Source organism: Ruminococcus sp. RTP21198st1_G1_RTP21198_201120 (genome assembly GCF_040924265.1).
Taxonomy (GTDB): domain Bacteria; phylum Bacillota; class Clostridia; order Oscillospirales; family Ruminococcaceae; genus Hominimerdicola; species Hominimerdicola aceti.
In genome coordinates, this window is the sequence record NZ_JBCOMH010000004.1 from 115,343 (window position 1) to 162,307 (window position 46,965).

45 protein-coding genes, 1 pseudogene and 1 riboswitch (1 of these 47 running past the window's edge) are annotated in these 46,965 nt (G+C 42.0%); of the genes and pseudogenes, 17 read left to right on the top strand and 29 right to left on the bottom strand.

Annotated features, from left to right (window positions below):
• The 11 genes from AB5627_RS03955 to AB5627_RS04005 form a co-directional block, all read left to right on the top strand.
• Window positions 1-1,778 carry the 3' portion of an ABC transporter permease gene (locus tag AB5627_RS03955; protein ID WP_265290381.1) on the top strand. It extends 733 nt beyond the left edge of the window, so only the last 1,778 of its 2,511 coding nucleotides appear in the window; the start codon falls outside the window, past its left edge; its stop codon occupies window positions 1,776-1,778.
• 692 nt (window positions 1,779-2,470) lie between these two features.
• Complete coding sequence (locus AB5627_RS03960; protein ID WP_022287788.1) at window positions 2,471-2,893, top strand: sigma-70 family RNA polymerase sigma factor; 423 nt, start codon at window positions 2,471-2,473, stop codon at window positions 2,891-2,893.
• A complete protein-coding gene (locus tag AB5627_RS03965) occupies window positions 2,890-3,129 on the top strand; it encodes a helix-turn-helix domain-containing protein (RefSeq protein ID WP_022287787.1) in 240 nt (79 codons plus the stop codon). Before AB5627_RS03960 ends, AB5627_RS03965 begins: the two co-directional genes overlap by 4 nt.
• 410 nt (window positions 3,130-3,539) lie before the next feature.
• A complete protein-coding gene (locus AB5627_RS03970; RefSeq protein ID WP_022287786.1) occupies window positions 3,540-3,725 on the top strand; it encodes a transposon-encoded TnpW family protein in 186 nt (61 codons plus the stop codon).
• Window positions 3,726-3,794: 69 nt separating this feature from the next.
• Window positions 3,795-4,211 (top strand): recombinase family protein, encoded by a 417-nt coding sequence (locus AB5627_RS03975; protein ID WP_022287785.1) that lies wholly within the window; start codon window positions 3,795-3,797, stop codon window positions 4,209-4,211.
• Window positions 4,208-5,968 carry a recombinase family protein gene (locus AB5627_RS03980; RefSeq protein WP_022287784.1) on the top strand — a complete coding sequence of 587 codons (1,761 nt, stop codon included), beginning with the start codon at window positions 4,208-4,210 and terminating at the stop codon, window positions 5,966-5,968. The genes AB5627_RS03975 and AB5627_RS03980 overlap by 4 nt, the downstream gene beginning before the upstream one ends.
• A 263-nt stretch (window positions 5,969-6,231) precedes the next feature.
• Entirely contained in the window at window positions 6,232-7,728 is a 1,497-nt protein-coding gene (locus tag AB5627_RS03985; protein WP_022287783.1) for a sodium-dependent transporter, read from the top strand.
• Between the two features lie 375 nt (window positions 7,729-8,103).
• Window positions 8,104-10,374: an ABC transporter ATP-binding protein gene (locus AB5627_RS03990; RefSeq protein WP_022287781.1), complete on the top strand. Its 2,271-nt coding sequence runs from the start codon at window positions 8,104-8,106 to the stop codon at window positions 10,372-10,374.
• A 16-nt stretch (window positions 10,375-10,390) separates the two neighbouring features.
• Window positions 10,391-10,933, top strand: coding sequence for a DUF1854 domain-containing protein (locus tag AB5627_RS03995; protein ID WP_022287780.1), 543 nt, complete (start codon window positions 10,391-10,393; stop codon window positions 10,931-10,933).
• A gap of 34 nt (window positions 10,934-10,967) precedes the next feature.
• Complete coding sequence (locus AB5627_RS04000) at window positions 10,968-13,148, top strand: ABC transporter ATP-binding protein (RefSeq protein WP_022287779.1); 2,181 nt, start codon at window positions 10,968-10,970, stop codon at window positions 13,146-13,148.
• Window positions 13,149-13,194: 46 nt separating this feature from the next.
• Window positions 13,195-13,266, top strand: a riboswitch (Fluoride riboswitch).
• A gap of 42 nt (window positions 13,267-13,308) precedes the next feature.
• Entirely contained in the window at window positions 13,309-14,508 is a 1,200-nt protein-coding gene (locus AB5627_RS04005; RefSeq protein WP_022287778.1) for a sodium:proton antiporter, read from the top strand.
• A 396-nt stretch (window positions 14,509-14,904) separates the two neighbouring features.
• Here the strand turns inward: AB5627_RS04005 and AB5627_RS04010 are convergent, their stop codons facing one another.
• Together AB5627_RS04010 and AB5627_RS04015 are read right to left on the bottom strand one after the other, a co-directional pair.
• Entirely contained in the window at window positions 14,905-15,357 is a 453-nt protein-coding gene (locus tag AB5627_RS04010; RefSeq protein ID WP_022287777.1) for a DIP1984 family protein, read from the bottom strand.
• A 12-nt stretch (window positions 15,358-15,369) separates the two neighbouring features.
• Window positions 15,370-16,605 (bottom strand): RtcB family protein, encoded by a 1,236-nt coding sequence (locus AB5627_RS04015; protein WP_022287776.1) that lies wholly within the window; start codon window positions 16,603-16,605, stop codon window positions 15,370-15,372.
• A gap of 142 nt (window positions 16,606-16,747) precedes the next feature.
• On the opposite strand from AB5627_RS04015, the gene AB5627_RS04020 reads away from it, so the two are divergent.
• The 3 genes from AB5627_RS04020 (at window position 16,748) to AB5627_RS04030 (ending at window position 20,302) form a co-directional block, all read left to right on the top strand.
• Window positions 16,748-17,992: a WYL domain-containing protein gene (locus AB5627_RS04020; protein ID WP_368369680.1), complete on the top strand. Its 1,245-nt coding sequence runs from the start codon at window positions 16,748-16,750 to the stop codon at window positions 17,990-17,992.
• Window positions 17,989-18,948 (top strand): WYL domain-containing protein, encoded by a 960-nt coding sequence (locus AB5627_RS04025; protein WP_368369681.1) that lies wholly within the window; start codon window positions 17,989-17,991, stop codon window positions 18,946-18,948. The genes AB5627_RS04020 and AB5627_RS04025 overlap by 4 nt, the downstream gene beginning before the upstream one ends.
• Before the next feature lie 100 nt (window positions 18,949-19,048).
• Entirely contained in the window at window positions 19,049-20,302 is a 1,254-nt protein-coding gene (locus tag AB5627_RS04030; RefSeq protein ID WP_368369682.1) for a deoxyguanosinetriphosphate triphosphohydrolase family protein, read from the top strand.
• 74 nt (window positions 20,303-20,376) lie between these two features.
• On the opposite strand, the pseudogene AB5627_RS04035 reads toward AB5627_RS04030, so the two are convergent.
• The 19 genes and pseudogenes from AB5627_RS04035 to AB5627_RS04125 form a co-directional block, all read right to left on the bottom strand.
• Window positions 20,377-21,497 (bottom strand): annotated as a pseudogene (locus AB5627_RS04035) (iron-containing alcohol dehydrogenase family protein).
• A gap of 196 nt (window positions 21,498-21,693) precedes the next feature.
• A complete protein-coding gene (locus tag AB5627_RS04040) occupies window positions 21,694-22,098 on the bottom strand; it encodes a hypothetical protein (protein ID WP_325213448.1) in 405 nt (134 codons plus the stop codon).
• Window positions 22,099-22,267: 169 nt separating this feature from the next.
• Window positions 22,268-22,504, bottom strand: coding sequence for a hypothetical protein (locus AB5627_RS04045; RefSeq protein ID WP_333635181.1), 237 nt, complete (start codon window positions 22,502-22,504; stop codon window positions 22,268-22,270).
• Window positions 22,398-22,856: a cytidylate kinase family protein gene (locus AB5627_RS04050; RefSeq protein ID WP_117859444.1), complete on the bottom strand. Its 459-nt coding sequence runs from the start codon at window positions 22,854-22,856 to the stop codon at window positions 22,398-22,400. The genes AB5627_RS04045 and AB5627_RS04050 overlap by 107 nt, the downstream gene beginning before the upstream one ends.
• Window positions 22,798-23,016 (bottom strand): cytidylate kinase family protein, encoded by a 219-nt coding sequence (locus AB5627_RS04055; protein WP_022287768.1) that lies wholly within the window; start codon window positions 23,014-23,016, stop codon window positions 22,798-22,800. The genes AB5627_RS04050 and AB5627_RS04055 overlap by 59 nt, the downstream gene beginning before the upstream one ends.
• 90 nt (window positions 23,017-23,106) lie before the next feature.
• Window positions 23,107-23,322, bottom strand: a complete 216-nt coding sequence (locus AB5627_RS04060; protein ID WP_265290380.1) for an AraC family transcriptional regulator — start codon at window positions 23,320-23,322, stop codon at window positions 23,107-23,109.
• Window positions 23,288-23,842 (bottom strand): hypothetical protein, encoded by a 555-nt coding sequence (locus AB5627_RS04065; protein WP_022287767.1) that lies wholly within the window; start codon window positions 23,840-23,842, stop codon window positions 23,288-23,290. Before AB5627_RS04065 ends, AB5627_RS04060 begins: the two co-directional genes overlap by 35 nt.
• Window positions 23,843-23,980: 138 nt before the next feature.
• Window positions 23,981-24,250 (bottom strand): hypothetical protein, encoded by a 270-nt coding sequence (locus tag AB5627_RS04070; protein ID WP_022287766.1) that lies wholly within the window; start codon window positions 24,248-24,250, stop codon window positions 23,981-23,983.
• Between the two features lie 387 nt (window positions 24,251-24,637).
• The gene (locus tag AB5627_RS04075; RefSeq protein WP_022287765.1) at window positions 24,638-25,822 is read right to left on the bottom strand and encodes an ATP/GTP-binding protein; all 1,185 of its coding nucleotides are present in this window, start codon (window positions 25,820-25,822) and stop codon (window positions 24,638-24,640) included.
• Between the two features lie 481 nt (window positions 25,823-26,303).
• Window positions 26,304-26,801, bottom strand: coding sequence for a hypothetical protein (locus tag AB5627_RS04080; RefSeq protein WP_022287763.1), 498 nt, complete (start codon window positions 26,799-26,801; stop codon window positions 26,304-26,306).
• Between the two features lie 43 nt (window positions 26,802-26,844).
• Complete coding sequence (locus AB5627_RS04085; RefSeq protein WP_265290379.1) at window positions 26,845-27,303, bottom strand: DUF6557 family protein; 459 nt, start codon at window positions 27,301-27,303, stop codon at window positions 26,845-26,847.
• 10 nt (window positions 27,304-27,313) lie between these two features.
• On the bottom strand, window positions 27,314-27,571 hold the full coding sequence (locus tag AB5627_RS04090) for a hypothetical protein (RefSeq protein WP_022287761.1): 258 nt from the start codon (window positions 27,569-27,571) through the stop codon (window positions 27,314-27,316).
• A gap of 32 nt (window positions 27,572-27,603) precedes the next feature.
• Window positions 27,604-27,957 carry a hypothetical protein gene (locus tag AB5627_RS04095; protein WP_022287760.1) on the bottom strand — a complete coding sequence of 118 codons (354 nt, stop codon included), beginning with the start codon at window positions 27,955-27,957 and terminating at the stop codon, window positions 27,604-27,606.
• 181 nt (window positions 27,958-28,138) lie between these two features.
• Entirely contained in the window at window positions 28,139-28,381 is a 243-nt protein-coding gene (locus AB5627_RS04100) for a hypothetical protein (RefSeq protein ID WP_265290377.1), read from the bottom strand.
• Window positions 28,347-28,571, bottom strand: a complete 225-nt coding sequence (locus AB5627_RS04105) for a hypothetical protein (protein ID WP_022287758.1) — start codon at window positions 28,569-28,571, stop codon at window positions 28,347-28,349. Before AB5627_RS04105 ends, AB5627_RS04100 begins: the two co-directional genes overlap by 35 nt.
• 57 nt (window positions 28,572-28,628) lie before the next feature.
• On the bottom strand, window positions 28,629-29,735 hold the full coding sequence (locus AB5627_RS04110) for a hypothetical protein (RefSeq protein ID WP_022287757.1): 1,107 nt from the start codon (window positions 29,733-29,735) through the stop codon (window positions 28,629-28,631).
• 36 nt (window positions 29,736-29,771) lie between these two features.
• Window positions 29,772-30,944 carry an N-acetylmuramoyl-L-alanine amidase family protein gene (locus AB5627_RS04115; RefSeq protein ID WP_022287756.1) on the bottom strand — a complete coding sequence of 391 codons (1,173 nt, stop codon included), beginning with the start codon at window positions 30,942-30,944 and terminating at the stop codon, window positions 29,772-29,774.
• A 348-nt stretch (window positions 30,945-31,292) separates the two neighbouring features.
• Window positions 31,293-32,636: a hypothetical protein gene (locus tag AB5627_RS04120; RefSeq protein WP_022287755.1), complete on the bottom strand. Its 1,344-nt coding sequence runs from the start codon at window positions 32,634-32,636 to the stop codon at window positions 31,293-31,295.
• Between the two features lie 439 nt (window positions 32,637-33,075).
• On the bottom strand, window positions 33,076-35,253 hold the full coding sequence (locus AB5627_RS04125; RefSeq protein WP_022287754.1) for a transglutaminase domain-containing protein: 2,178 nt from the start codon (window positions 35,251-35,253) through the stop codon (window positions 33,076-33,078).
• A 589-nt stretch (window positions 35,254-35,842) separates the two neighbouring features.
• Here AB5627_RS04125 and AB5627_RS04130 point away from each other — a divergent pair.
• Window positions 35,843-37,762, top strand: coding sequence for a cellulase family glycosylhydrolase (locus tag AB5627_RS04130; protein ID WP_333635184.1), 1,920 nt, complete (start codon window positions 35,843-35,845; stop codon window positions 37,760-37,762).
• A 321-nt stretch (window positions 37,763-38,083) separates the two neighbouring features.
• Here the strand turns inward: AB5627_RS04130 and AB5627_RS04135 are convergent, their stop codons facing one another.
• On the bottom strand, window positions 38,084-39,412 hold the full coding sequence (locus tag AB5627_RS04135) for an NYN domain-containing protein (protein WP_117923221.1): 1,329 nt from the start codon (window positions 39,410-39,412) through the stop codon (window positions 38,084-38,086).
• 31 nt (window positions 39,413-39,443) lie between these two features.
• Window positions 39,444-39,572 (bottom strand): hypothetical protein, encoded by a 129-nt coding sequence (locus AB5627_RS04140; protein WP_022287748.1) that lies wholly within the window; start codon window positions 39,570-39,572, stop codon window positions 39,444-39,446.
• A gap of 168 nt (window positions 39,573-39,740) precedes the next feature.
• Here AB5627_RS04140 and AB5627_RS04145 point away from each other — a divergent pair, with 168 nt between their 5' ends.
• On the top strand, window positions 39,741-40,175 hold the full coding sequence (locus tag AB5627_RS04145) for a hypothetical protein (protein ID WP_117923222.1): 435 nt from the start codon (window positions 39,741-39,743) through the stop codon (window positions 40,173-40,175).
• 155 nt (window positions 40,176-40,330) lie between these two features.
• On the opposite strand, the gene AB5627_RS04150 is transcribed toward AB5627_RS04145, so the two are convergent.
• From AB5627_RS04150 to AB5627_RS04165, 4 genes are all read right to left on the bottom strand, one after another.
• Window positions 40,331-40,756 carry a hypothetical protein gene (locus AB5627_RS04150; protein ID WP_022286814.1) on the bottom strand — a complete coding sequence of 142 codons (426 nt, stop codon included), beginning with the start codon at window positions 40,754-40,756 and terminating at the stop codon, window positions 40,331-40,333.
• A 15-nt stretch (window positions 40,757-40,771) separates the two neighbouring features.
• A complete protein-coding gene (locus AB5627_RS04155; RefSeq protein ID WP_022286815.1) occupies window positions 40,772-42,253 on the bottom strand; it encodes an impB/MucB/SamB family protein in 1,482 nt (493 codons plus the stop codon).
• Window positions 42,254-42,444: 191 nt separating this feature from the next.
• Window positions 42,445-43,131: a metallophosphoesterase gene (locus tag AB5627_RS04160; RefSeq protein WP_022286816.1), complete on the bottom strand. Its 687-nt coding sequence runs from the start codon at window positions 43,129-43,131 to the stop codon at window positions 42,445-42,447.
• Window positions 43,132-43,348: 217 nt separating this feature from the next.
• Complete coding sequence (locus tag AB5627_RS04165) at window positions 43,349-43,765, bottom strand: hypothetical protein (RefSeq protein ID WP_022286817.1); 417 nt, start codon at window positions 43,763-43,765, stop codon at window positions 43,349-43,351.
• Window positions 43,766-44,271: 506 nt separating this feature from the next.
• Between AB5627_RS04165 and AB5627_RS04170 the strand changes: the two genes are divergently transcribed.
• Window positions 44,272-44,481, top strand: coding sequence for a hypothetical protein (locus tag AB5627_RS04170; protein ID WP_022286818.1), 210 nt, complete (start codon window positions 44,272-44,274; stop codon window positions 44,479-44,481).
• Between the two features lie 109 nt (window positions 44,482-44,590).
• Here AB5627_RS04170 and AB5627_RS04175 read toward each other — a convergent pair whose 3' ends face one another.
• Window positions 44,591-45,424 (bottom strand): hypothetical protein, encoded by an 834-nt coding sequence (locus AB5627_RS04175; protein ID WP_022286819.1) that lies wholly within the window; start codon window positions 45,422-45,424, stop codon window positions 44,591-44,593.
• A gap of 381 nt (window positions 45,425-45,805) precedes the next feature.
• Window positions 45,806-46,039 carry a hypothetical protein gene (locus tag AB5627_RS04180; RefSeq protein ID WP_117865378.1) on the bottom strand — a complete coding sequence of 78 codons (234 nt, stop codon included), beginning with the start codon at window positions 46,037-46,039 and terminating at the stop codon, window positions 45,806-45,808.
• Between the last annotated feature and the right edge of the window lie 926 nt (window positions 46,040-46,965).

The window sequence follows — 46,965 nt, forward strand, 5'->3', positions numbered from 1 at the left end:
TTACAGAAAGTCAGTCCTTTGAAATTGTACCTATTGCTCAGAGCAATTCCACCACCATTGTTCTTCCACTGGCTGCTATTATCGTCTTTATCATTATCAGCGGCTATTTGCTGATTTATAACATTCTGTATATCTCAATTTCAAGAGATACACAATTCTATGGACAGCTTAAAACGATAGGCACGACAAAAAGACAAATCAAGCGGATCGTGCGTTCTCAAATATTCAGAACGGCGGTGATCGGTATTCCCAGCGGCCTGATTGTTGGTGGTATTGTTTCGCTTGGATTTGTTCCGTTTGCCATGAATATGATGTACTCAGGCGATACAGACCTTGGGGAGATAGTGTCCTTTTCCCCCATTATTTTTGCGGGTGCCGCAATCTTCACATTTTTTACTGCAATCATCGGCAGCATGAAACCAGCGAAAATAGCTGCAAGTATTTCTCCTGTTGCGGCTTCACGCTATACAGAGGCAAATACAAGGAGTTACCGAGATCATAAGAGCCATAGAACAAAATTATCCCGGATGGCACGAGATAATATTTTTAGAAACCCTAAAAGCGCTTTCCTTACTTTTGCGTCCTTATTTTTAGGCTTAATATTGTTTTTGGTTTCTGCTGGTCTACTATCAAGCCTAAGTCCCAACAATTTTGTAAATCAATGGGGAGAAAGTGATTTCGCATTGACTTACAGCATTTCCGAAGAAGGAAACCTGCTCTCTGATGAAATGTTGCAGCAAATTGCAACAATGCAGGGAATTGAAAATCTGCGCGTCACTTATTCCGCTTCACCGTGGCCCACTATGGATGTCATTTACGACGAAAATGTATTCGGGAAATATATTGATTCCTTGGATTGCGTATCAGGTCTTGATTTTTCAAATGCGGAAACACGAAAAAACTATACAGATAATTTTTGGAGCGGCGTTTACGGAATAGATTCCAGATATATCGAAGAACTTAATAAAACGCTTGATAAGCCTATTGACTTAACCGCCTTTGAAAAGGGAGAGTTGGTGGTTTTGTCCGCTATGACGGATGATGAGGGAAACCCATTGATTCAGCCAGGGCAAGCAATCACCGTTGTCGGTGAGTCCGGGGAACAGGTCTTTACAGTGGCAACTGGCTTTCTGGACGCTGATTTTCAGAGTGGTCGAGGAAATGAGAGAGGTACTGCCCCTGATTTGTATATCAGTGAGCAGGCATTAGAGAAGTTGTCTGGAGAAACCAAAATCTTTCGGATTGCTTTTGATACTATTGATAGCAGTTATGACAAAGGGATTATGGAGCAGCTTCAATCCATTACTGCTTCGTCACCGGGCATTACGATTCTGTCACGATATGAAAAGCAGCAAGAAATGGCCGGATATTTGCTGACCTCAAGGATTATAGCCGCAGGGTTGTCCGCTGTATTTTTGCTGATAGGAATTATGAATTTCATTAACACAATGGTTGTTAGTGTAAATACTCGGAAACATGAATTTGCAACACTTGAAAGTATAGGAATGACGAAAAAGCAAATTAGAAATGTATTGCTTTGGGAAGGCGGGTATTATTGGAGTATTTCTTTCCTACTGCTTGCCACACTGGGAACAGCGATATATATTCCAATATACTCAGCCTTTAGAAGAATGGTTCCTTATGCAGCTTTTCACTATCCTGTAATTTCTCTGTTGGTTGTCGCAGCTATTGTTTTGCTGGTCTGCTTGGCAACCCCCGTCATAACTTTCATGCAAAATGTTAAGCAAAGCGTTGTAGAGAGACTGCGGCAGAATTAAATATTTGCGATGAAAACCGGGAGATTATTCTCCCGGTTTTTCAAATCTCACAGGTTCGTGAGATTTCAGCCCATTATTCTGTCGAAACAGCGTGTGTCGGTGACATTTCTGTGAGGATTGCTTGTTAAGATAAGCGCAAAAGGAACAAGCTGCCGCACGACGGCAAAAGAAAAAAAGCCGTCGTACAGCAGCCATTTGACACGCCCATTTGAAACGGCGGCTTTGATTTCAGAGCCGCCGTTTCTTTGCATTTACACAAACCAATGACGACTTGCAGGGACACGGCAACCGATGGGAGGTTATTTTGTCGTGTCTACTTTACTATTCTATTTCTCCTGTGATCTGCACCAGTCAAAAAAAGCTCGTACCCGCCATCGGGGTATTCCGGGCATTGGTATGAACACAGGAATCATGTAAATAGATTTTATAATTCTTCTGCGTCTGTCTGCGTTTTGCAGACAGGCGCTTTTTGTCATTTTCTTAGGTTCTGTGTTGGCTGTCGATCACCTCCTGTTCCTATTTCTCACAGAGCAACGATGAAACAGGAGGTGCAGCGCATGGATTCTTCCTAAAGAATTTTTTCAAAAAATTTTCTGCGCGTTTGCCAGAACGCATGATGCAGACCGTAGTAGTGGCGAAAGGGGAAGAAAACCGTATCACCCGCCTTTGCGGACGCGAAGGGAGGTGAATACATGAAGCCTCATTCGCACGAAGAACATATCCAGCACTCCTTTGATGCGTTCTGCAAAAAGGTACTGCGGAACGAAGCGCGGGACTATCAGGACGCGCTGGCACGGAAAAGAAACCGAGAGGTCTATTTTTCTGAGCTGCCCATCGAAGTGCTGGAACAGTTCGCTGTCCGTGACACCTATTTCACGGATAGCCGCACATTTGAAGTCATCGGTCATTCGGTTTGTATCGACGATGAAACGCTGGCGGAAGCAATCTCCGCTTTGCCTGTTGACCGCAGAGATATTATCCTGCTGTCCTACTTCCTTGATATGTCCGACGCTGAAATTGCAAATGTGCTGAACATGGTGCGCCGTTCCGTTGCCTATCGCAGGACAAGCACCCTAAAGCTGCTGAAAAACCTGATGGGAGGAGAAAACAGATGACAAGTCAATCGAAGAATAACCGTCTGTTGCCGCTGACCGTCATTGAAGCGGCTGCTGGCGGTGACGTGGAAGCGATCAACGCCGTTCTGAAACACTATGCAGGGTACATAGCCCGTCTGTCGATGCGTGAGCTTTACGACGAGTACGGCAATCCCCATCTCTGCGTGGATGAAGAACTGCGGCGCAAGCTGGAAACGAAGCTCATTACCAAGCTGCTCACATTCCGCGTGAGATAACCGACGCCTGACAGAAACGTGTTTTTCCCCCTTTCCTCGTTTCTGTCCGATGCACCTTGACAAATATGCCCGCAAGAGAACGGCGGCGCATCATAGGCAAAACGGGTACGTTCCTTTTGCGCCGAGCTGGGCGGCTGGTACGCCATGACGTATATCCGAGAGGATATGCCGAGCGACAAATACCGAGCCGTAACGCAAGTGTGGCAACTTGCAGGCGATGACGCGCAAAACACATAATGATACGACCTTACAGCCATAGTCCGAGCGTTCAAAGCGTCGCAGGCGATGGGTAGGGCTGCACGAGAACCGTGCGGGGGTGAAACTCCCTTGGAGCTGCGCCAGCAGCCGTCCGTTTTGTTATTTTCCCTTTTGTAGTTATTTCGTTTCCCATGAAAGGGGGATTTGTTTCTATGGAAACAACCATGAAGAAAACAACGTCCCCGATTGTACGCGAGTACAAGATCGGGGATATAACGTATATCGTCAAGGCCGTCGTCAAAGACGGCGCGAAAGAGGACGCCGTGACAAAGGTGCGCCGCCTGATTCAGAATGACTTGCGGGGTAAAAAAGTTACAAATAATTTTGAACCCGCCTAATGACGGCGAGCGAGATCCCTGGTATAATATAAATAACCTGTTTGTCCGGCTGCCGGAATAGGAGGCAACATGAAAAAGCAGCCCGACAAAATCACCGCATATTACTACCGTGCGGCGAACAAACAAACAGACCTGAACCTTGACAATCAAATGCACCGACTTTTGAGCCATGCGCAGGAAAGCGGAGCGGACACCTATATGTTCTTCATGGACAATGGGTACAACGGCCTGACCGCAGAGCGTCCGGCGTTTCAAAATCTGATTGCAGAAATCCATGAGAACCGCGTGCAGAAAATCGTTGTCGTATCGCTTGACCGACTTTACCGCAGCTATCTTGCAGCGGTGGAGTTCCTTGATGATATGGAGCAGCGTGGTATTCCGATTTACTCCATTACAGACGGCGATCTGCCCCTTTGCCGAAATCTATATCACGGCATTGTCAACGCCTACCGCAATTCTTCCGAGAAAGGCGGTGAGTGCAGATGACAGGATTTACCTTTCAGAGCTTGACGCCGCAGGACAGTTTAAGCAATGAGCTTCGCAGCGTAATCCGCGATAATGTCTTGCAGTTCTATGCCAAGGGGCTATCTACGGAAGCAGAGGAAGAAGGTCTGACCGCTCTGTATGAGCGACTTTCGCAGGAAGATAAGCTGGATGGTGAAAGCAACTCCATAGCGAACCAGAAGAAGATTCTGGAACGCTACTGCAAGGATCACGGGATTACCGCCTACCGCCATTATGACGAGGACGACGGTTATTCCGGCACAAACTTCAACCGTCCGGGCTTCCAGCGTATGCTTGCCGACATCAAGGCAGGGCGGATCAAGCGCGTCATCGTAAAGGACATGAGCCGCTTCGGGCGCGATTATCTCCAAGTGGGAATGTATACCGATGTTGTTTTCCCGGAGTTTGGCGTTCATTTCATTGCCGTCAATGACGGCGTGGACAGCACACGCGGCGAAAGTGAGTTTACCGCGATCCGCAATGTGTTCAACGAAATGTATGCCCGCGATACCTCTAAGAAGATTCGCGCTACATGGCAGAGCAAAGGCAAGTCCGGCGAGCATTTGACGACCATTCCGCCCTATGGCTATATGAAAAGCCCAGAGGACAAAAAGAAATGGATCGTCGATGAAGAAGCCGCAGCCGTCGTACAGAAGATATTCTCCCTGTGTGCGTCCGGCAAAGGCCCCACGCAGATTGCTAAATGGCTCAAACAGCAGCAAATCTTGAACCCAACCGCCTATTGCCATGCGAAAGGTCTGCCGACCAGCAACAAGCCAACAGCAGATCCGTACAAATGGACAAATGAAACGGTTTCCCGCATTTTGGAGCGCGTAGACTATCTGGGGCATACCGTAAACTTCAAGACTACAAAGCAGTCCTACAAGAGCAAGAAGAAAATCTGGAATGACCCTGAGAATTGGGTGATTTTTGAGAACACCCAGCCGCCAATCATCGAGGAAAGCGTGTTCCTGATTGTTCAGAACATTCGCAAGGCGCGTCGCCGCCCTACCAAGATGGGTGAAATGGGTATGTTCTCCGGGCTGCTGTATTGCGCAGAGTGCGGCGGCAAAATGTATCAATGCCGCGCTACCAACTTTGCAGAGAACCAGAAATACTTCATCTGCTCCACCTACCGCAAGGGCAAGGATCTCTGCACGACCCATTCTATCAAGAACGTCGTGCTGCATGAAATTGTTCTGCGAAATCTGCGGGAAGCAATCTCCTATGTTTCAGAGCATGAAGCGGAGTTCATTCAGGACGCAGCCGAGAGCGATATGCGGGACAGGGATGCCGAGTTTGTTCGGAAGCGCGAAACGCTGGCAAAGGCGGACACGCGGATTGCAGAGCTTGACCGCATTATCTCCCGACTGTATGAGGACAACGTGATTGGAAAACTGTCAGACGAACGGTTTATCAAAATGTCCCATGACTACGAGCTGGAACAAAGCAACCTGAAATCAATGGCAGAAGTCCTGCGCAAGGATCTGAAGCAGCAGGAGCAGCAGAAAACCAATGTTAAGGCGTTTATCGCTGCCGTGAAGAAGTACACGGATTTGCAGGAGCTTGACGCGGCTGTTCTCCGTGCTTTCATTGACAGGATTGAAGTTTCTCATGTTGACAAGAAATCCAGAACACGGGAAATCACCATCGTCTATAACTTCATCGGTGCATTTGACTTCACACGGGCAATCGAAAATGCCCGCAACACAAGTAAAAAAGAGCAAAGAACGGCATAGCCGTTAAGCTACACCGTTCCTTGCTTCAATGTTTTCCTAAGTCACCGCCGCATTTGGGAGGGTTTTTGTTTTCGGCAAATTTCACAAAACATTTTTGCAGTATATGTAGGGGACGGCGCTCTCGACGTCCCGCTTTTGCGTTTTTGAAAGGCTTGTTTTTAACACGTTTTAGCATAGTAATATGATACTTTGTGAAAATTTGACAAAAGATAAGATATACTATATAATAGAGATTGTATGACTATTTTTACAGGAGAATTATTATGAACGAAAATAAAAACAGAGCAACCTTTCAATCACGATTGGGATTTATACTTGTATCCGCAGGGTGTGCCATTGGTCTTGGCAACGTGTGGAAATTTCCATATATCTGCGGACAAAACGGCGGCGGAGCTTTTCTGTTCCTATACCTTATCTGCCTTGTGCTGTTGGGTCTTCCAATACTCATATGTGAATTTGCCATAGGCAGAGGAAGCAACCGAAGCCTTTCTCAGGCTTTCAACCGACTTGAAAAGCCAGGTAGCCGATATCACTGCACAAAATACACGAGCATTGCAGGAAACTATCTGCTCATGATGTTTTACACAATGGTCACAGGCTGGATGTTATACTACGCTTTCAAATACGCCACTGGCTCGTTGGACGCTTCAAGCACAGCGGCAACGGCTGAAGCTTTTAAGGATATGCAGGCTTCCCCGTGGCTTATGCTTATATTCTCGGCTATCGTTATCATACTTTGTATCGGTGTTTGCGCACTGGGATTGCAAAACGGCATTGAAAAGGTAACGAAATTTATGATGATACTGCTTATGGCGCTCATGGTGGTGCTGGCGGTGAACTCTATCAGGCTGAAAGGCGCTTCTGAGGGGCTTAAATTCTTTCTTGTGCCGAACTTTGATGTCTTTAAAGAAAAGGGCTTCACATCAGTGCTTTTTGCCGCAATGACTCAGGCGTTTTTCACACTAAGCATAGGCATAGGCACAATGGAGATATTCGGAAGCTATTTGAAAAAGGACCGCACTCTTGTAGGCGAGTCTGTGAACGTTATCGTTCTTGACACTGCCGTGGCTGTCGTTGCGGGACTTATCATAATCCCTGCCTGCTTTGCATACGGAATCGAGCCTGACTCAGGTCCGTCACTGCTTTTCATCACTCTGCCTAACGTTTTCCACCATATGGCTTCAAGCCGTTTGTGGGGAATATTCTTCTTCATCTTCATGTCATTTGCGGCGCTTTCCACCGTTATCGCAGTGTTTGAGAACATTATCACAATGTCAGTGGAACTGTGGGATTGGAGCAGAAAAAAATCACTTATTGTAAACCTTGTGATGATACTTGTGCTTACAATGCCTGCTGTGTTTGGATTTAACCTGCTGAAAAATATCCAGCCAATGGGCGCAGGTTCGACTATCATGGACCTTGAAGACTTTTTGGTATCATCAAATCTTCTGCCGCTTGGCTCTCTTGTGGGAGTGCTTTTCTGCGTTCGCAAAAACGGCTGGGGCTGGGAGAACTTCATCAAGGAAGCCAACACTGGCAAGGGCAAGCATATCCCTAACTGGCTTCGCAGCTACATGGCCTACGTTGTGCCTGCACTTATCTGTTTCATCTACCTCAAAGGATACTATGACACATTCTCAAACAGAAGTCTGCCGGTCCTTATAGGCTGGATGTGCTTTGCGGTGATACTTCTTGTGCTGATATTCTGGGCAGCTTTCTCAAAAAGCAAAAAAAATTTGGAAAATCCTATTGACAAATAGAAAGTTTGGCTATATAATAAACCTTGCGTGATGTTTCACGAAAATTCGTATAATGATAAACGCTATAAAAATAAACTAAAAGGTGGTGGGTGAAATGAGAAATATTCTTTTTGATCTTCTAAAGACTAACGAGAATATAAGCCTTACAAACAATGTAAGTTCAATAAGCCTTTCAGATGTCATTTTGCCTGCCCTTATTACCAAAAGCTAATGAGATTTTTATCAGCTTTCTGGATATTATACTGCAGAACTATTGCGACCTCTGATATCAGGTATCAGAGGTCTTTTTTTGACCTGTTATAGGCAGTTACATTATGCGAATTTACAGAATTATATCGGAAGAATATGAAATTTATCCCGAAAAGGAGGGAATACATGAAGTTTTTTGACGTTTTGCCACAGCTTGCAGAAAACGAACTGCTAAAGCGTGGAGTTATGACTGACGAGCTGCTTTACTGCGTAAAAGCTGACCTTGACGGTGAGGGCGGATATGTGGACGTATACATAACTTTCACAAAAGACACCCTTTGCATACTCCGTGGCTATGAAGAATACGGAAAAATGAAGCGTGGGCAGAAGAGAAAAAATCTCGTAAGCTTCACAGTATCAGGCTATGATGAATACCCCATAGACAGCATTGAAGAAATGTATGTTGACCGCTATGCAAATTCCGCAAGACTTATGATAAAGGACAAGTCAGGCAAGGAATTCCCTATAGCGAGGTTCTCACTTGGCTTTGCTGACAAATTCGAGAAATTCAGCCAGCGTGTGAACTGCACAGCCAAGAACGAGCCTATCGACGACCGCCTGTTGGAAGGAGTAAAGACCCACTGTCCTACCTGCGGTGAGCCTTATCCTGACCCTAACCGCCCTGTCTGTCCGAGATGTGTAGACAGACGCTCGGTGTTCAAACGCCTGCTTTCTATGTTCGGTGAATTTAAGGGTGCGGTATTTCTCATACTGCTCACCATAGTTTTAAGCAACGTTTTCGCAGTGCTTTCGCCGATATTCGGTTCACAAATGCTCTATGATGATGTGCTTGCGGAAAACGGAAAATACTATGGCAAGATACTCATGATAGTAATGCTCATAGTTGGCATAAACATTGCAGGAATGATAATGCGTATCATTTCAGGCATTATAACCTCAAAGGTCGTGCCTGTTGTTACGCACCGGCTTAGAGTGAAGATATTCTCCTCAATGCAGCGGCTTTCCCTTGACTTTTTCACAAGCAAGCAGACAGGCTCGCTTATGTCGAGAGTCGACAGAGATAGTCAGAACATCTACTGGTTTTTCACGGACATAGTACCATACGGACTTACAAACGTGGTAAAGATAGTGGGCATTGCGGTGATAATGCTCACAATTTCGCCGCTTCTGTCACTTGGTATAATCCTCACTATCTCGGTGATAGAGATAGTTCAGCACCAATTTTACAAAAGCCAGCGCAAGCTTTACCGCAAATATGACGTTGCAATGCGTTCTGCAAACTCGGTTCTGTCTGACGTTATGAACGGTCAGCGTGTGGTAAAGGCTTTCGCCCGTGAGGACAGAGAGATAGAACGCTATAGGGTAAAAAACACTGACGCATTTTTGATAAACTCAAGGATAAACTCACGAATAGCAAACACTATCCCTGTTATATGGACGTTCTATAGGATAGTGAACAAGCTTGTTTTCTGCCTTGGCGCAGTGCTTGTTATAAAAGGTCACATACTATTCGGCGCACTTTCAGCACTTATTTCCTATACCGAAATGGCGATGGATCCTATCAACTTTTTCACATGGATAGGCGACCGCTGGGCAAAATGTATGGACGCTGCATCAAGAATGTTTGAGATAATGGACGCTCTGCCTACTGTAAAAGAGGACGAACACCCTGTTCACATGGAAAACATGAGGGGCGATATCGAGCTTAAAAATGTATCCTTTGAATATGAAGCAGGACATCCTATCATAAAAAACGTTTCTTTCAAGGTGCAGGCTGGACATATGTTTGGAATCGTTGGTAAAACGGGCGCAGGAAAATCCACTATCATAAACCTTATGGCAAGGCTTTATGACGTAACAGGCGGCGAAATAACCATTGACGGCGTGCCTATCAGGAAGATAGCTTTTGACGATCTGCGCAGAAATATCGGTATAGTTTCACAGGAAACTTTCCTTTTCATAGGGTCGATAGCTGACAATATCCGCTATGCAAACCCTGACGCCGCCATGGAAGAAGTTATCGAAGCGGCAAAGTCCGCAAACGCACATGAGTTTATAACAAAGCTCCCTGAGGGCTATAACACTAAGGTCGGCGAGGGCGGAATATCCTTGTCAGGCGGTGAAAAGCAGAGAATATCTATCGCAAGGGCTATCATTCAGAAGCCTAACATACTTATCCTTGACGAGGCGACCGCTTCCATGGACACAAGGACAGAGCGAAAGATACAAGCCGCTATCGACAATCTGAAACAGGGCAGGACGATTATTTCTATCGCACACCGCCTTTCAACTCTCCGTGACGCTGATATGCTCTGCGTTATCGAAAATGGAGAGCTTAAAGAAATGGAAACACATGACAAGCTCATAAAAGAAAAAGGCAAATATTTCGAGCTTTACAAGCTGCAATCTGAAGCACTGCAGTTCATAAACGAATAGTAAGGAGATGAACACAATGGCTGAAAATATTACTGCTGAGCAGGAGGTCTACGAGGTCGATAAGCTGACCTTGCTTGACTGCAAAAAGATACGCCTTGCAAAGGAAGAAAGCGGTTTTCTTACCCTCGATTATGAGGGCAGGACTTATCACAAGGTAAACCCCACAAGGCTCATACCATTTTACTCAAAGACCACCTACATAAGCCTTTCATACGAAAATTCCGAAAAAGAGTTCCGTGAGATAGGCGTGATAAAAGATATGGCGGAGCTTGACGATGAGCAATACAAGCTTCTTGACAGTTATCTTGAATACAAATACTATATGCCTGAGATAACAAAGGTCTACAGCATAAAGGACAATATGCGTGGTGCGATCTTTGTCAAGGCTGACACAACTTCGGGACAGAAAACTATCTGTATCCGTGACTGGTATCAGAATTTCAGAATGATAGGCTATGATTATCTCTACGTCAACGACGCAGACGGCAACAAATATTTCTGTCCTGACATTCATAAGCTTGACAGAAAGAGCCGTCAGGTGCTTGAAATGTACACCTAAAAGGTGTTAGACCACACTGAAAGGAGTGTGAAAAATGGATCTAAAAACTTCCCTGCCGCAGAATGCCCCGGCAGACATTGTTTACTCTCTGCCTGCAAACTTCACCTGTAAGGGCGACAAAATGGACGGACATTTCTGCGTGACAAAAGAAAAGATATACATTTACAACGGCAGTGAGATAACACTTGAATACAGCATAAACGATTTCTCCGAGTTTGAGTGCAAACAGCAGATAGGCACTTCAATGGCTCAGGGAACGCTGAAAAGCGGTGAAACTATCTGCTTCTGCGGTTTTTCGCAGGATCAGTTTCTCAGATACGCCGAGCTTATGAAGCTTCTTGACCACTGTTTGCGCACAGGTGAGCTTATGGAGATAACTGACACGGAAGAGCCTGTATGCCCCAAATGCGGTCTGCCGCTGGAGGGTGCAAAGGAATGTATCTACTGCACAGGCAAGGGCAAGACAATGGTCAAGCTCATAAAACGCATTGCGCCATACAAGAAATATTTTGCGATCGCAGTTATATGCACGATACTTTCCGAGCTTATTTGGGTGCTTGCACCATATCTTGACAGAGTTATAATCGACAAGTATGTTACCCCGAAAAGCACCCATTGGGCAGGCCTTGCAGGAGTTATCATCACTATCGTCACCCTGCTGCTTTTGGCAGGAGTGTTTGAGTTTTTCAACATGAAAAACAGCTTCAAGGTCGCACTCAATCTGGGACGTGACCTTAGGCAGGAGATATTTGAAAAATCACAGCAGCTTTCCATGAACTCCATATCAAAGCGAACAGCAGGCGAGCTTATCAACCGTGTTTCAAGCGATGCCGCAAAGCTTGAGGACTTCATCACTGCAAACGGCAAGGACGCCATAGTAAAAATACTTTCCCTTGTGATAATAGGCATACTGCTTTTTATTATGGACTGGCGGCTCGCGCTTATGACAGTTTTGCCTGTGCCGATAGTTTTCATAATAGTGCAAAAGCTTTTTGACGCCATGGCGATACGCTACACAAAGGTATGGAAAAACGGCGTTTCTCACGGAGAAACTTTGCATGATATTTTAAACGGCATAAGAGTTGTAAAGTCCTACGGCAACGAGGTAAGGGAGATACAGCGCTACACAGAATGTTCCGAACGCTGGGCGAAAAGCTGTGTTCGTGCGGAAATGATGTGGTATCTCACCATTCCTGCCTCAGAATTTATCCTCACCATTGGTAACTTCTTCGTACTATATTTCGGTGGAAACATGATTCTTGACCACACCATGACACTAGGTCAGCTTATACAGTTCACCACCTATGTTGCAATGCTTTACGAGCCTATACGCTGGCTCATACAGATACCGAGAAATCTTGCGGACACCTCAGTTTCCGCAGGCAAGGTCTTTGAGATACTTGACGAGGACACTGACGTTCGTGATTGTGATGACCCTATTGACCTTGACATTCAAGGCGATATCGAATTTGACGGCGTTTATTTTGGCTACAAGGTATACAATCCTGTGCTGAAAGACATAACCTGCAAGATAAACAAGGGCGAAATGATAGGCATTGTGGGACACTCAGGTGTGGGAAAATCCACAATGATAAATCTTATTCTCAGACTTTATGACTGCACGCAGGGAGAGATACGCATTGATGGTGTTAACATAAAGGATATTGCACAGCACAGCCTGCGTTCACAGGTGGGCGTGGTGTTGCAGGAAACTTTCCTTTTTGACGGAAACGTACTTGAAAATATAGCATATGCAAAGCCTGACGCTACCTTTGAGGAAGTAATAAGGGCAGCGAAAATTGCGAATGCACATGACTTTATCACAAAGCTCCCTGACGGCTACAACACCCGAGTGGGCAACAAGGGCTATCAGCTTTCGGGCGGCGAACGTCAGAGAATTGCCATTGCAAGAGCGATACTCCATGACCCTAAGATAATAATACTTGACGAGGCGACGGCTTCTCTTGACACTCAGACGGAAAAGCAGATACAAGACGCTTTGGGCAAGCTCACAAAGGGCAGGACGACAATTGCCATTGCTCACAGACTTTCCACCCTCAGCAACGCTGACAGGCTTATCGTCCTTGACAAGGGCAGACTTGCAGAGTTCGGCACTCACGCTGAACTTATGCAGAAAAAAGGCGTATACTACAAGCTTGTTATGGCTCAGCGCCAGACCACAAAAATGAAAAAAGCCCAACCACAGACCTGCTAGGGTCTTGACAATACCACAGTGATGTGGTAGAATACAATAGTAAAATCTCATATCGGGGAATGATGTTCTCCCCTGGGAAACCTAAACCGCTTATTAAGCTGATGACTTCTGTTTTTTACGCAGGAGTTGTCAGCTTTTTTGATTTTTGGGAGGTATAATTATGTTATTTTCACTGGCTGTGATCTTTCTTGTGGGGCTGTCAGCCGCCGCCACTTTTCAGGCTATCGGTCTGCCAAGGATAATCGGTATGCTTGCAACGGGCATTCTCACAGGCACTTACGTTCTCGATCTGCTGGATCCTAAGATACTTGGCATATCCTCAGAGCTTCGGCAGATAGCCCTTATCATTATCCTTATCAAAGCAGGGCTGTCACTCAATTTGTCCGACCTGAAAAAGGTGGGCAGACCTGCGGTCATGATGTCATTTCTGCCTGCAAGCTTTGAGATACTGGGATATTTTATCCTTGCTCCGCTACTTCTTGGGATAAACCACACGGAAGCCGCTGTTATGGGTGCGGTGCTTGGTGCGGTATCCCCTGCGGTGGTAGTGCCGAGAATGGTGAAGCTTATGGAAGAAAAATACGGCACTGAAAAAAGCATACCGCAAATGATACTTGCGGGAGCTTCATGCGATGATATTTTCGTTATCGTGCTGTTCTCCACATTCGTAACAATGGCGCAGGGCGGCTCTGCAAAGGCGACGGATTTTCTCAATATCCCTGTGTCAATAATCCTCGGAGTGCTTCTCGGCTCGCTGTCAGGGTTTGTGCTTTTCTATATTTTTGAGATATCCTACCGCAAAGGTAACAAAATAAGAAACAGCACAAAGGTCATCGCTATCTTGGGCTTGGCGTTCCTGCTCATGTCAGTGGAAACATTTTTGAAGCCTTATGTGGCTGTATCGGGACTTCTTGCGGTTGTGGCAATGGCTTGCGTGATAAAAATAAAAGCCGACAAAAAAGTGTCTGCAAGGCTTTCAGAGAAGTTCGGCAAGCTTTGGATAGCCGCTGAGGCTGTGCTTTTTGTCCTTGTTGGTGCGGCAGTGGACATACGCTACACCCTTACGGCAGGTGTGGCGGCTGTGCTTCTTATTTTCGGAGCGCTTATTTTCAGAGCCGTGGGCGTATGGATATGTCTTCTCGGCACGAAGCTCACCCTTAAAGAAAAGCTTTTCTGTGTAACGGCATATATGCCAAAGGCGACAGTTCAGGCGGCTATCGGCTCAGTGCCGATGTCCCTTGGTCTGCCCTGCGGAAAGATAGTGCTATCTGTGGCTGTGCTTGCGATCCTTATCACAGCACCCCTTGGTGCAATAGGCATTGACCGCAGCTATAAAAGGCTTCTTGCACACGAGGAGTAAAGTGGCGTAAAATAGGCGATTGCGGCACTCTCTGCACATTTTATGAGTGAATAATTTTTGATTTCGCACATTTTATGAGTGAATAATTTTTGATTTCACACATTTTATGAGGGAATAATTTGAGCATTTGCACATTTCGCGAAAAATTCTGATCACATTGCATAAAAAAAGCGGCACGACCAAATCAAGGCCATGCCGTTTTTCATATCCCTACCCTATCTACAGTTGATGCAAGGTGGTAATAAAAATTTGTTACGATACGCATGTTACGTTGCTGGCAATGCGTTGTCAAATGAGGACTTGAACCTCTGAAACCTGCCCGAAGTTTCTGCCCATAATCAGCACATTCTCTGCTGATAGAGATACATCCACCCTGTAGATATCCCACCCATTTCATCACACCAGTTCTGTTGTCCAGTTCAGCTCCTGAATTTTCTCGTCCACAGTTCTCAGTTCTTTTGCAAGACCGTCAACCGTTTTTTGTATCTCTGACACAGGAACAGTGCTGACTATTTTTATCTCTGTTCTTGTCATTCTTGTGACACGGTCGCTTGCGGTATTCAGAAAATCCCGCAATACCCTTACCTTCTTTTTCAGGCAATCCCTGTGTGCAAGAAGCTCTGTGATAGTCTTGCCCTCGTATACTGTTCCGCTGTTGGTAAGATTTATCCGTGCCACCAGATCTTCAAGACGGACTATCAGCCTGTCAAGCTCCTCCATAAGAGCCTTTGGGTCTTCCGCAGGAACATCGCCCTCCTGCACCTTTGCGTTATTGTCAAGTCTGACTGAGATCGTGTTTATTCTGTTCTGGATATCAGAACGTTCAGCCAATGCAGTTGCAAGTTTCATATAAATTACCTCCTATCCTTTGACAACGCCCACTGTGAAAAGCTTCTTTATAGGCGTGGTCAGGTCACTTTGATTTTTCATAACAACATCTATATCCTTGTAAGCAAAGCGGCACTCCTCAGCCACGTCCTTCTTACTGGTCTTTCCAAGCACCACGTTTCTTTGCCTCAGGTCTACCATAACAGACTCAACGGAGAATTTCTCCTTTGCGCCTGTGCGTGAATAGTTTCTGCCTGCACCATGAGAAGAAGTCAAAAAGCTTTCAGCCTTGCCCATGCCCCTGACTATATAGCTGTTTGAGCCCATAGATCCTGGGATTATAGCGACTTCCCCCTCAGCCGCATGGATAGCGCCTTTGCGGTGTACCCACACGTTCTCACCGTAGTGATTTTCCAGTGCGGCATAGTTATGGTGACAGTTTATCTCGTCACTATAGTTCGGTGTGATACCCGTATACTTCTCAACCTGCTCTGTGAAAATATGCTTTACCTTTTCAAGCATTACCTCTCTGTTTTCAAAAGCAAAGTCCATTGCAAGCTTCATCCAGTTGAGATATCTCTGACCCTCGTCTGTATCCACAGGGAGAAACGGCAAATTATACTCTGAGGGAACAGTTGAAAAATACTTGTCATTCATCTCATGGGCTATCTTGTTGAAATACTGCCCTATCATGTTGCCGAACATTCGGCTTCCCGAATGGAGCATTATACAAGCCATGCCACTTTCGTCTTCCTGTATCTCGATAAAATGGTTTCCACCACCCAATGAGCCAACGGAATAATATCCCTGCTCGATAAATTTCAGCAATTCGCTGTCAGCATTGTATCTTTCTATCTCGCTTTGCGCCTTATCAAGCACGGCAGAAGTCTGTGGCTTGCCGTAGTGACTAAAACCCACCGGGATAGTACGGAGTATATTTCCTACTATCACCTTTATAAGCTCGCCGCTCCCTGTTACAGTGTCACGAAGAATGCTCACAGGGATATCTGTCTGCACGAAAGCCATTCCACAGCCGATGTCAACGCCAACTGCATTTGGAATTACCGTATTTTTGCAGGCTATCACACCGCCTATAGGCATTCCCTTTCCTGTATGAGTATCAGGCATCAATGCGATATGGTCATGGGCGAATGGAAGATTTGCAAGGTTTATCGCCTGCTCAAGACAGCTTTCCTCGATATCGTCTATAGACTCTGTCCATATCTTGATCGGTACTAGCATTTTATCTTTATCATAATATTCAAACATTTTGTGCACCTCCTACTTTTGCTGTTGTATGTATTATAGCAGATAGATACAAAATAATCATATAAAAAAAGGTGCGAGGTTTTGTTATGTATTGCAATGGGAGTATAGATTTGGTATAATGTTATCAAAGGAGGTGTTCTGAATGGCAGTATATTCTGAACTTATAAAAAATTTTGAGAAGATAAGAGAATATGTGCGTGATTTCTATATCTTTGGATTTCACACAAGAGAAAGCTTTGACGCAAAAAGCAAGCGCACCTATGACAACGAAAAGCGCAGGATAGAAAGCTGGCTTTCAGACCACGTTCACACCTCTTTGGAGGGTCACAAAAAGAAAGTATCTGTGCAGGTGGATTCGGGCAACATTTTTCAAAACCCACTGTATCAGTGCTATCGTTCAAAAACCTTTACGGACAATGATATCCGTCTGCACTTTATTTTAATGGACGCTCTTGAAGATAACGCCATGTCGGTATCGGAGATAGCAGACTATGTTTCTGCAAACTACGGCATGATAATAGACGTGCAGATAATCCGTATCAAGCTAAAGGAATATGTAAAAGAGGGCTTGGTGTCGGAGGTCAAAAGCGGAAGAAATATCCTATACACCAAAACCGGTTGTTACACAGATGATATTGTAAGCAGGTATAAGGGCTTGGGGGATATGATAAAATTCTTCTCTGAGGAAAATCCTTTTGGCGTGGTGGGCAGCTTTATCATGGATAAGCTGGGTGCGAAAAATAATATTTTTGTGCGTAAGCACGCTTACATGGTGCATACTCTTGATGATGAGATACTCATTGATATCATGGGGGCAATGGAGCAGAAAAAGGCTGTTCTGCTATCCTGCGTAAGCCGAAAGAACGACAAAAAGCACGAGATAACAGCCGTTCCGATGAAGATACATTGCTCGGTGCAGACAGGAAGAAATTATCTTATTATGTATTTCACAAAGCAGAAACGTTTGATGTCTGTAAGGGTGGATTCCATTGTGAAAGTGACTCCCCTTGATGTGGTAGCTGACTATGATACATATTACAGATATTATGAGGACAACCGCAGATTTTTATGGGGAACGAGCTTCGGAAAAGCTCGCAAATACGGACAAAAAGAGCATATCCACATGGAAATAGCGGTAGACGAAACGAAAGAAATGTATGTTGTGAAGCGTTTGGAACGTGAAAAAAGAAGCGGTACTGTCGCAAAGATATCAAATGGGCTTTACTCCTTTGACGTTGACCTTTTTGACGCTAACGAAGCTTTCCCATGGATAAAAACGTTCATCGGCAGGATAGTGGCATTTGAAACAACAAATGAGGAATTGCAGGATAAATTTGATTCTGATATCGCAAGGCTTTATGAGATATACGGAGGTGCTGACAAATGAAATTGTTTTCGGAAATATACAGCACCTATTACAGCATAACGGAGAAAATTCTGAAAAGACACACTGTCACAAAGGCTGAGATAACAGATATCATCAGACAAAACGGCTTTTCTGAAAGCGTTCTTTTCCTCGAACCTAAGCTAACAGGCGAGGGCGGATATGGTCTGCTGAAAAAAGAGGACAGCATATACAGATCTATCCTGAAAAAAGAGCCTCATATCCCGCTGACGGCACTTGAAAAAGCATGGCTTTGTGCGGTGCTAAGCGACCCGAGAAGTGGTCTGTTTCTTGACACTGATCAAAAGTCGCAGTTAGCGGAACTGCTTGGTGCGAAAAAGCTATATCAGAGAAACTTTTTGACCTGCTTTGACCAATATTCTGACGGCGATGATTTTCATGACCCACAATACATACAGCATTTTCGTGATATACTCTCGGCTATCCATGACAAAAAGCTTATAAAAATAAGCTTTCAGACAAGAAAAGACAACCGCATCACACACTATTTTCTGCCCACAAAAATCGAATACTCTGCCAAAAACAACAAGTTCAGGGTTTATGTGAACCGATACCAAAAGCGCAGAATGGTGGACAGCGGAATTATAAATCTGTCGCAGGTCACGCTAACTAAGCTGACAGATATAACGCCTGATAGCTTTTTAGCTGTCACAAACAAGAAAAAGCAGGCAAAAATAAAGATACTTAACGAGCGAAATGCGGTAAATCGTTTTATGCTTGAATTTGCAGAGCTTGAAAAAGAGTCGGTCTTTGATGAGGACAGCGGTGAATGTATGGTATCTATTAAATATGACGAGCAGAATGAAAATGAGATAATAATACGTTTATTGTCATTCGGACCTGTGGTGGAGGTGCTTTCGCCATATGATTTTCGCAGGAAAATCAAGGAGAGGGTGGACAGGCAATTGGCTTTGATGAAAAAAACAAAGCGTGAATAGCGTTTGACTTAGCACAACAGAGTGTGCTATACTGAAAATAGCTAACGAATAATTTTTTACATATATCAGAAAAGCACTAAAAAATTATAGGAGGTGTCTTATGACAAATAAAGCGGACAGACCGTTTTCAGAGGTTGCAGCAACCCCTGAAAATGCAAATTGGGAAAAATTAATTGCTCGTCCCTCAGCGTTATACAACAGAGCAGATGATGTAAGAAGTCCTTTTGCACGAGATTACACAAGGATACTTCATTCCACAGCGTATAGACGGTTGAAGCATAAAACCCAAGTGTTTTATAATATAGATAACGACCACATCTGCACAAGAATGGAACACGTTGCTCATGTTGAATCTGTCAGCAGCACTATTGCAAGTAATCTCGGTTTAAATACGGAGCTTACAAAGGCGATAGCAATGGGGCATGATCTGGGTCACGCTCCATTTGGGCATCATGGTGAAACTATTCTAACAAAGCTTTGCCAGAATTATATTTCTAAAGATATGAAATTCTGGCATGAAAAAAACGGATTATATTTTGTAGATAAAGTTGAACTGCTGGCTGACAATTACAACGATTACAAAAATCTTGATCTGACATATGCGGTCCGTGACGGAATAATCTCGCATTGCGGTGAGGTCGATGAAAACGGAACAAAGCCAAGAACAGAATTTATATCATTAGAAGAAGATTTTAAGGAAGCAGGTCAGTATGCACCTATAACATGGGAGGGGTGCGTTGTAAAATTATCTGACAAAATAGCTTATGTCGGACGGGATATCGAGGACGCAATTCAGTTAGGCTTTATTGACGACGAAGCGAAGCATACTCTGAAAAAAATGGCACAGGCAAACGATATAAACGCTATCAACACAACAGTAATAATGCATAATCTTATTATTGACGTATGTCAGAACAGCTCTCCCGAAAAAGGAATATGCCTTAGCGATAAATTTCTTGCGCAGTTGAATACCATAAAGAAATTCAACTACGATAAGATATATAACAACGAGCGGTTTGATGCGTTCAAAAAGTATTCAGAGCTGGTTTTATCACAGATCTTTGAAACGTTGTACAAACTATATGACGGAAAGCATTCTTTTGAATCACTTGATACGGCAAAAAGATATTACCCTTTGCTTATATCTTCTTTTGAAAAATGGCTTGCAAAATATTGTGTTACTGATATTGTACCCGCTGGAGAATTAAGATCCGAAGCTTTGACTTGTGAAAACATAAAAATATATGGAAGCCTAGAAACAAATTTGATCTATGCACAGGCAATAATAGATTTCATTGCAGGAATGACAGACAGATTTGCTGTAAAGCTTTTTAATGAACTTATCTCTTATTAACATTGCATAAAAAATGGTGCCTTGATCTAATGACCAGAGCATCATTTTTATTGATGTTATTAAAGGAAAGGCGCTTATATTCTCTTTGCTAGAAATTCCTTTCCTGCCTTATCGGTATCAAGTATCGCCTTGATAAACTTTTCTTCTGTAGGCTCGCCAGGAACATAAGTCCACTCAACAACGCTTGCCGCCTTATGTGCAATGGCTGGGACATCTTCTTCTGTCAGAGCTATCTCTCCTAATGTGCATGGCAGACCTATACTGTGGTTGAACTCAAAAATGTGCTGACGTTCTTCAAACTGCTCGTCATATGTAAGCAGGCAAAGCACGCCGAATGAAACTATTTCTCCGTGGAGGTGGTCATGCTCGCACTTTGGAAACAGCGAAGCGCCATAGTAAACGCAATGGGCAAGAGATGAATTATAATAGTAATCGTCCTTTGGATCGGGGTTGTTCTGATGAACAGTAAAATTTGAAACAAGACCTGTTGTAATGATAATATCAAGAGCTATCTGCTCGATATTCTTTGAAGAAACGTTATTTCTGCAATCCTCAAGTGCTTTTTTCCGTAGGATACAAGCGGTTTTGTGCATGCCTCTGCAAGAACTCTACCAAGCAAAGGCGTATGGGTCATATCCTTATCACGGCAGGCAAAGACCACCTCGTACTCTTTGCTGAGAGCGTCACCTATACCAGCCCAGAAAAGCTTTTCAGGTGATTCTGCGATTATTTTTGTGTTGATGAAAGTATGGAGCGCAGGTGCTTTGAGGTAAGCATATTCCTTGAAAGTGCCGTCAGCGTTGTAGATAACAGATATTGCCGTGCAGGAAGCGCAGTTTGAGGCAAGGGTCGGGAAAGTGAAAAACGGCTTGTCCATTCTGTCACAAAGGGTCTTTACAGTATCAACAGCACGTCCACCGCCAACACCAAAGACCATATCTGCATTTTGCACTTTCGGCATAGCTTTAAGCATTTCAATGTTCTCATAATTTGAGTCGCCGCCATACCATATGAAGTCGGTTATCTCAAGGTCAGAGCCTTTGAGAGCCGCAAGCAGTTCAGGCTTAGCCTTTTCCATAGCGGTCTTTCCACCGATAACAACAGCGGTTTTTCCATAACGTCGGGTAACATAAGGTATTTCTTTGTAGCAATCGTCGCCAATAGAGTAGCTTGGTAAAAATTCGTTGTAAGACATATTCTTTCCTCCGTTATTTTTAACGGCATTTTCTACCGTCATAATTATATGATTTAATAATACAACTATTTATAGAGTAATTTTGTGATATTTTGTTAATAATTATTAAAAATATATCAAAAAGCGGCACTCCCACTGAAAAATGCTCCCCTCTTTCTGAAAAATCTGCTTAGTTTCATTGACCGAAACACCTCCCTTACTCGTCAAGATTTCTGCTCTTGATAACGAAAAGTCCCTGCGGACGCTTCTGCAAAAAGATAATAACGATAAGCAGAACAATAGCTTTTGCGATAGTTGATGAAGTATAATTCTCTGTAAAAATGCTTGCAGAGCCTATTATCACAGAGCCGATAGCAGTGCCGAGAAGCTTGCCGACACCACCGAGAACGACTGCCATAAAGCTGTTTACTATGTAGCTCTGACCCACAGTCGAGTCGATAGAACCAAGAAGCGCCACCAAGCAGCCTGCGATACCGGTAAGACCTAAGCCGATAGCAAAGGTAATGTTATCCACCTTGCGTGAGTTTATGCCCATATATTTCGCCATTGTTCTGTTTTGCATAACAGCTCTCATCTGCTTACCGAAGTTTGACTTATACATTATAAACCACACCAGAAGCAGACAAAGTGCCACAAGAAGAATGATGAAAAGTTGTTGTATGAGAATGTACAGCCGCCTATCTTTATTCCACCGTTTAAGAATGACGGTGCTGTTACGTTTACACCCTGTGTGCCGAAAATGCTTCTTGCCGCCTGCTGTAAAATAAGGCTTATGTCCCTGTTGCAAGCAAGCCGTCTATCTCTCGCCCGTATAATCGGGAGATGATAAACTTTTCAAGCAAGCTTCCAAGGATGAACGTCACACCGAATGCGGCAGGTATCGCAACAAAATAATAAACGTCACGAATGCTTTCGGGACAGTATTTTACGAATATCTGCTGAACGACATATGTTGTATATGCGCCTATCATCACAAACTCTCCGTGAGCCATGTTTATGACCCTCATAAGTCCGAAGGTTATTGCAAGGCCGAGAGAAGTAAGAAGTCTGATAGATCATTCTGTGGGCTTCTTCCTCGGTGACACCAAGGCGTTCAATAACATTTTTTACGCAGAAAGCTCTTGGAGCTTCTATATACACGCTTACGGTGTTGTCATAGTCACGCAGCAGGTGATTTGCACATTTTCCAATGATAATGCAGGATTGCTGCTTGGCAAGCTCCTTGATTATCTTCGCCTGAATATTGTAAAGATTAACGTCAGAAATGAAGCTCTTGTCCGTCGGCTCAACGATATCGTCCTTATTCGCAGACTTCATAAGCCTTTTGATAAGGTGGTAGCCCCTCAGCTTTTCGTCCACCTGAAAAAAACAGATCCTTGTTTATTCCGCTGTAGTTTGAAGCCATGCTGAGTATCTGGTTTTCATAGCAAGGTATCCCAAGCTGTTTTGAAAGAGCAAGTCCGATCTGCTTTCCTCCGCTTCCGAAGCCTCTTGCTATGGTAATAACGAAATTGTCCATTTCTATCACCTCCTGTGCTTATAGTATAGCACAGGGGTCAAAAGATAAAAACACTAAAAATCAGAGAAAACCCTATATTTTTCAGACAAGTCACAATGATTGCTTATATTGTGCAGGGGAAACGCCAGTTATCTCTTTGAACACCTTTGTGAAATAGTCTGCACTGAAATAGCCAAGCTCCTCGCTTATCTCATAGGCTTTCATGCCGCTTTGCCGCAGAATCACTTTTCGCGCTGTTCGCCCTGTCTGCTTCTTCTTTAGCCTGCCACATTTACACCTCGGCTGTTTCACGCTTTTTAAGCTCATTTTGAAGTATCTGCGAAAGTCGGTTGAAAAGCTCGCCAAAACGAAAAAGCTCATATGCTCCCTTTGGGGACACACGGACGTTTGAAAGGTCAAATTCGGCAGAATTTTCATTACGCTTTGAAAGGCTCTCGGAGTAGTCGTTTATAGGTCTGACATAAAGGCTTTCAAAAACTATCAGCACTATGCCCACAATAACAAGTACGCTCGCTGAACACACAAGCTGTATCACCAGTGCAGTTTCACGTCCTGCGGCAGCGCTTTCCACCTCTGCGTCAAGACGTTTATTAAGAGCCTGACGAAAGCGTTCTATAGGCGACATTATCATAGTTTTGGAGTCGTTATAAAAGCTGTCATAAAGTATCTCACGGGAACGTTCCTTCATTTCATCAGGGCTAAGATCACTGTATTCCTCAGGCAGGGTCGTATTCTCCACAATGGAAACATACTCAGCCAATCTGCCGTCCTTGCTGTCACCAAACTGTTTTGCTGTTATCCCTTTTGCAGTGAACATAAGATTCATTGACACTGTTTCGGTCTTTATGAGAGTATCAGAATACTTTTTGGCTTCCGCAAGAAGCGCAGTTTCGTTCTCAGGAGGGTCAATGGCGGAAAGGCTGTTTATAACACGATCACGAGTCTTTTCCTCATAGACCTCATATCAATAATTATAAAGGTGTTCGATATCCCCTGTTACGGAGAATTTTCTAACTTCATCGGTAAGATAATCGGAAGCGTCCGCAAGCTCCTGTCCAAGGTCAGAAAGCTCTCCCCTGTTTGATTGTGCGGTATTTTCTCTGTCGATACACCGGGTCATATATCCGCTGCTCATTAAAGTAAGAGCCGTAATAAGAAGAAACACCACAACTGCACAAATGGTGATATTGCGGCTTTTGAGCGCACTTCTACCCTTCTTTTTATTGACTTTCACAGAAAACACCCCCCCACAAAAAAAATAAAAAACGCCCTGTGAAAAATTACACGGAGCGTCATTGCCCTTAAATTATTACCTGAAAATTACATCATATTTTTGCAATTTTGTCAACTGTTGTGGTATTTATCTCACGGGAATCAATTTTCAAAACAGAAGTATAAAATAATCACATTTTTATTACAAACTGTACAACAGGAGAAATTTGTGGAATGGTAAAAGTAAAAAGATGGCAAATTGTTGTTATAATGAGCCTTGAGCAATACAATCAGATTATGAAGGCAGCACACAATGAGTAATATCTTGCTATGATCGACAGGTCTATGGATCAGCTTTCAAGCTGAAACGGCAAGCAGCACAAGCTTATCGAGGTGAACGATGAATAAACTATGGTCTGACAGGACTTGGGATGATTGCCTCCACCTTATTTATGATACTTTTTTTGAGCTGGATATATGCTTCATATGAAGGAGCAGTATTGCCTATGAGCCCACTTTTAAACGATTGCACTTTATTTTCATCATTTCTCTGTATTCGTTCATTTAATGGAGTTATTGTGATTTTATCTTTGTTTTCCACAATATAAATGCAGTCATTTCTTTTTATGTGTTCAAGAAGTTCGGAGTAATGTGTGGAGAAAATAAGGGTTGCTCCATGTGGATTTACTTTTTTGTTCGTGAAGAATCTTATCAGCGTTGATACGATCTCATGATTGAAGTGGTTCTCTAGGTCATCGATTATAAGATATCCACCAGTTTCAAAAAGAGATATGGCTCTTCCAAAGACATTTATTCCTTTTATTGTTCCTGAAGATAAATAGGTATTGAGTTCCGCAAGATCATATAATATTCTCTCTTTTTCGCCTCGAAACTTAAGATATATAACCGTTTTTCCGTTGTTTTCCTTGGTATTTATATATTCTATCTTGGGATCAAAATAAGATAGAACACTTAGAGGATATTCCTTTAAGAGTTTGAGTCTGTTTATATTCGTGATTTCAATCATATCAGTAAATACGATCGTTGTTTTTTCTGCTTTTTTGTATCCTACGATAATGCTCATATCGTCTACTAGGTATTGTTCATCATCTTTTCTTTTCATAATCGTTGTTGCCGAAGAAAAGTCAAAAATGTTTGTTTTGTTGTCAGATGTGAGCAACTTCCTGGATTTAATATATTCCTCTATTATTGTATAGCGTTCATCTGCATATTTAATAACAGTGTGTAGCAGATTTACAGTATTGCAATTTACAAATACAATGTTAAAAACAATCTCATTCTGCTCGTTGCCTTCCCCAAGTATTCCGCAGTATTTTATATTATTTATTTGCTCGTTGTTTAAAACAGAAAAAACAAAAGAAATAAGCCTTAAAATTGTGGTCTTTCCGGAAGCATTGATTCCAAAAAAACTTTCTATATTATTTGTATACAGCCTGTTAGCGTTTGAGGAAGACAGCTTAAACATTCCTTCGGTATCATTCGAGGTTGTTCTTTGTGTGTTTATAAAGTTGATTTCACATTTTCCATTGTATAGTGGAAGACCTTCGGCAGATATTTTTAAAACCTTAATCACCGATTATCAGCTCCTTTCAATGCTATTATAATACAATCGCTTGAAAAAATCAAGCATAAAAACGCATTCTTTGTTTTTATATCCTGCTGTTTTATCCCTTATAGTATGCCCATTATATATACAAACGATCCTATTAGAGAAAAAAATGCAGGTCTGACGTATAAATTTTTTTGGGTGCTAAAATATTCGACGATTCTGACAAAATATCCACCTGCTTTGGGTCATTATACTGCCCCATTTTCTTCGTGTTCAGCAAAATAAGTATTTATACACTTTCTGAACGTCCCCTAGGTCAATTTCCAAATCACTGGTATATGTACGACATCATCCTTAAATGTAACACTGCCGGACAAGACCACATAGTCCACCGCCGGGTATCTGTCGTCCGATAATGCGGCCGACACTGTGCATTTCCTAACAGGTTCGCCTTTACACGCTATCTCTACTACACTGCTGGGGTCAAAACAATCCAAAAAACCTCCTAATCGCATTGCATTTTTCCTTCTTTCTTTTCTGCCGTAAGGGTTTTTATTGCGTCTATTATTTCTCCAGTCCTCGTGTACCAATTTACAAGCTCATTCTTTTCTATAAGATCTCTTATGATCGGCTCGACCACAGGATAATAATCTTTACGTATACATATGTGATTTCCAAAACCTTCATACAGGTGCGTATAATTTTTCGGAGGCTTTGTGTGCTTGAAGTTCCTTTCGTCCTTACTGAGGTAGAACACGAACTCAGTTCTGCAGGATTCATCTGATTCAGGACCATTCCAATAGCAATCATCTAACGCAGGAAAATACTCCTTGACCTTTGAATATGGCATTTCTTCAGAAAAGAAAAGCGAGAACTCCTCACCTTCGGCTGTGATAAATTCCATAAGATTGCCGACCCCCATAGCACCAGGCTCGGCAAGAGTAAAGAACGCTATGTCTTTAAACATTTCTTTTGTATATTCTTGATTTTTTACGTTTGCCAATTTCATATCCACCTTTCATATCACTATTCATAATCATATGGTTCTAATAACATTTGCCAGCTTTTGGATAGAGTGTCTCCTCATCATTAAAAGCTTTAATAGTATTCTGTATCTGTTTTTCAGAAAAGCCAAAATACGTCATCTCATATAAAACCAACGCTGTGAATTTAACATCACCATACTTCGCAATGCTTGCTTCATCGACCGTATAACCTAAGACCTCATCCCAAGGAACTGCCTCGATACTGTAGGTTTTGTTATCTGATCTATCGAGCAAATAAACGTTGTAAAGATTTTCACCTTCGTCCTGTCGGTCTTTCAATTGTTCAATGAATAAAACTTCATTATCAGACTTCTTTGGAGTCTTCTGAGATAAAGTCTTTAAAGCATCTCTTATATTTTTATTAACTGAACACTTGTCTTGACATTTGATAATCGCTAAAAATTCGCTGACAACCTTAAATTCATCGCAGCTTTGGAGCACTTGATAAAAGTACATCATATCTCCCCCATTATGATTCTGAATCATTCATGTCAATAACATAATCATTTATCGAAAGCCACGCCACTATATTTTCTTTACCCATATAGAAACACCCCTGTTTGAAATACCCTGGCTCATCATCTGGGTTGTAGGCATGCGAATGCCAAGTTGCTACGTCTAACCCGCCATTCTTATATAGCACGACACAGCCTGTCATATCCTCTGGTTTTTTCTCATTTAAGTTTATAAACTCCGATAGTGGAATATTCAACTTCTTCTTTGACATAAAAATAACCTCTCCTCTTATAATCACATATCCTACAACTCATTCATATAGTTTTGTGTGTATTTACCCCAACAGCTTAGCATTTCATCATCTGAAAACTTCCCGCCATATAGATAGTCCTTCAATTTTCTTTCCGCCTTTACAATCTCATCTAGGTTCGTTATATTCTTTGGGTCGCTCTTTATTACTTCAAATATTCTTTTCAAAGCATGTGTGTAGCCCTTTCGACCATAGGATTCTCTACCTTCTTCCCTTATCTTTGGTCGTAAATTATGTGTGACTATGTGTGAAACAGTTTCATCTATCCAGGACATCTGGTGATTAAAAGACATTCCAAAAAAGCTATCCTGAACACGACCGCTTTCCACGTTGCCCACTCCTTTCATACTCATCTTCTCTATATTTATAGTATAACACGCTTTCACCGTTACGTCTAGTACGTTATTTGTCACATGCCAAACTATTTATAATTCAACAAACGGCACTTATAGTACCATAATAATGACCACGGTATAATCAAAACGAGCGTACACCAAATCGGTATACGCTCGTTTTGTCAAAAAGCTATTACTCTGAAATATATTTTTCAGCCTTTTCCTTGAATCTCTCGTGGATTTCTTGATTTCTTTCTTCGACAACTTCGTCAATAAGCTGTGAAAATGTATTATTGATATTTACCTTGAGAAGTTCCTGCGTCTTTGTTGACAGAAAATAATCAAAGCATATCTCGAAAATGCATTTGAAAATATGTTCGTATTTTTCCTCAGGCTTCATACTATCCCAGCCTTTTTCCGCACACTGCGAAATCATAGCTCATATCGTCCCTGTCAGGAGAACTGTAGCCAAGCTCCTCCGGAACATCAGGCACGCCCTGCTGTGCTTCGCTTTCAAAAGGGGGTGGAACAAACTCTGCTTTGGGCTTTGTCTGCGGTCTGCAAAGTGCATATATCATAACAAGCAGCGTCACCGCAAAGCAAACCGCCAGCACAGATACTATCAATTTGCCGTCATCTTTTTTTGCTTATTCATCATGAGACCCCTGAATCGTCAAAACTTATTATCTTCTCTGCGATTTTTCCGCAACTATCCAGTTTTCACCGCTCTGAGTTATAGTAAACTTCTCGCTGTCAACAAAGTCGGTCGGGTCAAAATTATATGTGCCTGCAAGAACGTGAGGCAGATATTTGCTGTTTGGATTTTTGTAGATCGTACTTGAAATATTTGTAGTACCGCTGATATTTACTGTACCTGTATTATTGATAACTACGCTTTTATTCGCATCTTCATTTGTAAGAGTGCAGTCAGTTATATTTGCAGTACCCCTCGAAACATAAACAGGAGTATATTTTGTGGATATCTTACAGCCTATAAGATTTGTTGTGCCGCCCTGCACCATTATCGGACCTTCGTCGCCGTTAAGAGTGCCGTTTTTGATAGTACAATCTGCGCCATTGTTCATTATCTGTCCTGTGATAGTGTGACCGTTAAGGTCGAGTTCGATAACAGTGTTCTTTTTGCAGTTTATGCGGCTTTTCAGTGTGATATCGTCATCAAGCTTTATCTTTCCGCCTGCTGCCACAGCGCTAACAAGGTCGTTATATGATGAAACTGTTTTTACATCTGTATCTGCATTTTCCGAAGCTTCTGCAATATTTACCGCTACGTTTCCTACTTTTGTAAGAGCGGTAACATCTGATGAAAGCTCGCCGTTTAGGGTAAGAGCCGTGCTTACTGTAAGGCTTTCATCATCAACAGCCTTGCTCTCGGCTGTAGGTATGGTAAATTCGTCATTTGTGAAAGTGCCTTTTACAATGCTGTATTCATCAAGAGGCTGGTATGTAAAATCAACGTCGATTGCCGCATTGGAATGGTTTGTAACGCTTATATCATTGCCCTTTGCAGACCATTCGCACTTGGTATCAATGTCATATTCGTGGGTTTTAGCGTTCCAAGTCTTTGTTCCGTTCACGCTGTATGTGAACTCCATTTCGCCCCACACAACGTCGGCACTGATAGTTTTTGAAGTCTTGATATCCTCAACATACTTTGCATTTACGCCGATATCCTTTTTGATGTCAGCGTCATCAGCCACCGCTGCAAACGCCGCCGTGCTGAGTGTTGCCACAAGTGCAAATGCCATTGTGATAGAAATTGTCTTTTTCATAAGTGAGTTCTCCTTTTTTATAATTGATTATATTACTTACATATTTGGTGTTTTGCCGTATCCGTCCCACCTTCCGTCCGAGCCAAGGTGCTTCCCGTCCATAGTGGTGTCTGTTGCCATTACGCCGTCGCTGTGAAAATAGTACCAATAGTCGCCTATATTCGCCCAGCCTGTTACCATTGTGCCACGCTCGCTGAAATAGAACGTCTGTCCCTCTGACCCAGGAGGGTCGGTAAGCCAGCCCATGTGCATTGCACCTGTTTCATCATAATAGTAGGTCTTGCCCTCCTCGTATCCCAATGGGCTTACAAGCCATGCGGAAAGCATTGTGCCGTCAGCTCCCAAATAAAACCGATTATTGCCGTCTACATACCAACCTGTTTGCATTACGCCCATAGGGTCAAAATAGAACATCTTTCCCTTTGCACCCAAGGGGCTTATGAGCCAGCCTATGTGCATTTTTCCGTCATCATCAAAATAAAAAGTTTGTTCATTAAACCCATCAGGGCTTACGAGCCAGCCTGTGTGCATTTTTCCGTCATCATCAAAATAAAAAGTTTGTTCATTAAACCCGTCAGGGCTTATGAGCCAGCCTGTGAGCACCTTGCCGTCTTCATCGGCATAATACCATTCTTCTCCGCCGTCCTTAAACCAACCTTTCACCATATTGCCGTCTTTATCAAAATAGTACCAATCACCAGTGTCCTCATCCTTTACCCAGCCAGTTTCCTTATAACCAAGTCGAAAATAATACTTTGTGCCGTTCACGTTTGCCCAGCCGTGAGGATAGACATTCACTGTAACAGTGCCGGTAGTCTTGCTTTCAAAATGCTCTGTTGGTTTACCTGACAGGCTCAACTTACAATTCTTACTTTCTGAGATAGGCACTATTAGCTCACTGCTTGAAAAATAGCCTTTTATCTCGTCCATGCCCTCTGCTTGTTTGTATGAAAAATCCGCCATAACACCCACATTCCCTGTGTTTGTCAAAGTAAAATTTCCGCCGCTGTCAGACCAACCGCCGCCTTTATATGAATGGGTCTCAGGATCCCACTGCCGATCTGTATAGGTGAACTCCAAAGAGTCCCAAGTGATGTCGATGCTCACCTGCACTTTTGAGTCAGAATTATCCGCAGATGCAGAAACAGGCACTAACAACGCCGTGGCAATTCCCATAGCTGCAAAAAAAGCTTTTACCTTTTTATCCATATTTCACCTCTCATCATCTGACATTATGACAGCCGCCATAGTGTCCACCATTGCTTTCTAAACTTTTTTAGTATCATAGTTCATCGTCTACAGAAACACTTTCGCTGAGTTTTTCTATCATCGTCATACTGTTTTCTATTATTCTCATTTTCATTGTTTAACAAACATCTCTAATTAACAGCATGAATATTTATAATAATTATCTATGATTCTTAACAAAAAGTCAATAATATTTGCACAAACGGCAAAAAAGTTGCACAAGCGGTAGGTGATTTGGTGTACGGAAAGCAAAGCCTCCCACAGAAACAATTTCCGTGGGAGGCTTATTATATCGAATATTTAATTTTCTCATTCATCGTCCTCTCCCACAGCCGAAAGCTTTTTATATCGGCGGTGTTCGATTATCTGCTGTTTGTGCTGTTCAAAATACTCGTCATATCTGTTTCTGCCAAACTTTGCTATCAGCTTATGATTATAATTCATAAGCTTAGCCGTAAATTCATCACTATCAGCATAATACAAATTAAGAAAATCATTATGATCATATCTTTGACCCTTTCGGTCAAAGTCAAGCAGGTCAAGAAGCATGGCGGCATTAAAATCTATTTTCAGATCCTTATGGCTAAGGTTTTCTGCCTTTTCATCACCCACCATATAAACATGATATAATTCTGAGTCGGCAATAAATCTGTATTCATAGCCACCCTCTTTATTCTTTAATGAAGCGGTGATAATTGCTTTTTTACTCTTGATATCATTATTGAAAAGACCCTTTATACGGCTGAGCAAACGATATGTTTCATAAAACTTCTTCTCTTTTATATCTCCACGAAGAATGTTTTCCTCAGAATCCTCCTTGCTGAAAGACTTATTTCCGGCTTCGCTTTCAAACAATGCCTTTGCCGCAACAGCGTTCCAATAATTTTTCACATATACGCCCTGACCATTGTCCTGATCCTGTTCTACTCTGAAATATCCGCCCTCAGGATAAATAGAAAAGGTCGTTTTGTCAAGCTTTTGCGAGAGGCTGTGCCTTTTTGCATCGGCGGCAGCACCACGGACGCTGACGATAATAACGTTTCCAACTATTCTTATAATGCCTATGGCAAGATTGGCGGCTATCACAAAAGGCAGGATAAAGCCCCATGTAATAGCAAAGGTCGCACGCAGAACAATAAGGATTATCCACAAAGGCCCCCATATAGTCATACCTAGATCGACCTCATATTCCTCACGAGTCATCTCATCTTCAAGGAGGACAACTTTTGAAAAGTTATTATACACAGAACCAAACACATTGAAGCCCTTTCGCCCTATCCTAAACGGAAAGCCTGCCGCAAATATCCAGCAAAGCACGCCTGAGATAAGTGCAGTGAGCCAATAATATTCAAAATATTTTGCCTGCTTGAAGCTTATTTGCCTGTTCAGAATTTTATTCACAGGCTTTTGCAGTGGAGTCACTTTACTAAAGATATTTTTCAGGCTGTTATCAATATCAGTATACGAAGCCTTTTCACCGTCTTTGACAACGCCAAAGGCACTTCCCACAGTGACGATCTGCTTTGAGTTTTCAGCTATGTACTTATCATATCTGTCATCATTTCCTGCAATCTTCGGTATAGCAAAGGTCACAATGACAAGTGCGATCACAAGTATCACAAACTGCATCAGGGCTGTAACAATGTTTTTCATTTTCCATATGTTCCTTTCAAATATGATCTTCTAAATACATTATAATATATTGGAAGAGATTTGGCAAGAAGTATCATAAGATTTTTTCGCCATCATAAAACAAAAAAGAGCGACTGAAAATTATCAGCTGCTCTTTAGTTTACAAGAAAAAACGATCATTATCGAAATAGCAATTGCAGTCCCATAACTATCATCCAGATATACACACCGCTTTTGTCAATGATTCATAATAGCAGGTGATCGTTTTATGCTTATCCCCAAAAAACATTTACTCTTTCCTTTCTCATTATCGTTCTATTTTGAACCATTACAACATATTCTTCATTATCAGTCAGAAAAAAACCAGCGAAGAAGCAATAATGGTTTATTAGGTATCGCAAATTTATTAAAGCGAAACAAAATGCTCTGCGGAATCACACTCTCCGCAGAGCATTTTGTTTTAGTATAGCTTTCCGTTTTTCTTGTAACCACCGTCAGCCTCAGAATATTTAAGACACATAAACTGCCACTTGTAATTCCATTGTGGGCTGTCATAGACCTTTTCTCCGACTTCCAGCAGATAAGTCACTCCGTCTATCTTTATCTCGCCCCAGAAGTGCTGTCCTCCGCCCTTGCGGTTGCCCATAACAAGGTTTGCGTCATATCCGAGATAAACCATCATTTCCACCAGTGCGCCATTGTAATCAGAACATTGACCTTCTTTGTAAACAAAGATATTCTTGCTATGCGAGCCTGTCGGTATCCTGCCATATTTCAAATTCTTTCTTATCCAGTCCGCAGTATATTCGATCTTCTTTGCCGCCGACCAATCTTTCTTGAAATGCTTTGAGGCAAAGTTTTTAAGTATCTTCTTCTCCTCTGCTGTAAGAGTGTGCGTCGAGGTTTTTGTTTTCTTGCCCTGAACGTTGTAGATCTTATAAGTGCTGTGGCTCTTCTTTGTTGCCGCATTAAGTCTTGAAACAGTGTTTATCTTGCATTGGATACCCGTCCAGCTACTGTAAACCACCTTTCCGTTTATGATCTTATAAGCCCTCATTTTGAAGTGATAATTCTTTGAACCTGAAAGGTCTGATTTTGTATAAGAGGTCGTGCTGTTCTTTGTTATCTTCTTGAGCTGAACATAATCGTTATAGCAATCCTTTGGCATACTATAGTAATCGTTATGTGGGATAGTCCACTCATCGCCCTTGCACCAGTATATCTGATATCCATCAGCCTTTGTGTTCTTCTTCCAGCTTATTGTGACTTTCTTATTATAAGCCTTTACAGTCATTTTCGGAGCAGATAACTTTGTGTTGCCTTTTACTGTTATATAAGGGCCGGTCTTAGAGTTGTATTCAAGCTTTACGGCATAAGTATAACTCGTTGCCTCTGAAAGCTTCTTGTCAGTATAGCTTGTGGAACTCGTGACCGTCAGACGCTTGTAGGTCTTTTTCTTTGGATCATAGCGATAAACCCTGTATTTGCAATTGCCGATCTTATTCCAGCTAAGCTTTACAGAAGTGGTAGAGTCAGCGGTAGCCTTAAATCCCGTTGGCTTTCCAAGAACGATCTTGAATGTTGTCGAAACAGGGTACCTGCTTTCGTAGTTTCCGCCAAGAGTAACAACAGCGGTCGCTGTGCCTACATTTATGTTATTGTAATATGTTACAGTATAGTCAGAACTCTTGATCATATTTCCGTCCGCCTTGACAAAAAGGCTCGGTCTGACAGCTTTGCCGGTATAATCCACATCAGCTATCTTTAGTATCTCGACCTCAGAAACAGCTTTCGGGCTGATAGTGAAAGGCACTGTCACATATCCTGTATAGCCGTTCATTCCTTCTATGGTCATATAGCCTGTTCCGGCATTCACATTGTTTGTATATGATACATTATAATCAATGCCACGTCTTAGCACCGCACCACTAACTGTAACAACAGGTGCAGGAGTTTGAGCGTAGCCCGTGTAGGTGCAGCTAGTATCCACAGAAATATTCTCGCTGGATATTTCAGACTCTACAACGCTATACTCAAAGGAATCGGTTCCATTAAAGTTGCCGATACCTTTAATATAAGCATAATGCCAGCCCAGCTCGCCACAGTCGTCCTCATATTCGATTTCATAGTCAACGCCCTCAGCAAGCACAATATCATTGTATGTAACATTAGGTTTTGGCTGAACAGGTTTACCGGCACAGTAGCTCTGCTCATACTCGCAGTCAATATCCGCACGGTAAATATCAGTTGGCACGATATTAAAATTCTTTGTAAAGCTTCCTGTGTAATTACCTATACCAGTGAAAGTAGCCGTCGCTGTACCTACGTTTATGTTGTTCTCATAAGTAACAACATAGTCCTCGTCCTCAGTGAGCTGGTAATAGTTGTTGCTGTCCATAAGAGAATAGCCATAAAGCGTCTTTTCCGTGCCGTCATACGTCTGATCGCCTTCATACCAACTGTTATACATATCCTCAGTCAACTGAATGGCTTCATCGTTTTCCGACGTATAAAGACCGACTTCCTCTCCGCCAGCAGGAATTTGCTCCTCTGCCTCAGCTCCAAAGCATACCACTGCACTTTGCAGTGCAAGACACACTGCCACTGCCGTCGTAAGCGTCCGCTTAAATAACTTCATATTATTTTTTTCCTTTCCACTATAATTTCTCACATATTACTAATTTTATCACAAAGATGTGACAATGTCAAGATAAAATACAACAAATAGAAAGCCTCATGACATTCAGTTAGATCGTGAAGTGGAGGATGTAAAATACGGTGATACCACACAAGAATAAGGAGGTCTGATTATGATCTCTGAATTTGTACGAGAACAAAAAAAGATATATTCTGACGGCTTGATAGAATCAATATAAAGGAAATTTTATATCGGTATATATGTTCAACGCAGCGTATATACAGATTTTTGTTTCAAAAAGTTTCTTAATTTTCTGAAATTTAAAAGCAGAGTTTTGTACACATACAACATATTATACTGTATATGCGATAAAATTTAGTCATATTGTTCAATTAATCTACGAAAAATTGTGCTAAAATACGAAAATTATTTGTGTAAACGTTTTACTTAAATATTTAAGTTGACTTATTTTACTTTTAATAATATAATGTTTTACGTTGACAGAGTTAAGGCAGCAACGCACGAGGATAATGCAGTGCTGCCTTAGAATACCGGTATTTAAAAAATAATTGTATAAGAGGAGCTTTTTATGGTACAGAACAAAACTTTTTCTGCAAAGGCATTACAGACTTTTGTTGCTGTAATGTTTGCCGTAATAACCTGCTTCGGTTTTATGACAACACCGACCGCAGAGGCGGCATCAGGATTTTATGTAAGCGGTACTAGTATCTATGACGCTAGCGGAAACAAGTTCGTTATGCGTGGCGTGAACATTGCTCATGCATGGTACACAGAGAAGACTGAAACTTCTATCAAGGGCGCTGCAAACAACGGCGCAAATACCGTAAGAGTCGTACTTGCAAACGGCTCAAAGTACACAAAAACAAGCGCACAGGAAGTAAAGAACATCATCAGCTGGTGCAAATCAAACAAGCTGATATGCATTCTCGAAGTACATGACGCAACAGGCAGCGACAGCACTTATGATCTTAACAAGTGCGTTGACTACTGGAAGGAAATGAAGAACGTTCTCAGCGGTACTGAGAAATATGTTATCGTAAACATCGCAAACGAGTGGTACGGCACATGGAACGGAAGCGCATGGGCTGACGGCTACAAGTCTGCTATCCGATCTGTAAGAAACGCAGGCATTACAAATATGCTTATGGTAGACTGTGCAGGCTGGGGACAGTATCCTGACAGCATCAAGGATTACGGTAAGTCTGTTTTCAACGCAGACTCACAGAAGAACACCGTATTCTCCATTCATATGTATGAATACGCAGGCGGAAACGCGTCAACTGTAAGAAACAACATTGATAACGCACTCAACATCGGTGTGCCTGTTGTTATCGGCGAGTTCGGCGGTCAGCACACAAACGGCGACGTTGATGAGGCTACTATCATGAGCTACTGCACAAGCAAGGGCGTAGGCTATCTTGGCTGGTCATGGAAGGGCAACAACTCTGACATGAGCTACCTCGACATTGCAAACTCATGGGACGGCTCAAGCCTTTCTTCATGGGGAAATACACTTATCAACGGCTCAAACGGAATTAAGGCAACTTCTAAGATCTGCTCAGTTTACAGCGGTTCAGGAAGCTCTTCCGGCGGTTCTTCTTCAGGAACTTCAACAGATTCCAACGGCGGAGTTCTCGGACTTGACGGAACATATTACATCAAGAGCGCACTCAGCGGCAAGTATCTTGACGTATACAAGGCAAAAGCTGACAATGGCACAAACGTTCAGCAGTACAGAGGTACAGGCGGAAACAATCAGAAATTCAAGCTTGTAAGCGACGGAAACGGCTATTACACTATTTACACAGGTGCATCAAATTACAAAAGCTGTCTTGACGTATACAACTGGAGCAGGGACAATGGTGCTAACATCAACCAGTGGCAGTATCACGGCGGTGACTGTCAGAAATTCCAGCTTGTAAAGATCGGCGACGCTTATGCTATCAAGACAAAGATCTCAGACTGCTACTCATGCCTTGACGTTTACGAACAGAACACAGCTGACGGAGCAAACATTAACCAGTGGAGCTACTGGGGCGGAAAGTGCCAGCTTTGGTATCTTGAATCAACATCAGGTTCTTCCTCATCTTCATCTTCTTCAAGCAGCTCAGGCAGCAATTACAAATCGATCTTCTGGGGTTCTTCAACTGCTTCAGCATGGGGTCAGGCTGTTTCAGCAATGACTTCAAAGAATGGCGGAAGCTTCAACGCATATGACATTCAGTCAAACGGCTACTTCTACGTTGAATACTCAGGAACACAGAATCAGGTAGAATTTGTTCTTCAGAGCTGGTCAGGCGGAGCAGAGTGGGCAAAGGTTTCACCAAGCGAAACAGGCACAGCAAACGGACACTACTACGCAAAGTATTCTTACAACAACTGCAAGTCAGCATTCGGCACTTCCGATTTCGGCGGAAAGCTGGATCAGATCCATGCAGGTGCAGCAAACGGCACAGTAACGATCTACTCTGTATGCTACTGCTGGTGATCTAAGATTTTTTTCAGACTTCATACTGTTTCACAGCGGTATGAAGTCTTTTTTTATGCAAAAAAGTTTTAACTGTACCTTTGTTTTTCTTCCTTCAAAAAGCAAATAATCAGAGCCTTCTGTTATTTATGAGTTGCCTGTACGAATCGTTCGCTTTAAAATATCAGATGACAGTTATGAAGTAATTGCTACAAATTTATCTGAAAATCTTTTTTCTTCTGATGACCTTAAATACACCGTGGGGCTTAGATATTTTCACGCAATTTTATTTCTTGATTTTATTAGCTTAATGATATTGATAGAAAGCCATGCGAGTTTTTCTTAGATTGTTTGGATCTCTATCACGAATTTCCCTTCGGAGTTCACCTTCAGACGCAATGTCTTGACATATCTATTGCAAAAGTTCTCCATTTCTTTCATGGTAGCGGTCACTTTTGTGGCTTCGTATATCTTGTGAGTAAGCTCCAGAGGGTTCTCTCCAATGAGTGAGGGCAAATGCTTTTCAAGCTCTGCAAAGAGTACAGCACGTTTCAACTCCTCCGTGCCTGCGGTGCAGAAATCATCAATGGCACAATAATAAATGCCGTGCTGTGCAAGGGCATTTTTGATCGCCGTTCCACACTTCTCGTATTCGTACATAACTAGAAACTTTGCTTTTGGCAGGCTCTCGATAAGTCCCCAAAAGTCCGAATCACTTGACACAATAATAAAAGATGTTATCCCGTCACGGTAGAAGTCCGTGACTACGCTTGCGGTCATTCGCACATCGACCAGTGACTTTCTGTCTGTCACTCGGTCGATCTCTATATGTTCAACGGGTATCTGAGTGAATTTAGAGAGCCAATCCCAGCCTGCGGTAGTGTTCGGATCGTCATATAGCGTGATCTTCTCGATCTTAGCAAGTTCCTCCTGATTCAAGCCTTTCAGAACACTATAAAGCTTGTATGGATCAGAGTTCTCACAATCGACAGCTATAGCTGTTTTCTCGGTGCTGTCGATAAAATTATAGATATTGTTTCGTGTTTCATCATCTGCGTCCCGATATTTCGTATAATCGGTGAAGCTGTCATTATGCTGACCGTAGATGATCTTCAAAAACTTACGGTCGGAATAGATGATGCTCCCGACTTCGGCAGGTTGCCAGTGAATATACATTTGAAATGGATAATGCTCGATGTTCGCCATGTACTTGGTGAACTCCTGCTTCATGACACCGTTCTTGTTGTATTTCGGAACAAAGAACAGATCTCGGATATACTCCCAATTCAGCCAATCGTAAAACAGATGAGAGCACTTGTCGATATTTTCATTAATGAGCCTTGTGAAATCCTGCATATACTTCTCTGAACGGCAATTCGCTTGGATAATGGTAAATCCCCATTTTTCAAGCTGTTTGATATTATCCGTATCGTACCATTCTATGTTATGCAAATTTTTGAGCTGAAACCGCATCAGATCATCGGTCTTTTTGAATTTCTGCATCAGTACGGTTCGCAGCTTACATAAATATCGTATGGTAGTAGCGTCTTTGTCGGCTTGGAGCTTCTCGATAAGTTCGGAACATTCACCGTAACTCACGGTCAGAGCTGACATTCGGACGCCTATCATATAGGCTATAGTAGTAACTACCTCTTTTGTATCAACGGTCAAGTAAAACCCTCCTATTCATTTAATATGATCTTCAATTGCCGTCATTATCCTGTTGAGCCGATTTTATCATGGTCTTGCTGATAGAGATTTCTGCGCTCTCCACCCGTTTGATTTTCTTGTATAATACACAGTTTACTAATTCTTCGTTTTTGTTATCCATTGCGATTCACCTCCGCTCTGCTCTATATCCTGATTATAGCACAACTGGCGGTATATTGCAACGCTATTTGTTTGCAGATTGACTTTTTCGGGGCAGTTTGGTATAATGAGTATAAGTGAGATGTAATACGGTTTTCTCGCTAAATCGGAATTTGAAGAGGTTGTGTAAATGAGGAAAAGATATTGTATTGTTGCACAGATTGTATTATTATTATGGTTTTTCCTTGATATGACAGGTTTGTATTTTGGAAACAAATGTTTAGTTACAAGGTCATATAAAGAAGATGGTATATGCTTTTTGATTTATTTGATTACAATAATACTGTTTCTTGTAAAAGAAAATATTGGAAAATACATTGTTATCGGGTGGATGTCAATGTGGCTTGTTATACAACTTATGTGTCACGAGTGGTATACTATTTTTAACAGTGGATTTATGGGATCATTAGATGGTAAAATTAAATATTTCTCAAAAACAATTCACTGGATTGATGTAGAAGGCAAATACATACCTGATGTATATCATACCATTTTACATATTTTAATTTTGTGTACATTAACTATAACAATTATCTATTCAATAAGGAATAGACGAAAAACTTAAATTATGACTTATCTTAGTAACCGAATACACTCAAACACGGATAGACCGTCCTCATCAGACGGCTATCCGTTTCTTATTCCGCATAACCACAAAAAAAACGCAAAAACATTACGGCAAACATCTGAATTCAAAAAAATCAGCAAATAAGGTTTATTCTACTGTATTTCCCCTCTCTCCTCCACAAACTCCACCAAACACATATCCTCCACAGCTATCCTAGTCTTGTCCATAAAAACAAGCTCATTAGTATAGCTGTCATAAATTCTCACTATGCCTGTCTTGGTCTGATAACTGCCACCACTTTTTCTCTTATCGGGGACAAAATATGTCACCCTTATCTCAGGGCGTTCATCAAGCATATCAAGCAGGCGGTTGAGATCGTCATTGAGCTTGTTTACCTCGTCCTCGGTCAGCTCCTCCCTGATTTCGGTGTATCTTGCGGTTTCATCAACAGCAGCGTCATAGCCTGTCAAAGCTGCAAAAGGGCTGAACTGCGCTGCCCTGTCTGATATAGACATTTGCGGATGGTCGTCATAGTGCGGACGTGAAAACTGCTTTATATCATAATAATTGTCGTACATTGTAAGCCCCACCTTTCATGCCTTGTGACCGCCTATACTGCGGTTGCGCTCTCTTGCCGTAGCTCCCTCGGTATAGTTCGTGCCTTTTAAAATGGCATTTTTCCCATATTTGTGCTTTATCAAGAGCATTGCTTCCTGCAATGCCCTTTCTTTTTCTTCTGCGTTGTTATCAGCATTTGCCGCTTCCGCCATATCAAACAAGCTTATCTGCTCATAGCTCTCAACTTCGGGGATATCCTCTTCTCTTATGACATTACAGGCGGTCAGATTAAGCCGTCTTGCAAGCAAAGTCTTGTCGATGATCCTGTCAAAAAGAGCCATGGTTGCGTCTATTATTTTTCTGGTCGAGGAAGTGTGCCTGCCTAGATTTTGAGTGCCATGGGCGTGCTTTGGTATCTTCCTGCCATAGTGGTCGCAAACCACCTCGCCCGTATAGTGACCGTCCGCCAAGCTTTCTTTATCATACCCCACAGTGAGAACGATCTGATTTGTCACAACGCCCTTATCCACAAGATCAAGGGACAGCATATCCGCCATTTCCCACAGAATAAGCCTTGTGCGCTCATAATTACACGGCTCTTGCAAGACCTGCCCAGAGGAAATGCTGTTGTTTGAGGGGCGGTATGACTTCACGTCAGGTATGGCGGTAGGCTCGATACCCCATGCGTGGTCGATAAGAAGCTCGGTATTTTTGCCGAAAACCTTGTAAAGCTTCCCTATAAGATAATGGTCCAGCGACCAGCGTGAGATATCCCCCATGGTGTAAATACCAAGCTTTTCAAGGCGGCTTGCTGTGCCTGCGCCCACACGCCAAAAGTCCGTGATAGGGGTATGCCCCCACAGCGTTTCTTTGTAAAGCTGTTCGTTCAGCTCTGCGATACGGACGCCGTTTTTATCCGCAGGGATATGCTTTGCCACAATATCCATTGCCACCTTGCACAGATACATATTCGTTCCAACGCCTGCTGTGGCGGTTATACCTGTAGTTTTCAGCACGTCCAAAATGAGCATTTGTGCAAAGCCACGTCCGTCAACGTTATAAAGCCCGAGATAGCCCGTTGCGTCAATAAAGACCTCGTCGATAGAATAGGCGAAAATATCCTCTGGTGACACATATTTCAGATAAATCCCGTATATTTTTGCGCTCACAGCCAAATATTTCGCCATTTGCGGAGTTGCCACGATATAATCAAGCTCGCAGGCAGGGTCGGATAGCTCCGAATAGATATAGCTTTTCTTTGCAAACTGTCTTTTAGGAGCTTTCTGCAAACGCTCCTTATTGACCTGCTCCACACGCTGAATGACCTCAAAAAGCCTTGCCCTGCCTGAAATACCAAAGCTTTTCAGTGACGGTGACACTGCAAGACATATAGTTTTCTCCGTTCGGCTCTCATCAGCCACCACGAGATTTGTATTCAGCGGGTCAAGCTGTCTTTCCACGCACTCCACCGAAGCATAAAAAGATTTCAGGTCTATTGCAACATAGGTCTTTTCCATAGCATCACCGCCTTTTTCCTTTATGTATAATAGTATACCACGAAACTTTATGTTTTACAATAGAAAATCGAACAAAAGTTCTGAATTTTTAATTAACTCTTTTCATGGCAGTTGACAAAGTAAAAAAACGTCCCCGAGGAAAACTTGGGGACGTTAGTGTTATATTGGGTTTTAAGACGGCATACAATAGTCTACCAAGCTTCACTGTCATAAGGCTCAATAGGAATATTGTAATTCTCTGTTACCTTATAATACTTATCAGTGTCAGTGTCTACCATAAGAACATTTATATCTCCTGTGCTGAGCACATCTCCGTCAATGTAGTAGTGACTCGCTCCGTCATAGTAGATATCGTTAAATCTGCGATCGCCTGAAATCGTGTTGGTATGGACATGCCCTGCCACCACCTTTTTGTCAAGTCCGTGTATCTTGCCAAGCCTGTGGGGATACTGCTCTGTAAAAATATAATCCTCGGTGCAGTATTCCCAAGCATTGCCCGAATCCTCGTCAATGCCTGCGTGGACAAAGATAGTGTTGCCCTCAACGTGATATCTCGGCAGACGTTCAAACCAATATCTATACGAGTCATCAGCGTCATCATATTCGCCGCTGCCAAGCATTTCATTCACCGAAGAAAAACCGCTCATCACCATTTCCTCGTGATTGCCAAGAAGCGCCACCACCTTGTTATGGCCATATGTATTCTGCAAGCCCATAATCTTTTTAAGCACAGCTATATTGTCCTCGCCGCCGTGGATATAATCTCCCAGAAAGATAAGCTTTATGTCAGGCTCGTCAAGGTGGTCAATGACAAGCTCCAAAGCGTCGCAAAGTGCTGAATAACAGCCGTGGATATCACTCATGCAGTATATTTTCATGCTTTTCTCCTTTTGTATCATTAGTTTGGTCGTATTTAGCTATCAGTTTTTCCATGTCCTCAGATCTTGTTTTGACCTTACGCATAACTAGGTCGAGCATTTTTTCAGGTTTTCAAGCTTATCTTTTATATTTTCCTTTTCTGCCATAGTTTGCCCTCCTATAACAATTATCTCTATAATTATATTGTATCACAGGGAATATATCCCTGTCAATCAGCTATGCCACACGAATTATAGTATTTGAAATTATCTTGAAAAAAATATCTCCTTTCTCGCTTGTTTCAGGGGTGATACTGTTATACACAAAGGCTGAAACACAGCCGTCTATGCCGTCGCCTTTCATATCAAGGCACTCACGCTCGGCTTTCCAATCGTTTTTGTTAGGATAAACGCCCCCGCACATACACAATCTGTCAAGCTTTCTGCCGTCCGTCCTGTTGTAGGCCTCTACTCTCCACTTTCTTGCGTCAGCGTCACAGTACATAGAATAATCATCATATATCACCGTCTTTTTGCCCTCCTCGATCATGATGACCTGTGTACCCTTTCTTTGCTCGTCAAATGGCGGAATGTTATCTGACAATGCCATTCTCTCAATGACCTCTGTGTTAAAAATCTTTGTGTTCTTTTTCATAGCCTTACCTCCGTATCAACTCTGTCTTGACCTTATGTGCTTATTATAGCACCTTTAAGGTTCTGTTTACTGTTCCAAAATGGTCTGTGGTGTGTTTTTTGATTTTATTCCCTTTTCAAGCTTCTATATATATTATAGCACCCACTTAGTACAGTTTACCGAACCAATTCGGCACAATTATGATATATTCTTTTTTCCTTATATTTTTTTGCGAGATATTTGATAGTGTATTTCTCATACAATAAACTTTTTTTGCACCTTGTTTTTGCTACAGAAAAATGATATAATAAAAGCAAAAAAAATCGACAAGAAGTGGGGATCAGTTATGATGATAATAAGAGTCATTGTTGCAGGATAGAAAAAATAGTTTGCCAAAATAAATATGACATTTGAATTTTTGAAGCCACGTATTTCAGCGTTGATAATCTAAGACTTGATAATTCAGCTTGAAATTGAATGTACTGAAATTGCAAGAGAATGTGATTTATGAAAAGAGGTCAAGTGCAGTGCCAAACATATGGTACAAAAACAAAGAAACCGATACTATTTGGTGGAAAGATGACCCTACAGTTATCGGAGTGTGGATATTTAGCTTTGACAAAACCACTGAATTTAATATGTTCCATGATTATCCTTATAAATTAACAAAAGAGCAGAAACAGATTTTTGATAAAGAAAATCCCCAATGGGCGGATTTCTTTAAGGATAGAAAATAGCAGATACAAGGTATTCATTTTGTAATTAGATAAATCTCTGATGTACAATATAATAAAAAAAAGCCCACAGACCCGATCACATTGATCGCATCTGTGGACTTTTGAAATTTTACCACACATCGTATATCTTAGCTTTTTCCTCGTTGAAATCATCAGGAAGCGTTCCGATATCCCAGCCGGAATTGGTAGTTTCTATGTAAAGATAATGGCTTCCATTGTAATCATAGTACGTGCCGGGGGCATCGTCTGTCGCCTTTACTCCTATTGCAACGTGTTCAGGAAGCTCGATAAAAATGCAGCCATAGCCAAGCTCTTTGAGCAAAGCTCCCAAAAGTATGGACGAGTCCTCACAATCACCGCACTGGTCATAAAGCGTTTCCAGAGGATATTTAGGAAAATCAGTATATCCCGTTGAGGTCATGTCGTCAACATACTCTATGCTCTGCACGAAATTTGCAGTTTCTCTTATAGTCTCAGATTCGCCATAACCGCATTGGTCGCAAAGGCTTTTTATTTCATCTGCAAGCTGTTTTACGAGCTTATGATTATTGTCGTCACTTACATAGTTATGATAATCTTTCACATATGAGTATCTCAAAAGACTATGATAATATTCATACATATCGTCCTGAATATTCATTGATATTTCAAAGGTATATCGTTTGTCATAGCTCGTCCAGTTAAAAGTCCTTTTCGACCATGTGGGGTCTGCAGGCTGAACATAGTCAGGCTTTCGGTCGTCACGAGGCTCATATCCGTCCTCATCAGTGACTATGGGTGTTTGCTGAGTAACTGCGGTAGTGGTCTGCTGTGTTGTTGTGGTGTATGTGTCGTATGTATTCAATCCCGGTCTTTTCTCTGGATACAGAAATTCATCAATTGTATTGCTAAATGCAAAATATACGCCCACTGCCACACAAATAGTAATAAGTATTTTCTTCATATGTTTGTCCTGGTTTTAGTTGGTTTACGGCTTTTGTCATATATACATTATACTACAAGACGGTATAAAATACAATACTATTAGATATACTTTACTAATTTGTTCTTATTTTTGCTATGGTTTGATATTTAGCTAAATAGTTGATATTTGTGGGGCAGTGGATTTCATTCTCACCTTTCGTGAATTTCTGTTATATTCATAGCATCTGACCTAGCGGAACATTTTTTGTGACAATGAAGATCTATGCCATTGTCGATAGAGTCCCTTATGGCTAGTTTGTGTATGAAAAAAGCACCCGTTAAGGTGCTTGGTTCCGATGTTTGGGTATAAAAATACCGCCCGACCTTAGTCAAGCGGTAAAATTATTTATGCCGTTTCTTTTTATGCGATAAAGAGTTCCGAACCTGTTTCGATATCGCAAGCTTTCAACAGCACAGTTGTACTTTTTGCAATATCTGACGGGTCATTGTATCTTGTCATTGCTACTGAAACGACTTCATATGTCCTGCCACTCTTATCGTACAACTTCGTACCATTTTTGAGCATTTCACACTTGCCGTCCAAAGTAACAGACAACATATCGCCGATTTTAAATACATCAAGAACTTTAAACATATCAGTCGCCTCCTTTTTTCATTATATGCCTTTAATTCACTTTCATACTGTTGCAAAGCAATTTTTGTTTGTTCGACCTCAGTTTCTGTCAACTTATAAGCTTTGTTGTTTCGTAAAAGCTTTTTCTGTGCCTTGATCTCGCAATTAAGTCTTGAAACATAACTTCCGTCATTTTCTCCGTTGCGATATTGTGTTGCGTGGATAAGTTCTTCAAAAACACTGGCTCTGCCTGGATTTTGTTTAAGCAATATGGTCTTGTCATTGTAAGTAATAGCCTCAGCATTCTTACTTTTCAGGTAAGCGTCTGTTTCTTCGGCATAGGCTCAATATAGCCTGCTCTGGTTTTTCTATACATTGCTTCACTTCCTGCATTCATTATACCATATTTTTCGTTTTTGTCAACACCACCGCCATAATACAGTATACAGATTTCTGGAATATAACAAAAAGAGAATTAATTAAAAAGACACAAAAAAGTGATATTTGAAGATAGCCAAGAATTCTTGCAAAATCTTTTTGACATAGCAAAAAAAGAAAGCATATATATTTCCCAGAAAAGGATACAAGCAGCACCACGACAGATCACCATAACACTGTTTATAATTATAAATAAAATTGTATTACTTGATATATTTGTTCAACTTATAAGATAAGAAAATAAATGACATATTATATATTCAAAATAAAGAAGATATATCGTTTTAATGCAAATAATAGTTGTTTATTTTCTATATCACGTTTGCCTTAAAAAAGCAATAGCTCAAGAAGTTTTAAAGATAATGCATTAGAAAGCAACAAATTTTCATTTATATAAACATAAAACTGTAATAAGTAAGCAAATAAATAAGTAATAAGGATAAGTGGCTCAGTTTTATTTGATCATATATACTCAGTATGTTTACTTATTCTTGTTATAAAACAAAATA

Bases quoted from the DNA above. Each gene is read 5' to 3' on its own strand.
- AB5627_RS04160 (WP_022286816.1), bottom strand. From the start codon at position 43,131: ATGAAAATATACTGCATGAGTGATATCCACGGCTGTTATTCAGCACTT.
- AB5627_RS04180 (WP_117865378.1), bottom strand. From the start codon at position 46,039: ATGTTTAAAGTTCTTGATGTATTTAAAATCGGCGATATGTTGTCTGTT.
- AB5627_RS03990 (WP_022287781.1), top strand. From the start codon at position 8,104: ATGAAGTTTTTTGACGTTTTGCCACAGCTTGCAGAAAACGAACTGCTA.
- AB5627_RS03980 (WP_022287784.1), top strand. From the start codon at position 4,208: ATGACAGGATTTACCTTTCAGAGCTTGACGCCGCAGGACAGTTTAAGC.
- AB5627_RS04065 (WP_022287767.1), bottom strand. From the start codon at position 23,842: ATGAATCTTATGTTCACTGCAAAAGGGATAACAGCAAAACAGTTTGGT.
- AB5627_RS04125 (WP_022287754.1), bottom strand. From the start codon at position 35,253: ATGAAGTTATTTAAGCGGACGCTTACGACGGCAGTGGCAGTGTGTCTT.
- AB5627_RS03965 (WP_022287787.1), top strand. From the start codon at position 2,890: ATGACAAGTCAATCGAAGAATAACCGTCTGTTGCCGCTGACCGTCATT.
- AB5627_RS04025 (WP_368369681.1), top strand. From the start codon at position 17,989: ATGAAATTGTTTTCGGAAATATACAGCACCTATTACAGCATAACGGAG.
- AB5627_RS04100 (WP_265290377.1), bottom strand. From the start codon at position 28,381: ATGATTTCGCAGTGTGCGGAAAAAGGCTGGGATAGTATGAAGCCTGAG.
- AB5627_RS03975 (WP_022287785.1), top strand. From the start codon at position 3,795: ATGAAAAAGCAGCCCGACAAAATCACCGCATATTACTACCGTGCGGCG.
- AB5627_RS04010 (WP_022287777.1), bottom strand. From the start codon at position 15,357: ATGAAACTTGCAACTGCATTGGCTGAACGTTCTGATATCCAGAACAGA.
- AB5627_RS04000 (WP_022287779.1), top strand. From the start codon at position 10,968: ATGGATCTAAAAACTTCCCTGCCGCAGAATGCCCCGGCAGACATTGTT.
- AB5627_RS04055 (WP_022287768.1), bottom strand. From the start codon at position 23,016: ATGGACAATTTCGTTATTACCATAGCAAGAGGCTTCGGAAGCGGAGGA.
- AB5627_RS04140 (WP_022287748.1), bottom strand. From the start codon at position 39,572: ATGGATAACAAAAACGAAGAATTAGTAAACTGTGTATTATACAAGAAA.
- AB5627_RS04060 (WP_265290380.1), bottom strand. From the start codon at position 23,322: ATGAGCTTAAAAAGCGTGAAACAGCCGAGGTGTAAATGTGGCAGGCTA.
- AB5627_RS04040 (WP_325213448.1), bottom strand. From the start codon at position 22,098: ATGTATAAGTCAAACTTCGGTAAGCAGATGAGAGCTGTTATGCAAAAC.
- AB5627_RS04145 (WP_117923222.1), top strand. From the start codon at position 39,741: ATGAGGAAAAGATATTGTATTGTTGCACAGATTGTATTATTATTATGG.
- AB5627_RS04095 (WP_022287760.1), bottom strand. From the start codon at position 27,957: ATGAAAGGAGTGGGCAACGTGGAAAGCGGTCGTGTTCAGGATAGCTTT.
- AB5627_RS04155 (WP_022286815.1), bottom strand. From the start codon at position 42,253: ATGGAAAAGACCTATGTTGCAATAGACCTGAAATCTTTTTATGCTTCG.
- AB5627_RS03985 (WP_022287783.1), top strand. From the start codon at position 6,232: ATGAACGAAAATAAAAACAGAGCAACCTTTCAATCACGATTGGGATTT.
- AB5627_RS04005 (WP_022287778.1), top strand. From the start codon at position 13,309: ATGTTATTTTCACTGGCTGTGATCTTTCTTGTGGGGCTGTCAGCCGCC.
- AB5627_RS04020 (WP_368369680.1), top strand. From the start codon at position 16,748: ATGGCAGTATATTCTGAACTTATAAAAAATTTTGAGAAGATAAGAGAA.
- AB5627_RS03995 (WP_022287780.1), top strand. From the start codon at position 10,391: ATGGCTGAAAATATTACTGCTGAGCAGGAGGTCTACGAGGTCGATAAG.
- AB5627_RS04015 (WP_022287776.1), bottom strand. From the start codon at position 16,605: ATGTTTGAATATTATGATAAAGATAAAATGCTAGTACCGATCAAGATA.
- AB5627_RS04115 (WP_022287756.1), bottom strand. From the start codon at position 30,944: ATGGATAAAAAGGTAAAAGCTTTTTTTGCAGCTATGGGAATTGCCACG.
- AB5627_RS04120 (WP_022287755.1), bottom strand. From the start codon at position 32,636: ATGAAAAACATTGTTACAGCCCTGATGCAGTTTGTGATACTTGTGATC.
- AB5627_RS04165 (WP_022286817.1), bottom strand. From the start codon at position 43,765: ATGAAAAAGAACACAAAGATTTTTAACACAGAGGTCATTGAGAGAATG.
- AB5627_RS03970 (WP_022287786.1), top strand. From the start codon at position 3,540: ATGGAAACAACCATGAAGAAAACAACGTCCCCGATTGTACGCGAGTAC.
- AB5627_RS04085 (WP_265290379.1), bottom strand. From the start codon at position 27,303: ATGATGTACTTTTATCAAGTGCTCCAAAGCTGCGATGAATTTAAGGTT.
- AB5627_RS04110 (WP_022287757.1), bottom strand. From the start codon at position 29,735: ATGAAAAAGACAATTTCTATCACAATGGCATTTGCACTTGTGGCAACA.
- AB5627_RS04130 (WP_333635184.1), top strand. From the start codon at position 35,843: ATGGTACAGAACAAAACTTTTTCTGCAAAGGCATTACAGACTTTTGTT.
- AB5627_RS04150 (WP_022286814.1), bottom strand. From the start codon at position 40,756: ATGTACGACAATTATTATGATATAAAGCAGTTTTCACGTCCGCACTAT.
- AB5627_RS04045 (WP_333635181.1), bottom strand. From the start codon at position 22,504: ATGAGGGTCATAAACATGGCTCACGGAGAGTTTGTGATGATAGGCGCA.
- AB5627_RS04175 (WP_022286819.1), bottom strand. From the start codon at position 45,424: ATGAAGAAAATACTTATTACTATTTGTGTGGCAGTGGGCGTATATTTT.
- AB5627_RS04090 (WP_022287761.1), bottom strand. From the start codon at position 27,571: ATGTCAAAGAAGAAGTTGAATATTCCACTATCGGAGTTTATAAACTTA.
- AB5627_RS04030 (WP_368369682.1), top strand. From the start codon at position 19,049: ATGACAAATAAAGCGGACAGACCGTTTTCAGAGGTTGCAGCAACCCCT.
- AB5627_RS03960 (WP_022287788.1), top strand. From the start codon at position 2,471: ATGAAGCCTCATTCGCACGAAGAACATATCCAGCACTCCTTTGATGCG.